The organism is Nocardia sp. NPDC051321, from assembly GCF_044455225.1.
Lineage (GTDB): Bacteria > Actinomycetota > Actinomycetes > Mycobacteriales > Mycobacteriaceae > Nocardia.
The window spans coordinates 399,938-455,708 of sequence record NZ_JBITEM010000001.1 but is presented as its reverse complement, the minus strand read 5'-3'; the positions used below and the strand labels follow the sequence as shown (position 1 = coordinate 455,708).

Genomic DNA, 55,771 nt, shown 5'->3' with positions numbered 1-55,771 from the left:
GGTCGAATGCGTGACGATGTCCGCGCCGAGCAGCAGCGGCTGCTGCAGGTACGGGGTGGCGAAGGTGTTGTCCACCACCAGCTTCGCGCCCGCGCCGTGCGCGATATCGGCGAGCGCCGGAATGTCGCCGATGCTCAGCAGCGGGTTGGTTGGGGTCTCCACCCACACCAGCTTGGTGTTCGGCCGGATCGCCGCGCGCATCTCGTCCACGTCGAATACGTGGGCGGGCGAGTGCTCGATGCCCCACTGGCTGAACACCTTGTCGATCAGGCGGAAGGTGCCGCCGTACGCGTCGTCCGGGATGACGATGTGGTCGCCGGGACGCAGCACCGCGCGAATGGCACAGTCGGTGGCCGCCATGCCCGACGCGAACGCCCGGCCGTAGCTGCCGGATTCGAGCGCGGCGAGGTTCGCTTCCAGCGCGGACCTGGTCGGATTGCCGGTGCGGGCGTACTCGAAACCGCCACGCAGACCGCCGACGCCGTCCTGGGCGAACGTCGAACTCGCGTAGATGGGCACGTTGACCGCGCCGGTCTGCGGGTCGGGATCGAATCCCGCGTGGACGGCACGTGTCGAGAACCCCAGATCGCTCATGGCCCCAGCCTAATCAGGGGCGATCCCCGGGCAACCCCCCGGTAGTACCAGATGGAGACGCTGCGGACGATCCCGCCCCCGTTCCGACGTAGTTACGCAGCTAGGGCGGGTAGACCGGAAATATTATGACGAGCACCTCCGAAGACCCCGATATCACCGGCGCCCTCCCAATTACGCTTAGCGCATGGTGACTGTGGAAGAACTGTTCGCGATCGACTCCCTGCTGTCCGACGATGAGCGCGAGATCCGCGATGCCGTCGCGACCTTCGCGAATCAACGCTTGCGACCGCACATCGCGGACTGGTTCGAGGAGGGCACCTTCCCGGCACGCGAACTCGCGCCGCAGCTCGGCGAGGTCGGGCTGCTCGGCATGCATCTCGATGGCTACGGCTGCGCCGGCATGTCGGCGACGATGTACGGCCTGGCCTGCCAGGAACTGGAGGCCGTCGATTCCGGCGTGCGCAGCATGGTGTCGGTGCAGGGATCGCTGGCGATGACCGCGATCCACAAGTACGGCTCGGAGGAGCAGAAGCAGCAGTGGCTGCCGGAGATGGCGGCGGGCCGCGCGCTCGGCTGCTTCGGTCTCACCGAACCCGATTTCGGCTCCAACCCCGGCGGCATGCGGACCAGGGCCAAGCGGGACGGCACCGACTGGGTGCTCAACGGCTCGAAGATGTGGATCACCAACGGTTCGGTGGCCGACATCGCGGTGGTCTGGGCGCAGACCGAGGACGAGGGCAGGCAGGTGATTCGCGGCTTCCTGGTGCCCGCCGGGACGCCGGGGTTCAGCGCGCGCGAGATGCATCGCAAGCTGTCGCTGCGCGCCTCGGTGACCGCCGAACTGGACTTCGACGACGTCCGGCTGCCCGCCGATGCCGTGCTGCCGGAGTCGCGCGGGCTCGCGTCGCCGCTGGCCTGTCTGAGCGAGGCCCGGTTCGGCATCATCTTCGGCGCGCTCGGCGCGGCCCGCGACTGCCTGGCCTCGACCATCGAATACGCGCGCACCCGCGAGGTGTTCGACAAGCCGCTGGCCGGATATCAGCTGACCCAGGCGAAGCTGGCGGACATGGCGCTGGAGTTCGGCAAGGGCCAGCTGCTCGCGCTGCACCTCGGCCGGCTGAAGGACCGTGGCGTGGTGACGCCCGAACAGGTGAGCGCGGGCAAGTTGAACAGCACCAGGGAGGCCATCGCGATCGCCCGCGAGTGCCGCACCATCCTCGGCGCCAACGGCATCACGCTGGACTATCCGGTGCTGCGCCATGCGAACAACCTGGAGTCGGTGCTCACCTACGAGGGCACGGCGGAGGTGCATCAGCTGGTGCTCGGCCGCGCGCTGACCGACGCCAACGCGTTCAGGTAACAGCGAGCCTGCTAGGCGAATCGGTTCGCTTGCCGTCGAAAGTCGAGCGGTAATAAATACCGAGCGGTCGCATTTATCGGCCCAGTTGGCGAACTGGTTCTCTAGCAATGATTTTCGTGCGGAGTGTTTGCTGGACCGTACTTTTCCGGCGAATCAGACTGGGTCAAGCGTCACAGTTCTATAAAGACTCGCCGATTGCTAGCATAGGAACATGTTTCTGCTCGGCCCCGCGTTGCTCGAAGTGTCGGCGCGCAAGATATTGACCCGCCTGCACAAGACGCACGGGGTACCGGCGCTCGCCGCGGCGGCGGAACTGCCCGCGCTGTCGGCGGCGCTGGATCAGCACGCGGCCGCCGTGCGCGACATCCTCGAGCTCGGCGTCGAAGGTGCCGCGCGGGTGCCGATCAGCGTGCTGCTCGCGGGTTACGCGCGCGGCCTCCTCGATCACGTGCGCGAGGCCGCGGCCGACCACGGCATGACCAGTGCGGCGCCGGACGATCTCGGCAGCTGGGCGAACGCCGACTGGCTCCAGCTGCGCCTGGCGAGTGTGTGCCTGCACCCGTCGCAGCAGCTCGCCTGAGCCCATGACACGACGCGTCCGCCGCGGGCCATAGCCCACGGCGGACGCGTTTGTTCGTTGCCTAGCGCCGCTCGCCCGGGTCGCGGTAGCCCATGTACTCACCGGACTGCTCGTACGAGCCGCCACCCTGCATCGCGCCCTGATCCCACTGCTGCGCGTGCTGGCCCTGGCCACGCGAGGCCTGCTGATCCATCCACAGCTGCTCACGCGAGGCGTCTTCGCGGCCGCGCGAGTACGCCTCCGCGTGCCCCTTGACCGCGGGCATCTCCTCTTCCAGCCCGCTTAGCCAGTTCTCCCAGCGCTGCTGCATCGGCCGGACCATGCCGCCGCCGACGCCGACCACCAGGATGCCGCCGATGGTGGCGAGCACGGTGATCAGGATCGGCATGGTGACCGACATGGCCACCCCGATCTGGTTCAGCGCGGCGACGATGCCGACGCCCCAGATGAACACCGCGGCGATCCGGCCGATCATCGCGCCGTAGGACAGGCCGCCGAGCATGTTGCCGACCAGGTCACGCACCGCGGAGGCGATCGCGCCCGCGATCACCACGATGATGATCGCGACCGCTGCCTTCGGCAGCCAGGAGACGATGCCGTCGAGCAGATCGCTCACCGGGTTCGGGCCGAAGACGCCGAAGCCGAGCTGCAAAGCGATCAACAGGATCGCGTAGTAGGCAAGCTTCGCAAGCAGGTCGGAGGCGTCGTACCGGCTGCGCGACATCATCTGCTTGAGGCCGCCCCGCTCGACGAGGCGGTCGAAGCCGAGCCGGTCGAGCACCTTGTCCACGATCGTCGAAACGACCTTCGCGACGATCCAGCCGATGAGCAGGATGACGATGAATCCGGCGAGCTTGGGCACGAACGTGGCCACCGAACTCCACGCGTCCGAGAACCCCTTCTGGAAATCGATAGCCAAACTGGAGGTGTACATGCCCATCCCTTCGCTATCCGATTAAGCCAGGGCGGTTTGCCGAGGCTGCTTCAACGCCGGTTATACCCCGGCCGCATAACTCGAACCTTCCGTTTGCAGATAATTTGCCACATTGCGGCTTTCGGCGCGACCGCTCGCCCGATCCGTTACCTGAGGCCGTACTCTCGACTCCGGCCATCGCCGACTGGTCGGTCTTCCTCACCACCCGTCCCACCGCGATGAGGAGAAGATTGTTACGACCTGTCATCGCTGTGCCATCTCGATGTCACCGACACGCCGAGGTACGCGGCGCACCCTTAGTTCGGATTCGGCATCAGGGCAATGCCTCCCGCCTGACGTCACCCGGAGGTGCACGATGAAGACCTTGTCAGCCGAAACGAGTCACCGGCCGCTGGGAGCCCGCGATGTTCGTTCGTGATCGCGCGCTGCCCGCCACCGGAGATACCGCCCGGTCGCTGCCGGATCAACGCGAGCTGGTCGCCGCTTTCGGCAGCCCCGAGGGCGACCCGAGCGCCGAGCATCCCCTGATCGGCTGGGCCCGCAGACTGGCCACCTTGCATCGGCAGCGCCACGGCAATCCGCTCGCGGCCGCCGGAATCGATTGCCGCCGCGCGGAATTGGTCGCCGCCATCGATACCTGGGTGGCCACCCAGCTGCCCCGCCGCAGCTGCACCGATCACCTACGCACCGGCTCCCTCGGTGCCACCATCGATCGCATGGCCGCGGCCCACGCGCATGCCAGCCACCTGCTGCATACCGCTGAGAAAGTGTCCGACGTTCGGGTGCACGCGGCGTGGTATCGGCTCGCTTCGTTGGCGGATGAGTGGACGGATCTGATTGTGGGCGCGGTTCGAAAGGCTTAGTTGTGCGGTGGTGTCGGTCTGCACGAACAATCTTCGCGTCGAACGGGGAGAAAGCCCGGCAACCGGCCGATAGTGTCCGCGCAGACCGGGTCAGACCGCTAGCTCGGGTTCTCGCATCGACAATTGCCGCGCCGAGAACCACCGCATCCCCTTGGCCAGCAACGGCAGCATCAGCACCATCAGCAGCAGGCGCATGCTCTGCACGCAGGTGATCAGCGGCAGGTTGGCGTCCATCGACTCGGCGGTGGCCAGCACGGCGTTGATACCGCCCGGCGTGGTGGCCAGGTAGATGTCGGACAGCTCGAGGTCGACGAAGGTGGCGACCGCGAAGGCCAGGCCCGCGACGATGGCGGACAGCGCGACGATGGTGACCGTCATGCCGGGGATCATCCGGGCCATCTCGCGGACGACGGTCCTGGTGAAGCGGGTGCCGACCTCGAAGCCGATGAGCACGAACAGCAGGTCCTTGAACAGGTTCGTCGGCGCGTACCCGTGGCTGACGCCGAGGGCGGTGAGCACCGCGGTCATCAGCATCGGCCCGATCAGCGCCGGACTCGGCAGGCCGAGCCGCTTGCCGAGCTTGGTGCCGACGACGCAGAGCATGATCGCGATGGACAAACCGGCGACCTGGTCGCCGCGTCCGACGATCATCCAGAACGGCAGATCAGGATTGGTGACCGAGGCGCCGAGCGTGGCGTGTCCGCTGCTCAGGCTGTCGCCGCTGTTGTTCAGTAGCGCGCCGAGGGCGGGTGCGCTCACGGCGACCAGCGCGACCCGCAGGTACTGCATGAACGCCACCTGGCGTGGATCGGCGTCCATATCGTCGGCCACCGCCACCACCGCCGCGGAACCGCCCGCCAGCAGGCCGAGCGTCGCGGTCGGCAACTCGACGTGCGCGAAGCGGGCGAACACCACCGCGACCACCAAGCTGATCAACAGCGTCGCCACCGTCACCGCGAGCACCGGGATCAACGCCAATCCGATACTCGACAGCAGCGAGATTTCCAGATAGCTGCCCATCAGCACACCGAGCATGGACTGCACGCCGCACGACAGCTGCCGGGGCATCGGCGCGGGCAACTTCCCGGCCAACGCGAGGGCGCCGCCGACGACGATCGCGAGAATCATCTGCGGCGCGGGAAAATTCACCCGATCGAGCAACTCGGCCCCGGCAAGCACCGAGGTAAGCAGAGCTACCCAACCGATCACTTGCCTCCGAGTCATACTTCGTAATCCTGGTCCTAGACAGTGAACAGACCGTTACAACTCCGTTATCGCGGTTAACGACCGGTGTGATTCCGGCCGCAGCGCACCAATCCCCAGTTCAGAACGGACATTTCCTAAGCCCTGTGTTGGTCCGTACTTTGCCCGAGCTCCACGATACCGATTCGAGCGAACTCGCAGCTCACAGCTGCTCTCGTGCGGATCGCACAGACTGCTACACGGCCACGTGTACTATTCGCCCGAACCACCCCACCGCGGGAGCTCGGGCAAGGCCGGGCTGAGAGGGCGGACCCCAGCGCTTCGCCGACCGCATGAACCTGTCCGGGTAATGCCGGCGTAGGAAGAGCGTTTCGGTCATGTCTTCACCGACCCTGCACAACTCCGATCGGCACGAGGCTCCCTTCACCCTCGACGAACCCGCCCCGAAGGTGCTGTCTTTCTGGGATCAGAGCGCATTCTGGGCAAATCTGGGCGTCAGCCTCATCGCCTTCTCCGGCGCGTATACCGTGCTCGCGCCGAATTCCGATGGTGCACCGCAGATCTCCATTTCCGCGGGCATCCTCGCGATGATCGTCGGGACGGTCGTCGGCGGGCTGATGCTCGGCTTGGCCGCCGTGCCAGGCGCGAAGACCGGCAAACCGGCGATGGTCCTGTTGCGCGGCCTGTTCGGCGCGAAACTCAGTTATCTGCCAACCGTTTTGAACATCGCTCAGCTGATCGGCTGGGGCACCTTCGAATTGATCGTCATCGGCGACGCGGCCGACGAGCTGTTCGGTGGCGGCCCGCACTGGCTCTACGTGGTGGCCGCAGGCGTGCTCACCACGGTCCTGACGATCTGGCCGCTCGGCTCGGTGCGGATGCTGCGCCGGTTCGTCACGGTCGGCGTGGTGATCGCGCTGATCTGGTTCTACATCCAGTTCTTCCGGACCGGCCTGCCCGATCTGTCGGCCAATCCCGGCCCGCACGGCAGCGGCCCGTTCGGCGCGGACTGGAACCTCTTCTGGATCGCCACCGACGCGGCGCTCGCGGTGTCGATCTCCTGGGTGCCGGTCGCGGCCGACTACACCCGGCATTCGCGCAGCACCGGCACGGCGTTCGGCGCGGCGAGCGGGGCCTACGCGATCACCCAGATCGTGGCCTACACGCTCGGCCTGTTCGCGCTGGCCCGCGCCACCGGCGACGGCCAGTACTCGCCGTTCCTGCAGGTCAGCCTCGGCGGACTGTTCTTCTTCGTCTTCGTGTTGCGCGAGGCCGACCAGTCCTTCGCCAATGTGTACTCCACCGCCGTCTCGATCCAGAACCTCGCGCCGCGCATCGACCGGCGGATCCTGTCGATCGGCCTCGGCCTGCTGATCACGCTGCTGGCGCTGCGGCTGAACATGGCCAACTACTTCGGCTTCCTCGGCCTGATCGGTTCGGTGTTCGTGCCGCTGCTCGGCGTGCTCGTCGCCGACTTCTTCCTGCGTGCGAAGGGCGAGTGGAACACCTCCGACGACGCCCCGCCGCGCTGGGGCATGATCATCGCCTGGCTGGCCGGGCTCACGGTTTATCAACTCATCAATCCGGGCGATGCCGGCGTGTGGACCGACTTCTGGGTGAACGCGCAGGAGAAGCTGCACTTCACCAAGCAGGCGTGGATGAGTGCGTCACTGCTGTCGTTCCTCGCCGCGTTGGTGGTCGCGTGGGCGGTCGGACGGGTCGCGACACTGCGACAAGATCGGGTAGCGAGCGGCGCATCCGGCTAGCTGCTGCCACGATGGAGGGATGGGCGAGGTCCGGATCGGCACGTCAGGGTGGGTGTATCCGCCCTGGCGCGGGGTCTTCTATCCCAAGGGCGTGACGCAGAAGCGCGAGCTCGCGTACCTGTCGCAGCAGCTGAACAGCGTCGAGATCAACGGCTCGTTCTACGCGCTGCAGCGCCCGTCGAGCTATCAGAACTGGGCGAGTCAGACGCCGGACGATTTCGTGTTCGCGGTGAAGGGCAGCCGATTCATCACGCACATGAAGCGGTTGCGCGATGGCGACGAACTGCTGGCGAACTTCCTCGCCTCTGGACTGCTCGCCCTCGGCCGCAAACTCGGCCCGATCCTCTGGCAGCTGCCGCCGAACTTCCAGTTCGATCCGCAGGTGCTTGCGACCTTCTTCGGGCACCTCCCCCGCACCACCACGCAGGCCGTGGAAATAGCGAAACGGCATGACCATCGGGTGGATCCGGCCTACACGACCACCGACGCCGACCGTCCGCTGCGGCACGCATTGGAGATCCGGCACCCCAGCTTCGTCACACCCGAATTCACCGACTTGCTGACCAAGCACGAGATCGCGCTCGTAATCGCCGACGCCGCAGGCAAATTCCCGTTGATCGAGGAGGTCACCGCGGACTTCGTCTACATCCGGCTGCATGGGCATGACGAGTTGTACGTCAGCGGCTACACCGACGAGGGCCTCGACATGTGGGCCGAGAAAATCCGCACCTGGTCCACCGACCACGACGTCTACTGCTACTTCGACAACGACGCCAAGGTCATGGCCCCACGCGACGCCCGATCACTGCGTGCCCGTCTCGAATAGCCGGGGTCCACTCGGACCCCGACCGACATTCCTCGACAACAGATCTCGTGCGCACCTGGGTGCCACTGCCTCGCCGCCGGCCCGCCGACGGCCACGCACCTAGATCTGGCCTGAATTCGCGGAGAGGCGGCTGAGCGTCAGTGCCCGAACGTCCCTACGCTCAGGAAGCCGAGCAGATCGTGGCGGGTGATGACGCCGACCGGCTTGCCCTCCTCGACGACCATCAGCGCGTCGGTGTCCGAGAGCGCCTTGGTCGCGGCGGAGATCGGTTCGCCCGCGCCGATCAGCGGGAACGAGGGGCTCATGTGCTTGCCGACCGAATCGGTCAGGTGCGCACGCCCTTCGAACACCGCCGAGAGCAGGTCGCGCTCCGAGACGCTGCCCGCGACCTCGCCTGCCATCACCGGCGGCTCCGCGCCGACCACCGGCATCTGCGAAACCCCGTACTCGCGCAGGATTTCGATGGCGTCGCGCAGCGTCTCCGACGGGTGGGTGTGCACCAGGTCGGGCAGCTCGCCGGACTTGCCGCGCAACACATCACCGACCAACGGTTCCACGGTGCTGCCGTCGAGGCGTTCGCGCAGGAAGCCGTAGGAGCTCATCCACTGGTCGTTGAAGATCTTCGACAGGTAGCCGCGGCCGCCGTCCGGCAGCAGCACCACCACAACGGCGTCCGGTTCCCGCTTGGCGATCTCGATGGCCGCGACCACCGCCATGCCGCAGGAGCCGCCGACCAGCAGGCCCTCCTCGCGAGCCAGCCGCCTGGTCATGTCGAAGGAGTCCGCGTCGGAGACCGCGATGATCTCGTCCGGGATCGCCGGGTCGTAGGCGGACGGCCAGAAATCTTCGCCGACGCCCTCGACCAGGTACGGCCGTCCGGTGCCGCCGGAGTACACCGAGCCCTCCGGGTCGGCGCCGATGATCTTGACCTTGCCGCCGGACACCTCCTTGAGGTACCGGCCGACGCCGGTGATGGTGCCGCCGGTGCCGACACCCGCGACGAAGTGGGTGACCGTGCCGTCGGTGTCGCGCCAGATCTCCGGACCGGTCGTCTCGTAGTGGCTGTCCGGACCGCCGGGGTTGGAGTACTGATCCGGCTTCCACGCGCCGTCGATCTCGCCGACCAGGCGGTTGGAGACGCTGTAGTAGCTGGCCGGATCTTCCGGCGCGACGGCGGTCGGGCACACCACAACCTCGGCGCCGTACGCGCGCAGCACGTTGCGCTTGTCCTCGCTGACCTTGTCGGGGCAGACGAAGACGCAGTGGTAACCGCGCTGCTGAGCGACCAGCGCGAGGCCGACACCGGTGTTGCCGGAGGTGGGTTCGACGATGGTGCCACCGGGCCGTAACTGCCCGGACTTCTCGGCCGCGTCGATCATCTTCACGGCGATCCGGTCCTTGGAGCTACCACCCGGATTCAGGTATTCGATCTTGGCCGCTACCAGTCCGGTATTCGGTCCTACAACAGAGTTCAACCGGACCAGCGGCGTATTGCCGATGAGGTCCACGACATGGTCGGCGATGCGCATGCGCCCCATAGTTCCAGATGAACCCGATGTGAGTTGGCGCACGCCACGCGCAAGCCCGTCCGGCCTGACAAACCGGGAATCGGGCAACCACCCATTTAGGATCCGAACCATGAAGCAGCCGAACATCGCCAGGGCCGGCGTTGTTCTGGCCGGAGCGGCGCTGGCCGCCCTGGTCGGACCGGGCGCGCAGGCGAACGCAGTCACCATCGAATTCCCCCAGGTGCTCACCATGGCGCACGGTGGCCTGTGCGGGACAACCGTCCGGACCTGGGCCGATGTCAGCCCCGCGTGGCCCGGCCGGGCCATCCTCAACATGCGTGCGCTGCCGGTCGTCGGCATCGGCGAGGGCGACTATCCGCTGGCCCCGCTGTGCGAGGTGCACACCATGGTTGACTGGCGCAACACCACCACCGGTGCCGTCGGCAGGTACGAGGACACGATCGTCACGGGCCTCTACGGCAGCGTCCAGTACGCGCTGTTCCAGGACACCGGTCCAGGCCATGTCGAGGTCACCGTCACCACCGACGCGGCGAGCATTCCGGCGCACGGCTGGTTCGACGTTCCCGCTCCCGCTGCCCCGCCTGCGTAAAGTCGGTACATTTTCCTTTGTGACTGCACCACGCATCGGCTGGCGTACCGCCGCGGTGACCGGTGCCGCAACAGTCCTGGCCGGTTCCGGCGCCGGCACCGCATGGTGGGCGACCTCTCGACTGTTGATGGCGCAGGCCGGCGCGGCGCGTGGCGTCATCGGCCGCGACACCTCGAAACCGCCTGAAGCGGACGGCATCTACACCGCGGGCTGCCTGGAACCGGAACCTTGGCGCTCCGGTAAGCACGCGGATCTGCACCTGATGGTCTTCGGCGATTCCACCGCGGCCGGGGTCGGCTGCCTGGTCGCCGACGAAGTGCCCGGCGTGCGCCTGGCCCGCGGCCTCGCCCTGGCCACCGAGCAGCGAATCCGATTGAGCACCAAGGCGATTTCCGGCGCCACCTCCAAGGGCCTGTCCGGTCAGGTGGACGCGATGTTCGTGGCGGGTCCGCCGCCGGACGCCGCGATCATCCTCATCGGCGCCAACGACATCACCAAGAAGCACTCGGTCCGCGCCTCGGCCCGCAGGCTGGCCGCCGCGGTCGCCCGGCTGCGCATGGCCGACAGCGTCGTGGTGGTCGGCACCTGCCCGAATCTCGGCACGGTGACCGCGATTCCGCAGCCGCTGCGCACGGTGGTGCACAACTGGAGCGTCCGGTTGGCCCGCGCCCAAACGGTGGCCACCAGCGTCGCGGGCGGCCGCCCGGTGCCGATGGGCTACCTGCTCGCGCCGGAATTCCGGGCCCAGCCCGAACTCCTGTTCTCCGCCGACGGTTTCCATCCTTCGGCGGCAGGCTACGAACTCGCCGCCGCGCAACTACTTCCGGTCCTGCTGGCGGCGCTGAGCGAGGCGACCCCGGGTGCCCGGTCACCGGGGCGCGACGTAGATTCGATAGGAACCCGCGAGTAACAACAGCGGTTCGCACGTTCCTTCCGACAAAGGAGTCCTCATGCCTGAGGCTGTCATCGTCTCGACCGCCCGCTCCCCCATCGGCCGGGCGGCCAAGGGATCGCTGGTCGACATGCGGCCCGACGACCTGACCACCCAGATCGTCCGCGCGGCGCTCGACAAGGTGCCCGCCCTGGACCCCGCCCAGATCGATGACCTGATCCTCGGCTGCGGTTCCCCCGGTGGCGAGTCGGGCTTCAACCTGGCCCGCATCGTCGCGGTCCAGCTCGGCTACGACTTCGTACCCGGCACCACCGTGCACCGCTACTGCGCGTCGTCGCTGCAGTCCACCCGGATGGCGTTCCACGCGATCAAGGCCGGCGAGGGTCACGCGTTCATCTCCGCGGGCGTCGAGACCGTGTCCCGGTACAAGAACGGTTCCGCCGACAGCTGGCCGAACACCCAGAACGCGCTCTTCGCCGAGGCGCAGGCGCGCACCGCGAAGACCGCCGAGGGCGGCGCGGGCGTCTGGCACGACCCGCGCGAGGACGGCCTGATCCCCGACGCCTACATCGCGATGGGCCAGACCGCGGAGAACGTCGCGGGCTTCACCGGCATCACCCGCGAGGAACAGGACCGCTGGGGCGTCCGGTCGCAGAACCGGGCCGAGGAAGCGATCAACAACGGCTTCTTCGAGCGCGAGATCACCCCGGTCACGCTGCCCGACGGTTCGGTGGTGTCCAAGGACGACGGCCCGCGCGCCGGCGTCACCTACGAGGCGGTCAGCAAGCTGAAGCCGGTGTTCCGTCCGGACGGCACCGTCACCGCGGGCAACTGCTGTCCGCTCAACGACGGCGCCGCCGCGCTCGTCATCATGAGCGACACCAAGGCCAAGGAGCTCGGCCTCACCCCGCTGGCCCGCATCGTGTCCACCGGCGTCTCCGGCCTGTCCCCGGAGATCATGGGCCTCGGCCCGATCGAGGCGTGCAAGCGCGCGCTCGCGTTGGCGGGCAAGTCGATCGACGACATCGACCTGGTCGAGATCAACGAGGCGTTCGCGGTGCAGGTGCTCGGCTCGGCCCGCGAGCTGAAGATCGACGAGGACAAGCTGAACGTCTCCGGCGGCGCCATCGCGCTCGGCCACCCGTTCGGCATGACCGGTGCCCGCATCACCACCACGCTGATCAACAACCTGCAGACCCACGACAAGCAGTTCGGTCTGGAGACCATGTGCGTCGGCGGCGGCCAGGGCATGGCGATGGTCATCGAGCGCCTGAGCTGATCCGCCTCTCCGGGTATTCAGGCCAGATCTAGGTGCATGGTCGGTCACCGTTGGCGACCGGCGGTGATATGCGCAATGCGTTAGCCCGTCCCCGGTGAGTTACCCATGTGCTCACGAAATCAGTAGAACGGCTTCCTATCCCGGGATAGGAAGCCGTTCTATGTTGTGGGCGGCACTCTTACCTGTCAGGTAATCGCTTTCGCTACCCGGAACGTCAAAGATTAAGAGCATCAACGCAACAACAGCTCAGGAGTCCGTAATGCCCGCCTATGCGATCGCCCACCTGTACGACGTCGACGTCAATGCCGAGATCGTCGAGTACCTCCAGCGCATCGACGCGACGCTGGCACCGTTCGGTGGGAAATTCATCGTGCACGGCGGCAAACAGACCGTGCTGGAGGGTCCGGCCAACGGCAATGTCATCGTGATCGAGTTCCCGGATTCCGCTGCGGCGCAAGGCTGGTACGACTCGCCGGAGTACCGGAAGATCCTCCCGCTGCGCACCGAGAACTCGGTCGGCGTCGCGGTGCTGGCCGAGCATTGCGGCGATGATCATGTGGCCACCGATGTCTTGAGCTGATTGCCATTCGAACGCAGAACGGGTGGTCACCGGAAATCCGGTAACCACCCGTTGTCGGCTCGGCGGGGCGAAACCCGCTGCCCTTAATCGTTGTTGAAGTAGCTCAGCAGTCGCAGGATCTCGACGTACAGCCAGACCAGGGTGACGGTCAGGCCGAGCGCGACGCCCCAGGCCGCCTTCTCCGGCGCCTGCGCGCGGATCAGCTGATCGGCGGCATCGAAGTCGAGCAGGAAGCTGAACGCGGCGATCGCGATGACCACCAGGCTGAACACGATCGCGAGCGGGCCACCGTCGCGCAGGCCGAGGCCGCCCGAGATGAAGAAGCTGGCGATCAGGTTGCCAACCACCAGGACAAGCACGCCGATCATGGCGCCGACGACCATCCGGGTGAAGCGCGGTGTGACGCGAATCGCGCCGGTCTTGTAGACGACCAGCATGCCGGCGAACACACCGAAGGTGCCGAGCACGGCCTGCGCGATCATCGCGCTGCCGCCGACCCCGCCGAATTCGATGTTGGTGAACATGAACGACAGCGCGCCGACGAACAGGCCCTCGAACACCGCGTACGACAGCACGATGACCGGGTTGTCCATCTTCCTGGCGAAGGTCGCCACGAGGACGAGCACCAGGCCGACCAGACCGCCGCCGATGACGAACAGCGGAGCCAGCGAGGTGTTCGCGTTGGTCAGGCCGTAGGAGATGATCGCCGACAGCGCGAGCACGCCCAGTGTGATGGCCGTCTTGGTCACCACGTCGTCGATGGTCATCGCCCGGGTGGCCGTCGGCTGCTGGTACGGCTGCGGCTGCTGGTACTGCTGCCCGTACTGATTGCCGAATTGCTGACCCATCTGGCCCGCACCGGTCACGCCGGAACCGAAGTTGGCGTAGCCATTGCCCTCTTGCCGAGGCAAGTTTCGGAAAACCGGATTGCTTGTGCTACGCACTTGCGTCCCTTTCTGGTCGATGCCGCTGTTCATCGAGTTCGCACTCGAGAACCAACTGCTAGGTCCAACGTTTGCTGCGTGGCACGAGTTCCCGAGGAAGTTGCCGACGCGGACAATTCGGACTCTACCGCTGTTGCGCGTCGTGCAGGCCACGCACGGACCGAGTGACCGTGAACTTGCGGTTGCGTCCGACCACGTCGGTACGGCCGACCATGCGCTCGATCACACCTCGGTAATTGAGATGCGAGTTGAAGACCGTCCACAGCTCACCGCCGGGCCGCAGCACCCGGCCGGTCTCGGCGAACATCTTGATCGCCGAGCCGGTGTGCACGGCGGCGCCGACGTGGAACGGCGGATTGCACAGCACCAAGTCGGCACTGTTGTCGGCGGCCAAGGACATCGCGTCGTCACGCACCACCGTCACCCGCTCCGCGACCCCGTTCACCGCCACGGTCGCCTGTGCGGAGGCCACCGCGGCCGCCGACTGATCGGTGCCGAGTACCCGGAGCGCGGGCCGTGCCTTGGCCAGCGCGACGGCCAGTATCCCGGTGCCGCAGCCGAGGTCGATGGCCTCGCGCGCATCGGGCTTCATCCACTTCAGGTGGTCGAGCAGGAATCGGGTGCCGATATCCAGCCGGGCACCGGAGAAGGCGGCGCCGTGCGCGACCACGTCGATGCCGAGGTCGTCGAGCCGGTCCTGGACCGGGAACGGCGGCTCGCCGACCGGTTTCGGCCCGCTGACCAGCAGGGTGCGCGACTTCTGCCTGCCACGGCTGGCCCGGACCTCGGAAAAAGACTGGGCCAGAATGTCGTTCATCGACTTCGTCAGATACTTGTCGCGGCCGCCCGCGAACACCACCACCTCGGGATCGGCGTAGCGGGCGATGGCATCGGCGACCTCGGCCAGTCCGGCCAGCGCCCGTGGCAGCCGCAGCAACACCACCCGGACGTCGGCGAGCAGCTCGCGGCCCAGCGGGTACGCGGTGTAGCGATCCGCGTAGCCGAGCGCGCGGGCGTTGTTGGCCAGGGCGAGTTCGCCGGTCAGCAGATCCTGATAGACGCGGACGTTGCGCAGTTCATGTGCGGCGACCGCGCCGATGGTGAGCGCGCCGTACGCGTCGCCGAGGATAGCTACCTTTCCGCTATCAGCAGTGGCGAGCGCGTCATCGGCGACATCAAGGATCAGCCGGTCGGCGGCATCCACGGCGTAGAGGTTTAAAGCCTCCACATCTGGATAGCGCCGCAACCGGCTTAGTACGTCCTCGATATCTGTCACGCCTCAAGTGTGCTAGATCGTTGCCCTAGGTTCGCACCGGCCCCGGCAAACCCACTCCAGCAAACCGTGCAGTCTCTTGGGCATTATCCGTAATACGCAGTGCTGCAAGCGATTACCTTAAGTTAGCGCCCGCTTTGACACCCGTCGAGGTCACCGCTCGCCAGATCCCACCGATGCCTTGCCCAGGCAGGTCTCCCGCCTTCCGGTCCTCGATGAAGAAGTACACCGGCCGCTCGGCGATGGCGATTTGGCATGCGCCATCGGCACGTTCGACGAAGCCGACGAGCCGTGGGCGGGTGGCACCCGCGTACGCGACCCGGCCGCGCTGCGCGATCAATGGCGGCCATGTCTCGGCGCTATCTCCGGCGCAATTCGACCTCGACGGCGTCGCGGAGGCGTTGTCGAACCGGTACAGCGCGCGGTCGGCGGCCGTAACGTACTGTCCGGCAGCGCCATTGTCCGCAATGGCAGAGCTGAACGGCATTCGTGCCGGTCGGCGCAATGCCGCGGTAGATTTTTAGCCAGCCCCGCGTCTTGGCGGGCGCCTCGCTCTGCGGCGCGCCGGCCGGGGCCACGGCAGAGGTCGACGCCACCGGAGCCAGGGACACCGCGGGTGCCGGTTTCGCCGTGCCGGTGCTTGCGCAGGCGCTCAGCACACCGGCGAGAACCACCGAGGCAGCGGCGAATGGCCGCACGACTCGCCGGAAATACTTGGTCGACAGCACTTTTCAGATCATCCGGATAGATCGTGACGCGCGATTCGCGTACGGCCTGCGACAATCACGAGGCAGACCCGGCGCCGGTCCATTCGAAATTACTTCCGACGGCAAACATTGAGAAACCTATAAATCCCGCACGATGCACTGATAGCCGATTATCATCAGTCCCATGCGTAACAGGATGGTGTTGGCCATCGCCGCCGCGACGGCACTGCTCGCGGGCTGCGGCGACGACGGATCCACCGCGACCACCCCTGCCGCCCCCACCTCGACGACCGGAACCATGGCCGAAGCGCCGAGTGTCCCGCGCGACGCCACCACCAAGCGCGGCACCGCGTCCGGCGACGCGGGCCTCACCGTCACCAACATTCGAATCGGCCACCAGCCCGGCTTCGACCGCGTGGTCTACGACCTCGGCGGTAAAGGCACCCCCGGCTGGATCGTGCAGTACGCCGACCGGGCCGTGCAGGACGGCAGCGGCAAGCCGATCGACGTGGCCGGGACCTCGATCCTCGAGGTGCAGATCCTCGGCTCGGCCTACCCGTTCGACAGCGCCGTGCCTGCGTACGCGGGGCCCGACCCCGCGACCGATCCGAGCGCACCCGCCATCGCGGGCGTCTACCGGACCACCGTATTCGAGGGCACCACCCAGTCGTTCATCGGCGTGAATGCCGATCGGCCCGGGTTCACCGTCACCACGCTGACCAACCCGACACGTCTGGTCATCGACGTCGCCACCCCGTAGGTACCCGTACCGCCAGGGGGTATCAGCATCGCGCCGAATAGTCGTTACTACACTGGCCGCGTGGCCGAACAGCACCTCCCGCTCCGCGCCGGGCTCGCGCGGGCGCTCGGCATGCTGGTGCTACTCGCCGGGATCGTGACGATGCACGCGGCGGTGTTCGCCGTACCCGGCCACGCGGATGCGGCGGGCTCCGACCATGCCGCGATGGTGCGGTCCGATGGCGGCGCCGCGGTCGAGGAGATCGACGGCGGCCGGATGCTCGCCGAATCGACCGACACCACCCCAATGGCGATGCCGGTCGACGAGATCGCCGAAACAGACGCCCGAGACCTTACGACGATGTCCACCGAGCCGATCACCTTGCCAGGCACCAATCATATTGCGCCAGATGCGGATTGCGCGGGTGACGGATGCGATGGCACACACGGTGGCATGCACAGTTGCGTGTTCATTCTTACTGCCGTAGCCCTGTTGCTCGCGCTGGTACTGCTGTATCGGATCGCTGTCGACCGGCCGGGCAATGGTGTTGCGCGACTGCGCCATTGGCGGCCGCGGCGGGAAAGGTCGCCGCCGTGGACAGTGCTCTCACTGGCCGAATTGTCGATTCTGCGGATCTGACAGGTGCACCGGCGACCGTCTGGACGGTCGCTGGAGTTTGTCCTGCCCGACACCCAGTCCCGCGCAATTCCCAAGGAGCACAACCATGTTCATCACCCGTACCCGGATCACCGCCGTCCTCGCCGCGAGCACCGCGGCTGCCGCCCTCGTCCTCGCGGGCTGTAGCGACAACGACACCATGTCCGGCATGGACCACGGCGCATCGAGCACCCCCGCGTCCGCGAGCGCACCAGCGGCCCGTACCGACTTCGACGACGCCGACGTCACCTTCCTGCAGATGATGTATCCGCATCACGCACAGGCGGTCGACATGGCGAAACTGGTCCCCGGCCACAGCCAGAACCAGCAGTTGCTGACCCTCGCCGCGAACGTCGAACAGGCGCAGGCACCGGAGATGCAGCAGATCACCGGGTTGCTGCAGAGCTTCGGCAAGCCCGCCCCGACCGCGGCGAGCGGGCACGGCGGTCACCCCATGCCGGGAATGATGAGCGCCGATCAGATGACGGCCCTGCAGGCCGCGTCCGGCCCTGACTTCGATCGTCAGTGGCTGACCATGATGATCGAGCATCACACCGGCGCGGTCACCATGGCCGAGACCGAGCTCGCCACCGGCACAAATATCGAGTCGAAGAACTTGGCCCGCAACATCATCGACAACCAGCGCGCGGAAATCGACACCATGCGCGCCATGCTCGGCCAGGGCTGACCCACCCGCCTGTCGCACCGGGATACCCCTCCGCCCCCGGTGCGACAGGCGGACACCGCCCTCGCCGCCTGCGCCGGGCACGGCACTTGCTAGGGCGTACCGTCGAAGAACTTCTCCAACAGTGCGTTGAACGGTGCACCGGTGTCGGGCACCAGGTGGCCCATCCCCGCACACACCGCACGTTCGGCGCCGGTCTGTTCGGCTATGGCGTCGCAGATGATTTCGTTCGACTCCATGTGCCCACCGGAAATCACCAGTATCGGGAAGCCCGCCGCCCGCAGCACGTCCATCGGCGGCGCGGCCTCATCCGGCGGGCGTGCGCCCTGCAGCCGGCGCATCCCGTCGATCAGCACCGCCGGTACCGGATTGCCTAGGGCGACAGGCACCCCTTCGACATCGAAGAACCGCGCCAACGCGGCTTCCGGCGACAGACCGGGGTCTTCGATCAGCGCGCGAGTCGCGGCGGCCACCCCATCGACAGCGGGGTTCCCGCGGGCGATGCCGAACAACGGTGGCTCGACGATGGTGAGCGATCGGACGTGCTCGGGCCGCTGCGCCGCGGCATACATCGACACGATCGCGCCGTAGGACAACCCGACCAGATGCACCGGCCGGTCCAGCAGCTGATCCGCGATCAGCCGCGCCTCCGGCTCGAAATCCTGGCGTCCCGCGGCGGGTGTGCCGCCGTGGCCGGGGCGGTCCGGCGCGAGCAGGGTCCACCGCTCGGTCAACGGCCGTTGCGCGCGCCAGGCTTCGCGGCCGCCGAGAATCCCGCCGTGCACAAGCACGACCGGCGGCCCCTCACCCCACCTGTGTACATGCAGCCGGACATCGGAATTCGTCGGATCCATTCTCGTCTCCTTCGGCTCGACCGAGTTCGCGCTTACCGAGGCGCGGTGGGCGGCCCGCACTTCTCCATGTTCACCTGGGTCATGTGCAGGCTCGCCTGAGCGATGTCCGGGCCGACGGTGTCGATGGTGGCCTGTCCTTTCGAGATGGCCCGGTAGCCTGCGCTGATCTTGTCGAGATCACCGGTGACCTCGGCCGGTGCGACGGCTTTCACCTGGTCGAACTGATCGGCCGTCTTGGCGTAGTCGGCCGGGGTGATATCGGACTTCGAGCCCAGTTCGCGGGTGCTGCGGGACAATTGGACCATCGCCTGGCAGTAGTCCCCCGGTGCGGCAGGCTGTGCTGGCGCCGCTGAACTGCTGGTGCCCGGGGCGGCGGCACTGCTGCTCTTGTCGTCGGAGCATGCCGTGCCTCCGGCCGCGACGAGGGCGATGAGCGCGAACGCGCAGAGTGTTCGGCGATTCATGGACGGTTCCTCCGAGTGTTGACGGCTTAGTGCTGTCGATACTTCGGGACGAACGTCTCACCGGGCTTTCATCCGCGTCTCAGGGCGGGACCGGGCCGGTAGATCACCGATCCAGCACGCGGCGCAGCGCCTTGCCGGTCTCCTCCGCCGGATCGGCACCGGTCGTCGGTGCCCGCCAGGCAATAATTCGGCACCGCGTCGCTGTATCGCTGCGTCGAGAGCCGGGATGACCTGCTGGACTTGATGATCGACGCGGAGGTTACTCGCCGGGCCGCTCGATGACCTGCCAAGCGGGTGCGTCCGCCGAGGCTGGAATGGTTCGCGCGCGCTTGCGCATGTACTCGAGCACCACCAGCGCCGCACCTCCGAGCAGGGTCAGCACGGCGAAGATCGTCACGACGGTCGCCGCGGCACCGAACCCCCACATCGCCACCACCGCGGCGGCGACGGCGAGGACGACGCCGATGAACAACAAGCCGAACCCGGCCCAGTTCCTGGTGTCCGCCAAGGTCTCGCCAGGCTGCGGCTCGGCAATGCGGGTGATGTCCTCAGCGTCGTCGAGCGGCGGAATCTCGTACGGACCATCCACTGTCATGCTGCTAACCTCACGCCGCGATACCGGCTGGCCGGCCGGTATCTGATGCGACAAGTATGCCCCCATTGCCTCATCCGAAACTTGGGCGAGACTCTCGTTGCCCAGCACAGTGTTTCGATTGCGGCAGCTCAGTTGTAGGACTTGCCGACTCCATCGAGCAGCCGTTCCAACGTGTCGAAGGTGGGGGTGGTGATCACGTCGATGAGGTCGCTGGCGACCGGAATGTTGTGCTCGGTGGTCACTTTCGCGAACTGGGTGGCGTCACCGGTGCGGAAGCCGTGCTCGGCGGCGAGGCGTTGCAGGTCGGGATCGGTGGACAGCAAACGGCCGATCCGGTCGCCCTCCTCGCCCAACGGCACCAGCGTGTGCCGGGACAGAATGGTCGGCGACGGGTACAGCAGCGTCATGTCGGGCTTGACCTGTCCACGGACCGTGGCGTCCACGAACTGCGACTCGTAGATCCAGACCAGCGGCGTCGGGCCCATGCCGGCGGCGAGGTAGGCGTCGAACGGACCCTCGCTACTGTTCTGGGTGTAGCCCTGTCCGACGAACAGCCTTGACACCGTGGGGATTACGTCCTGCTCGGCGGAGGTTCCCTGCACGATCGTGTTGTTGTTCGCTACGTAGCCCGCGATGGCCAGATACATCGCCGCGGAGTTGGAGCTGCGCGGATCGGTCGTGGAGATCAGCACGTTCTTGCGTACGGAATACGCGGTGTTGTCGCCGAGTTGATCCCACCGCGTGTTGTTGCCGACCATGCGCAGGTAGGGCGCCATATCGAAGGTCGGCACCGGACCCTGATGCACCACGCCAGATTTGGCGAGCAGGTCGGCGATCGGCTTGAACGTGGCGATCGCCATCGGCGAGGAGAACGGTATGTACTTGGCATTCACGTTGCGCTGCCGCTGAATTCGCTCCGCCGCCTGCTCGCTCGACGGGAACGCGAATTCATACTTCCCGAGGTCGACCGACGTCGCGATCTCCCGCGATCCGGCCGCATCGACCTCCACCTTCACCCCGTTGCGCGCCAGCACCTCGGCCACCTTGGGATCCTGAAAAAACGACATCTTCTCGGACCCGACCACGCCGCGCACCAGCGCCAGCGACGACACACCCGGCCCCGCCGCCTGCGGAGCCGAATTCGGCTGCCGCACTGCCAGTGCCACCGTAACAACGGTCACCACCACCAGGGCCGCGACCACCGCGGCAACCGCCGCCGGTGCGAAACGCTTATTCGCCGACCAGGTTTCGCGAACCGCGGCAGGCAATCGACGGTCGCCCGATTCGGCCTTGTGCCGCGCCCTGCGCGTCCGTGCGGTGTCCGGACCGCTGGAAGCATCTGCCACCTCCCCCGCGGCCGCCAACTGCCGACGGACGTACCGCTCCACCAGAATTGGAATGAACGTCCGCACCGGATGCCCCGCAAACCGCCGGCGGGCCGCCCCCACCACCTCCTCGATATATTCCGGAGAGTAAGTGCCGCCGAAGTTTTCGACCAACCGCTCCGTCATCTGACGAATCGCCTGTTCCTCACGAACAGTGTCGACAACCACAACATTCTCCTCGGCATCGAGCGGCCACTACATCCCCACGACAGCACCAAGCCCCATCGCGCCGGCCAACCCTAGCCCCATCCCACCCCCCGCCACCTGTCCCGACCAACAGAATTCAGTCCACCATCCCCACCCCGCAACCCCCCGTTGCGCCCCCGTTTCCCTGACCGAAATCCCGGGCTCCGGAGCGAACGATCTACCTCGCCAACCAAGATCCCTCCAACCACCCGCTGACTCCGAATAACCACCGACATCGACTCGACTTTGTTCAGACGCAGCAAACAGTCGAGTCGCCGGGGCGGGCAAATGAGGGAACAGGGGTTATGCATTCCATGGTATATTCGGTACACGGCGGGGACGAGCCGTACGGAATCGAGCTCGAGCCGGAGGTGCGAGCATGGCTGAACACTCTGACAAAGGCCGAGTACCGAGCGGTCGAGTTCAAGGTCGACCGGCTGGCTGACAGCCCGACGACTTTGGGAGAGCCGTGGACCCGACATCTCGGCGGCGCGGTTCGCGAGTTGCGGTTCCACTTGAGCGGCAAGGCAATCCGCATAAGTTACTGGCTTACCCCTGAACGCCGAGTGGTGCTGTTGACCGTTTTCGCAAAGACGCGAATGCGAGAACGGTCGGAAGTCGACCGAGCGCTGCACGCTCAAAAGGTATGCGAGGCAGAGCATGACCCCGCTACCCATGTTTACGACCGTGTCTTCGAGGAGGAATGAGATGTCTCGCGGATCGCACACCAGCTGGAAGATTCCACCTGAGCACCGGGCGGACGCCGACTATGTCGCTGCTGCCGATGCTTTCGCACTTGGCCAAGCCGTTCACGACCGGCGCACGACGCTCGGCCTTACCCAGGCCGAGCTCGCGCGGCGTGCCGGGATGACGCAGCCGCAGGTGAGTCGGATGGAGGGGGGTGATGTAACTCCGACATTGCCACTGCTGCACCGCTTGTCCATCGCACTGGAGGCGGAGTTGAACCTGTCGTTCCAGGGTGAAGAGCTGGCGGTGCGATTTACCCAGTGCGCGGCGTGATCGTCCGGGGCAGGGGTAGCACGAGATTTCGGCGTGAGGCGCTATCGTCGGCTGGAGTCGCTGACCAAGGAGATGCTGATGCCTCGCACTGCTGTTGTTACCGGTGCTTCGTCCGGGATCGGGAAGGCGACGGCCGCGGCGTTGGTGGCGCGGGGGTATCGGGTGATCGGGACGAGCCGGAAGCCGGCGGGGGTCGGTGACGAGGCTCGGGTGGCGGGGGTCGAGTATCGGGCGCTCGATTTGACCGAGGCCGGGTCGATCGAGGCGTTCGTTGCCGGGCTCGGGGAGGTGGATGTGCTGGTCAACAATGCCGGGGAGAGTCAGGCGGGGCCGTTGGCGGAGCTGCCGATGGATGCGGTGGAGCGGCTGTTCCGGCTGAATGTGCTCGGGCCGGTCGCGCTCACCCAGGCGGTATTGCCCGGCATGCGGGAACGCGGGTACGGCCGGGTGGTCATGGTGGGGTCGATGATCGCCAGCTTCCCGATGCCGTATCGGTCATCGTATGGGGCGACCAAAGCGGCGCTGAAGGGTTTCGCGGTGGCCGCGCGGTTCGAGGAGTCACCCTTCGGCGTGTGGATCAGCGCGGTCGAGCCAGGGCAGATCAACACGGGGCTGCGGGAACGCCGCACGAAGTATCTGACCGAGGGTTCGCCACACACCGCCGATTTCACCAGGTTCATCGCGAAATTGGATGAGGCGCAAGGGAAAGGCATTACCGCCGAACGGGTCGCCGACACGATCGTCAAGGCCATCGAGGCCGACCGCCCGCAGCCGCTCTACGCCGTCGGCAGCAACGCCCCCGTGATGTTCGCGGTGCGCAGGCTACTGCCGCGCACTGTGATGGAACGCCTCATCGCGCGCGTCCACGGACTGTCGCGATAGACCCACTCAGGCCGTCGCGACCTGCGCCTGCCACATCCAGTGCAGTTGCTCGAGCCGCGCGGCAATGCCGATGAGCAGGTCCTGAGTAACCGGGTCGGCCTGCTCGGTCGCCTCGATCCGCTGCCGAAGCCCCTTGATCACCGCTGTGAGGTTGCCGACGACCCCGTCGATCACATCGGTGTCTTTCTGCCAGCCGTCGGGGAAGCCGACCGCACCGGTTTCCTTGGCGACCGTCGCCGCCCGTCCGTCCGGGCTCACTCCGACGGCGGTAGCCCGCTCAGCCGCCGCATCGGTGAAATCTCGTGCCGCCGTGACCAATTCGTCCAGCGCCAAATGCACCGACCGGAAATTCGGCCCGATCACATTCCAATGCGCCTGCTTGGCGATCAATGACAGGTCGATCAGATCGATCACGGTAGCGCGCAGCGCCTCCCCCGCGATCTTCTGCTGCTCCGCATCTAGGGTGCTGGTGATGGGCTGGCTCATCGTTCACGCCTTTCTGGTCGGATCCATGTCACTGACCGTCTACCCGCACCGCACGTCCTAAACGTGCCGAGTGACGAGCGCCATGCCCTTCGAACCGATCAGCTGACCGGGATCTGCTGCTGGAACCACGCGAGGACCTGCGGCATCGCCACCCGAGCGGAGTTCGTGTGGTCGAGGTCGCCGAGGTTGTGCAGGGTGACGTTGTCGGTGTGCAGGGCTCGCAGGCAGTGTTCGGCATTGGCGTAGGGAACGTTGCGATCGGCGGTCGCGGCGTAGAGGCGGACCGGGACGCGCGGAGTCCAATCGCAGGTGCCGTCGCTGTCGGTGATCGCTTTCAGCACCGCACCGGTGGGGTGCTTGGCCAACTCGACGAACTTCGGCGTCAACAGTAGGTCCGGGGTGATGGGTAGCAAGGTGGCGATGGTGAGCTCGTTGCGCGTGCCGTCGAAGAGTCCTTCGATCTTTCCGGCATACGGTTCCTGGAAGGCTTCGGCGGGGTTGTCGTAGAGGTGGTAGATCCGGTTCATCGCGGTGAGCCAGTAGGCGAAGTAGAACACCGCGGGGCCGGGGGCGACTCGTCCGTCGAGGCCTGCGGGGGTCTCGACGTCGCGCAGCGCGTAGGGGCCGCTGACCGGAGCCAAGGCGGCAAGGCCGAACCCAGGCACCTCGCCTGCCTGTAGCGCTTTGCCGAATGCCATTGCGGCATGGCCACCTTGGGAGAAGCCGGTCACCAAGACGTCCCGGTCGAGTTCGCGATGCTGTTGCGAGGCAACATTTTCAGCCGCGATCAGCAGGTCGGCGGATGCGCTCACCTCCGTCGGCGCATGCGTGTAGGGATGATCGCCCGGGCCGTCGCCGAGACCCAGGTAGTCCGGGGCGATCGCCGCGTACCCGGCAGCCGCGAACATGATGGTGCGCGCCTGGTCGGGACGGCTCTGGTTATTGACCGACGGCGCATCGCTTTTCAGCACCAGCGTGCCGTGCTCGAAGCTGACCGTGCGTAGCCGCGGCGAATCCGTGCGCGGGAGCACGACGAGCCCGCTCGCGGTGGTTGGCTTGTCTGCCGCGGTGACGGTTCGGTAGTCGACGCGATACGCGTCCACCCCGTTGCGCACCGGCATAGTGAAATTTCCCTTGGCGAGGTAGGCGGCGGTCTCCTCGGCCGACAATTGCGCGACCGGGGTCGCGGACACTACGGTGCCCCGTTCGCCTTGCCCGGGAGCGGCCGGGTCGGCATCGTGCTTCGGCTCGGCCGCGCAGGCGCTGGCTCCGCACAGCAGAACGAGCGCACCGACCACGGCCAAACGTCGCGTTCTGAACATGCACAGGCTCCTCTGCTGGCTACCTGCCCACACTATGCCCGTGCTGACGACCTATCCGGCCAGCCGGTCCGCCTCGTCGAGGTGGTCACGCAGGCCGAGCAGCTCCCAACGCTGCAAGGACAGCGGCACGTTCCCTTCACGCCAGAGCCGGTCGTGGAACGCCCGCAGATCGAATTCGTCGCCGAGTTCCCGTACTGCCGTGCTGAGCAGATCCTGAATCTGCAGTTTGCCGATCTGATAGCTCAGCGCCTGGCCGGGGTTCCCGGCGAAGAACACGGCTTCGTCCCATGCCGTCTCGCGGTCCATCGGCACCGCGACCGCCAGCCGATCGGCGGCTTCGTCGATGGAGAGTTCACCGAGAGCGAGCGCGATATCCACCTCGACGCGTAAAGCCCGCAGTCGCATCGCATTTGCCACGAAGATCGCGCTGGCCGGTGCCTCGTCGAACAGTCCGGCGTGCAGCATCAGCTCCTCGTAGTTGAACGCGATGCCCTCGTTGGGCGTCGAGTCGTAGAACCACCGCCGCGCGGGATTGTCGTGGTGCCAACCGATCGCGACCTGCTGGGCGTGCACCCCTTCGTGCACGATCGCGGTGCGCGAATCGAACGCGGCGGCCCGATCGAAGTACGGCAGATCCGGCCGTGGCGTCGGAACGTACCGAGTAGCGTCCTCGTCCATTCGAGCGGGACCGGTCAGATCATCGGTGACGCCGAGCCAGGTCAACGGCTCCAGATAGGGCGGCAGCGGCGCGAATCGGTAGTGCCGCAGGGTCTCCGGCTGACTCAGTAGTCCTCGCTCAGCGGCGAACTCACGCACCGCACGCTCATCGACGGCCTGACGCGCGGCATGTTCGGACGCGTCGGCGGGCAGCTCCGGCGCGGACGCGTCTCGATGCCGGGTACGCAGCAGCGCCTCGAGTGCGACGGCCCGATGCCACTCTTGACTGCCCATCTCGCGCAGCCGCTGCGCCGAATAAGGCAGCAGCGCAACACGATGCAGGAAGTAGGCCAGCGATTCCGGTCCGATCGGTTCGATCTCCCCCAGCGATGGCAACTGCTCGGTGAGCCAATCCCGGTACGCCGCAACAGCATCGGCGGCCACCCTGGTGGCCGCGGGCATCTCGGCCGCGTACTCGTCGGGCAGGAACGGCACCAGCGCCGTCATCGCGGCTTCGAGGGATCCTTCGGCCTCGCCCAACAGCCGCAGCGTGCTGCGCGTGAACGGCGCACCGGCTCGGCCCGCGAGATTCTTCCTGGCCTGTTCGAGCACGAGGGGAACATGCCGCAGCAGCGCACTCACCTTCGCGGCCCGAGTCGCGTCGAACGGCGACGAGACGAGCAGCTCCACATAGATCGGGCCGAGGCTCTGCTGCACATAGAAGCCGGGATCGCGCTCCCAGGCCCGAATCAGCTCCAGCTCCCAGTGCACCCTGGCCAGCGCCGAACCGAGCAGCCTGCCATCGACCCGCACCGAGACCGGCTCGTCGGACAGGTCGAGCTCACCATGTCTGCGAGTCAACTCGGCGAGCACCTTCCGGCGATCGGCGATGGCCTTGGGCGACCAATCGGGCAGCCAGCCCGCCGGCCGTTCCACCCGTGGCAGATCATCGCTGGAGTCGGGCAGTGTCGCCAGCCGCCAGTTCCAGAACTCTTCGGCAAGCTTCGCTAGACCCATGTCCGCACAATACAATTGGCGCCGGCTACCGGCCAGCCATTAGATGCGGGGTAGCGGATGCCGCTACTACTTACATCCCGGCGTGCGAGAACAAGCCGGGCGAACCGATGCCTTGCTGTTCCGGTGTCGCGGGCACGATGTGCTCGAACAGCGTCAGGTAGTCGTCGATCATTCGATCAGCGCCGAAGCGCTCGCACACATCGTCACGGGCGGCACGCCGGTCGAGCTGGTCGACCTTGGCGAGCGCGGCCGCCGCCCCTGCGACGTCGGTGACGAGGAATCCGGTGACACCGTCACGAATGATTTCCGGCATCGACCCCAGGGGAGTTGCGATGACCGGTGTTCCGGTCGCCATGGCCTCGACAACCGCGAGGCCGAAGGGTTCGGCGAATCCGATCAGGTGCAGCAAAGCGCGTGCGCCACCGAGCAGTTCGTCCCGGCGCGCCGGTCCGACCGGCCCGACGTAGGTCACGGCGGGATCGGCGAGGTGCGGTTCGACCGCCGTGCGGAAGTACTCCTCGTCCTGCACCACCCCCGCGATGATCAGCGGCAGGCCGGTGAGGCGCGCCACCTCGATGGCCAGGTGCGTCCCCTTGTCGGGGTGAATTCGTCCGAGAAAGAGCAGATATTCGCCATGCTCGGGCCGAAATGTGAACTGCGCCGTATCAATACCGTGATGGATTGTCGCCGCATAGCGGAGCGCGGGGTGCCGGTCGGCATCGCTGACCGACACATAGTGCGCGATATCGTCGAATGCCTTATATACCGGCACAATTTTCGGCGACGAAAAGCCGTGGATCGTGGTGACCATCGGGGTCGACACCAGGCGGCTGTAGGTCAGCGGCATGAAGTCGGCGTGGTTGGCCAGCACATCGAACTCGCCGGCATGCTCGAATGCGGTCGAATTATGCAGCGCCTGAGCAACTTCGGCGTCGGCGTCGGCCGTCTCCCGGTACCCCGACGATACCGGCGCGACCAGCCGCGCCGACGTCTCGGAGTCACCGGTGGCGAACAGCGTGACGTCGTGTCCGCGCGCGACGAATCCCTCGGCCAGGGTCGACGCGATGTGTTCCCACGGTCCATAGCTTTTCGGTGGCGTGCGATGAGCGACCGACGCGATTACGCCGATTTTCATAGAATCCTCGATTACTGGCGAATTATCCGCCGAGAGCCGCCTGCGAACGGGCGGACTTGATAGCACGACCATATCACACACCCATCCGTGACCTGATGTTACTATCGAGGCCTAGTGGTCGATCCGCCCCGTGTCGTGCTCCGGAGCGGATTCTCAAGCGCTTCAGCGCGACACGATTCAGCCAATTGAGTGGCTGCAGACAGCGGCAGCGTCGGCGCTGGCTCAAATCAGGAAGGCTGACGTTATCCACCCACCGCTTCGGGCTGGCCACCGTCACCAACTCGCTGGTCGGCGCGGTGATCGCCGAAGTTCTGATAGAAGCAGGCACAGCGGGTAAACCGGTAGTATCGACGGTTTTTCCACACGCGGGGGAACTGCTGTCGAGCGGCGCCGGTCCCCTTGCCGATCGCGAATCACCGACCGCCATCGTGTCCGCGCCGCGCCAGGTGTTCAGCGAGCCAGGCCTGGCGGCCCGAATGAGCGCCGAAGCGAAAAACATTGCGCCAGACCTACTCTGGCCCGCAATGAGCAGGAAACACCATGCACTTGCCGCAGCGACGCGGCAAGCCGATGCGAGGTTGGCCACAGCATGACCGAAACCATCACCATCTCTTACGCCCACCTGGTGCGACTCAGCGACGAGGTCGGGATCTTCGAGCACGCGAAGTTCACCACGCCGCGCCTCGAGAACGGTTACTGCGTAGACGACGTCGCGCGGGCCCTCGTTGTCGTGGTCCGCGAGCCGGCGCCGACCGAGGAGCTGGACGCGCTTGTACAGGTGTACGCGCGCTTCATCTTCGACGCGCTCACCGCCGACGGCCGCAGTCACAACCGACGCGGTACCGACCGGAACTGGCAGGATGAGCCGAGCGTCGAGGACCATTGGGGACGCGCCATCTGGGCACTCGGCACCGTCGTCGCCCGTCGGCCGGAGCTGGCCGAAAAGGCGTTGGCGCACTTCACCATCGCCGCCCAGCAGCGCTCGCAGTTCCCGCGCGCGATGGCGTTCGCCGCGCTCGGCGCGGCCGAGGTGCTGCGCGCCGACCCTGGAAACCTCACGGCCCCCAAGCTATTGGCCGATGCCGCCAAGCTGATCGGCCCGCCCACCCGCCGCCTCGACTGGCGCTGGCCCGAGCCGCGGCTGCACTACGCCAATGCCGTACTGGCCGAGGCGCTCTTGGTGGCCGGTGCCGCGCCGGGTCAAGGCCGCACGCACGCCGACGGATTGGCGATGCTGCGCTGGCTGCTGGAGACCGAGACCTCGGGCGATCATTTGTCGGTCACCCCGGTCGACGGCTGGGCGATCGGCGAGAAGCGTCCTGGTTTCGACCAGCAGCCGATCGAGGTAGCGACGCTGGCCGACGCCTGCGCCCGCGCCTACGACGACACCAACGACCACCACTGGAAGGACGCGGTCATGTTGTGCGAGTCCTGGTTCCGTGGCACCAACGACGTCTCGACCCCACTCATCGATCCGGTCAGCGGCGGCTGCTGTGACGGACTCGAACCCACCGGCCGAAACGAGAACCAGGGCGCCGAGTCGACCCTGGCGCTGATCTCCACGATGCAGCAGGCCCGCCGCCTGCAACAGGCGGCCGCATGACCAGAACCGCGGCGGCAACCACAGCTGACCTGGCCCGCCGCGGCGGCCAGGCCCTGTTCCCGGACGGAAGCCGGGTGCTGGCCACGCTGTGCCAACCCGGCCAAGAGCTACTCGGACACAGCATTTCGCGCACCGAGGCGATCATCGCGCGCGTGCTGCGCCTGTCCGATGCGGACGTGACGAGCACCCTGGCCGCCGCCTTGCTCCTGTTCGGCAACAGACACCGCGAGATAAACGCGGTATTCGCCGCGCACTGTGCGGTGGTCGAGTCGCTGCTTCCCGCGGTACTCACCGCGAATCGGCGGCAGCTCATCGGCGCGTGCTTCACCAAGGAGTACGCGGTCGAGGCGGCGTTGGGCAATCCGTCGATGGTCGCGCATCCGGACCAGACCGGCCTCGCCCCGGGCGAATTGCGCTTCGTCATGAGTGTGCGCGCCATGGGCGGGCAACATATCTCGAGCATCGAGTTCCGCACCGGAGTGCTCGGGGGCGGCGATTCGGTCCGGTTGAACACCCCGACTCCGTTCCTCGACACCGGTCAGGTCACGCCCGCGACGGCCGGAAACTATACGGTGGCCTTCCCCGCCGACCGCCCGATGTCCGAGCGGATCCTGTTTCCGGCCTGCGCCCACGAGAGCCACGGCATCGAGGACGCGCGCTTCACCCGGTTCACCGAAAGCGACGGGACGGCAACGTATTACGCCACCTATACCGCCTTCGATGGCGACCGTGCCGCGCCAAGGATGTTGCGCACCAACGATTTCGTCACCTTCGACAGCACCGGGCTCGGCAGCGGCGGCGCCACCGGCAAGGACATGGCCCTGTTCCCCAGACAGGTCGACGGCCGCTATCTGATGCTGTCGTGCCGGGGCAGGGACGACATCAGCTTGGTCAGCTCACCGGACGCCTGTGCGTGGAGCGATCCGGTCACCATCTATCGACCGACCCAGCCCTGGGAGCTGATCCAGCTCGGCAACTGCGGGCCACCGATCGAAACCTCCCGTGGCTGGCTGGTTTTGACGCACGGCGTCGGACCGGTACACACCTATGGGATCGGCGCGATCCTGCTCGACCTGGCCGAGCCGGCTCGGGTGATCGGCGCGCTGCGCCGGCCGTTGCTCGCGCCGACCGGGGCCGAACGCGACGGCTGCGTGCCCAATGTCGTGTACTCCTGCGGCGCGCTGGTGCACCGTGACACCCTCGTTCTCCCCTACGGCTGCAGCGACTCGGCCATCCGATTCGCCTTCGTGGATATGCCCGCGCTGCTGCAGCGGCTGATCGACGATGGGCCGCCCACGCGCTAGCTGTCGCCGATGTAGCGCCGCCAGGCGTGTTCGAGCTGCGCCGCCATGTCGATGGTCGGGTCGATCAGCCAGCGGGCCTGCAGCCCGTCCGCGAGCGCGAAGAACATGGTGGCCGCGGCGTCGGCATCGATGCGATCGGACAACGTGCCCGCCTGCTGCATCTCCCGCAGGGCGTGCGCGAACGCCTCGGTGCCCAGCCGGTACCGCTCCAGCATGTAGTCGTGCGCGGGGTGGTGCGGGTCCGCCGCGGCAGCCTGCATGTGGGTGAACAGTTCGATCAGACCGGGCACCTTCGCGTTGCCACGGACCACCGCCACGAACGCGGCGGGCGCCGTCCCGCGCATGGTCGCGAGGTCGGATTCGTCGCGCTTGCGCAGCACGGCGACGAACAGTTCCTCTTTCGAGCCGAAGTAGTGCAGCAGGCCGCCCTGGCTCAAGCCGACCGCTTCGGCCAGCTCGGCGACCGAGGTGGCCAGGTAACCGCGCTCGGCGATGGTACGCAGCGCGGCATCGAGGATCTGCTCCCGTCGTTCGATGCCTTTGCCGTAGGGACCCCGTTTCGCCACCGGGTCAGTGTAGGCATGAGACGGGCCGTCCTTGCCATCCAAAACCGAGCGTTGTACGGTTTTCATTCAGGACCATCCGCCCAGGTCCACCACACCGAACGGGAGACACCACCCGATGCGTATCCGTCTTCGCGGCGTCGCCTTGGCCGTGCTGGCCGCCGCCACTGTCCTGACGGGCCAGCCGACCACGGCCGCCGCCCGGCCGGAACCGCCCGCGCAGGTCGCGCCGCTCGGCCCGGATTTCCTGTGGGGTGTCGCCGCTTCCGGATATCAGTCCGAAGGGCATGCGCCGGACAGCAATTGGAGCCGCTACGTCGCCGCGGGCAAAACAGATGACCCCTACCGGGATTCGGTCGACTTCTACAGCCGCTACGCCGCCGATATCGAGCTGGCGGCCGGGCTCGGCGTCAAGGTGTATCGGATCAGCATCGAATGGGCACGGGTACAGCCGCAGCCCGGCGGGTGGTCCGACGAGGGATTGCGCTTCTACGACAACGTGATCGCGAAGATCCGCGCCGCCGGGATGCGGCCGATGATCACGCTGGACCACTGGGTGTTCCCCGGCTGGGAGGTCGACCGCGGCGGCTGGCACAACCCGGGGATGGTCGAGGACTGGCTGGCCAACGCGCGCACCGTGGTCGATCGCTACGCCGCCGCCGATCCGCTCTGGGTGACCTTCAACGAGCCGACCTTCTACGGCCTCAACGAGTTGCGCCACGGCGGCCTGCCCGCCGCCGATGTGCCCGGCATGCAGGACCGGCTGGCCCAGGCGCACAACGCCATCTACGACCACATCCACCAGGTGCAGCCCGGCGCCATGGTGACCAGCAATGTCGCCTACATCCCCGGCGGCGAGGACGCGTTCAACAAGCCGTTCATCGACAAGATCGCCGCGCGGCTGGACTACATCGGCATCGATTACTACTACGGCCTGTCACCCGACACCGCGACCTCGATGCTGCAGAACTTCACCGAGCTGTGGCAGAACCCGCTGCAGCCCGAGGGCATCTACTATGCGCTGCAACACTATTCGCGCCAGTTTCCGGGCAAGCCGCTCTACATTGTGGAGAACGGCATGCCCACCGAGAACGGCCATCCGCGCGCCGACGGCTACACCCGAGGTGACGACCTGCGCGACACCATCTACTGGATCCAGCGCGCGAAGGCCGATGGCATGAACGTGATCGGCTACAACTACTGGAGCCTCACCGACAACTACGAATGGGGCAGCTACACGCCGCGCTTCGGCCTGTACACCGTCGACGTGCTGACCGACCCCAGCCTTACCCGTCGGCCCACCGACGCCGTCCCCGCCTACACCGCCATCACGCACTCCGGTGGCGTTCCGGCCGACTACCGTCCGACGCACGCACCACAGCCGTGTTCGCTGGTGGATGCCGCTACCAGCTGCCTCGATCCACTGACCGTCCCGCGGTAACCGAGTTGCCCGAATGATGAAGGGATTTCGATGAGTATGAGGTGGCGGCTGACAGCGGCAGGCGCGGTAGCGGGCATCCTGACCTCGATCTGCGTGCCGGGTGCCCAAGCCGAACCCGGCAGCGGCCGATCGGGCACGGCCGCAAGCGATATCGCGGCCCCGCCGGGCGTTGGCAAAGACCCCGATGGCAGCGTCCCACCCGAGGGATCCGACGATTGGAGCTGCCTGCCCACCGCCGCGCACCCGCGACCCGTCGTTCTCGTGCACGGCACCTGGGGCAACCAGAACGACTGGAACGTACTCGCCCCGCAGCTGAAAACCGAAGGCTACTGCGTCTTCTCGCTGAACTACGGCCGGGATACCTCGAGCGTGCTCGGCGCGCTTCCCGGCATGTACGGCGTCGGCGACATCCGTGCCTCCGCCGCGGAACTCGCGGCCTTCGTCGACCGTGTCCGCGCCGCAACGCATTCGGCGAAGGTCGATCTCGTCGGTCATTCCCAGGGCGCGCTGATGTCTCGCCAATACCTGCGCTTCGCAGGCGGTGCCGACAAGGTCGGCCAGCTGGTTTCCCTCGCGGGCACCAACCACGGTTCCACCATGCGCGGTGTGGCGGGCCGGATCCCCTCCGGCAGCGCGTCCTCGGCTTTCTCGGCCGGACTGACCGAGATCGCCGGAATCGCGGCCGCCCAGCAGCTCGTTGGCAGCGACTTCCTCCGCGACATCAACGCCGCGGGCGATACCGACCCCGGCATCAGCTACACCGTGATTGCCAGCACCCTCGACGACGCCTCCACCCCGCCGGACGCCACCTTCCTACAGGCGGGCCCCGGCGCGACCGTCGATAACGTATGGGTCCAAGACTTCTGCCCCACAGACACTTTCGAGCACGGCGTCCTCCCGAAGTCCCCCACCGTCGCTTACCTCATCAAGAAGGCACTCGACCCGGCCTACCTCGGCACCGCCTGCCCCTGACACACGGCCGGGGGGGGGGGGGGGGGGGGGGGGGGCCCCCCCCCCGGGGGGGGGGGGGGGGGGGGGGGGGGGGCGGGGGGCGGGGGGGGGCGGGGGGGGGGGGGGGGCGCGCCCCCCCGGCGCGGGGGGGGCGGGCCCGCCCCCCCCCCCCCCCCCCCCCCCCCCCCCCCGGGGGGGGGTTTTTTGGGTGTCCCCCCCCCCCCCGGCCGCAGGTGGTCGTCAGCCGTGTTCGCTGACGAGCTGCGAATCGGGCTTCCCGTCCTTGTCCAGCTTCCCGTCCTTGTCCAGCTCCGTCTCCGCCATCACCGCTTCACCACGGGCGACCATGCCCGCCTCGTCGGAGAGCTTCAGCTGCGGGATGAACAGCGCGAGCACGAAAACGACGATCGCACCGGGGATCAGGTACCAGAAGCCGGGCACCAGCGCGTTCACGTACGCGCCGACGATCGCGTCGTGCAGCCCCTCGGGCAGGTGCTTGACCACCGACGGCACCAGGGCGCTCGGGTCCAGCTTCGCCGCCATCACCTCCGGACCGTGCGACATGAACGCGTCGGTGAGCCCCTCGGTCAATCGGTTGGTGAAGATCGAGCCGAAGATCGCGACACCGATCGCGCCACCCATCTCACGGAAGTAGTTGTTGGCACTGGTCGCGGTCCCGATCTGGTTGGGCGCCACGGCATTCTGCACGACAAGCACGATGATCTGCATGATCAGGCCAAGGCCCGCGCCGACCACGAACAGCATGGCCGAAACCACCCACATCGAGGTGTTCGCGTCGAGCCGGGTCAACCACAGCATGGCGCCGAGCATGACAAGCGCGCCGACCGGCGGATACACCCGGTATCGACCGGTCTTGGTGATCGCGGTCATCGACCCGATCAGGGTGATCATCATGCCGACCATCATCGGGATCAGCAGCAAACCGGAGACCGAGGCGGACGCGCCGGTGGCCATCTGCAGGTAGGTGGGGATGAACCCGATCGCGGCGAACATGACCAGGCCGACCAGCAGGCCGATCGCCGAGGTAAGCACGAAGGTGCGGTTGCGGAACAACCAGAGCGGCAGCATCGGTTCCTCGGCGCGCGCCTCCACCATTACGAAGGCGGCCACGACGAGCACCAGCGCGGCGATCATCGCCACGATCGTGGTCGAACCCCACGCGTACTGCTTGCCACCCCAGTCGGTGATCAGAATCAACAGCGTTGTCGCGGAAGACATCAGCAGCACACCGAGGTAGTCCGGCTTGGTCTTGGGGCGATGGCTGGGGACGCTCAGGTAGCGGAAGGCGATGAACAACGCGGCGATACCGATCGGCACGTTGATCCAGAAGCACCAGCGCCAGCCGAGGGTGTCGGCGAAGAAGCCGCCGAGCAGCGGCCCGGCGACCGAGGTGATACCGAAGACGGCACCCATCGGCGCCATGTACTTGCCGCGATCCTTGGCGGGCACCACATCGGCGATGATGGCCTGCGCCAGGATCATCAGACCACCGCCGCCGACGCCCTGCAGGCCGCGGAAGACGATGAACTCCCAGAAGCTGGTCGACGCGGCGGCACCGACGGACGCCGCGGTGAAGGCGGTCACCGCGAACAGGAAAAGCCAACGCCTGCCGAACATGTCGCCGAATTTGCCGTAGATCGGCATCACGATGGTGGTGGCCAGCAGGTAGGAGGTCGCGGTCCAGGCCATGTGCGAGACGCCGCCGAGTTCGCCGACGATGGTCGGCATCGCGGTGCCGACGATCATCTGGTCCAGGCTGGCCAGGAACATGCCCGCGATCAGCGCGGAGAAGATGAGCCAGATTCGCTTCTGGGTCAGGACAATTGGGGTGGGCGGCGAGGCAGCCGTCGTAGTCATCGGGCGGGTCTCCTAGTTTCGCTCGGCAGGCTGGACGAACATCCGGGCGGCCATCGCACAGTGTTCTTGCACGGCCGCGGTGAGTGATCTGCTGGTGTCGGCGGTCGCGGACATCGCGGCCCGGGTGGTGATGTTGGTCATGACTCCCGCTGCGAGCGCGGCGAATTCGCGGGAGACCGGCTGGCCGGCCCGCGCGGACAACAGTTCGCCGACGACGGTCTCCTGCTGCACGCCCGCGGCCATGAAGGCCGCGAACACCCGCGGCTCTTCCTTGATGATCTCCATCACCAGCGAGATCGCTTCGCGCACTTCGTCTTCGGGCTCTAGTCCGGAGGAGAACAACCAGGTGAGGTCGGGCATGAGCACCCCGGTCGGCCCGCCGGAAACGAACTCGTCCCGCGCCGCGGGCGTACCGATCTCCCCGATCGGGCCGACGATCGCGTCGAGCTTCGTGTCGTAGTAGTTGAAGAACGTGCGCGGCGAGACCCCGACGACCCTCGCGATGTCATCCACGGTCGTCGCGTCGAGCCCGTGCGCGACCACCAGCCGACGCGCCGCCATGCACAGTTCGAGCCTGGTCTTGCGCTTCTTCTGTTCGCGCAGACCGAGCGGCGGTTCCTCGCGGGCGGGTGATGACATGGCAAGAATTTAACACAAACTGCAAAATTTCAGACAGTGCAATTTTCTGTGATCGTGCTCACTCACCCTTGCCGGGATTATCCAATCTACTGTTTGAATGCGTACTCGATCACACTTCATACACGCGAAGCGAGATAAGCGCTGGTCATAAGCAACCTCTCAGGATCGTCATCTACTGTTCATCTCAGTAGATGAGCAGAGAGGCAACGACGCCATGAAGCGATCACCCCTACGACCGACCGGCATCCTCCGCCGACATCGCCGCGCCACCGCACTCATATTGATCGTCGGATTACTCGGCACCGCAACGGTGCTCAGCACCGCCGTCGCGGTCGCCGATCCAGGCGCCCGCTCGAGCCACGCACCCGGACGCGCCGGTTCGGCCAACCCGGGCAACACGACCGGCGCACACCACATCGACCCGTTCGGCTACCACCACACCGACGCCAGCCCGTTGCAGCAGAACGAGCACCGGAACGCCCTGCGCGAGTATCGAAATCAGCAGAACCCGGCCGAGGCGACCGAGAACCGCGGCGGCGGAGCCAGCACCTGGACCGCCGTGCCGCGCTCCGACGGCGACGGCTGGGTCGTCTGCCGCCCCACTGCCAGCTGGTGCTAGCCGAACGGCCCCGAAAACCCCTGCAGTACTTCACATTACCGATCGGTGGCGCATCGCCCCGCCAGGTCGAGGACGAAAGAGAGAAGTCGATGAACACGGCAACGACGCCGAAAACCCCCGCGCTGCGACGCACTTCGCTAGCACTGCTCGCCGCGGCCACCCTGGCCGGCGGGCTCACCTTCGGCGCCGGAACCGCCGCGGCCGAGGCCAAGACCAGCGCGGCGAACCCAGGTGTGCACTGCCTGTGGGCAGGCACCGGCTACCCGCAAGGCGCGACCGTCGCCGCGGGCGGCCAAACCTTCCGCTGCGACACCGACCGCGGCGCGGCATCCTGGTCGCGCGGCCCCGCCGGGAGCACCAGGGCCACCGTCCCCAACCCCGGCGCCTACACCAACCCCACCGGCCTGTTCAGCGCGGGCGCGCGGCAGCCGGGCACCGGGTACAACGACTACTGCGTCGGCAGCCAGCTCATCGCGGGCAACGAGGACATCTACCAGGTGGTCGCGGCCCGTGACGGCCAGCTGCTGTGGAAGGCCGCCGCGCCGATCTCCGAGTGGGCCTTCGATGCCAACGACACTCGCCCCGGTCCGTCCTCGCGTTCGGTGAGCCTCTGTATCGACGGCAACCTGACCTGACGCGCCCTCGGCGCCATCGTCACATCCGCGCGGCCGCGTCGCCGATCGCCTCGTCGAGAATCGCCAGCCCGAGCGACAATTCATCCTCGGTGGCGGTCAACGGCGGGGCGATCCGGAACACCCCACCCATGCCGGGCAGCTGCACGATATTCATGTGCAGGCCCAGCTCCAGGCAGCGGCGGGTGACCAGCGCGCCGAGTTCGTCCGAACCCTGCTTGGTCTCCCGGTCGACGACGAGTTCGAGTCCGGCGAGCAGGCCGCGACCGCGGATGTCCCCGACGACGCTGTGCCGCTCGGCAATTCGCTCCAGTCCACGGCGCAGGAAGGCGCCGAGCTCGCCGGCCCGCACGTCGAGCTGGTCGCGGATCAGCACGTCGAGCACGGTGTTGCCGACCGCGGCGACCAGCGGGTCAGCGACATGAGTGGTGAAGAACAGGAACCCGCGATCATGCGCCTGCTGCTCGATCTCCGCGCTGGTGAGCACGGCGGCGAGGGGCAGTCCGGCGCCGAGTGTCTTGGACAGGGTAAGGATGTCGGGCACGATGCCGTCGCGCTCGAACGCGTACCAGGATCCGGTGCGGCACAGTCCGGTTTGCGCTTCGTCGAGGATCAGCAGCATGCCGCGTTCGCGGCACTTCTCGTGTAGCGCGGCGAAGTAGCCGGGCGGCGGTTCGACGACCCCGCCGGAGCTGAGGATCGGCTCGACGAGGCAGGCGGCCAGGCTGCCGACCGACTGGGCGTCGATCAGGTCGAAGGAGAAGTCGAGCTGGCGACGCCAGTCGAGTTCGCCTGCGGCCGTGGTGAAATCGGGCCGATAGGCGTTGGGCGCCGGAATAGCGAAGTTGCCCGGCGCGGCCGGGCCATACCCTTTGCGGCCCGCGCTGTAGGTCGCGCTCGCCGCGGCCTGGGTCATGCCGTGCCAGGAGCGGGCGAACGAGACGATCTCGTGCTTGCCGGTGACCAGCTTGGCCATCCGGATCGCCGCCTCGTTCGATTCGGCGCCGGTGGTCAGCAGCAGCGCCTTCTCCAGCGGATCGGGCAGGGTGCCCGCCAGCCTGCGGGCCAGGTCGACGACCGGGCGGCTGAGCATGCCGCTGAACAGGTGGTCGAGTTCGCCGACCTGACGGCGGACCGTCGCGACGATGTCCGGGTGCGAGTGCCCGAGGATCGCGCTCATCTGCCCCGACGTGAAATCCAGGATCTCCCTGCCACTTTCGGTGTACAGGAAGCTCCCTGCGGCGCGAGCGATGATCTCGGGGGTGAAGGTGCCCGCGCCCGCGTAGCGCACGAGGTGCCGGTCGGTGTCGGCCCAGAAGTCGTCGGTGGACTGCGGCGTGACAGTGGGAGAAGCCATGTTTCGACGGTAAGGGCGGTACGAGCGTCACGTCCATCTCACAATTCCGGCTGTGCTGTTCGGCTCAGCCGTACAACAATCGGGGGATGTTGAACCCGTGGCGGCTGCGTTTGCTCAGCCAACTCGATTCCCTCGGCACCGTCCGGGCGGTCGCGCAGGCGGCCGATCTGAGCGCGTCCAGCGTGTCCCAGCAGCTCGCGGTGCTGGAGGCGGAGACGCGCACGCAGCTGCTGGAACGCACCGGCCGCCGGGTTCGGCTCACCCCGGCCGGGCTCATCCTGGCCCGGCGCGCCAGGGCGATCCTCGATCACATGGGCACCGTCGAGGCGGAACTGCGCAGCCTCGGTGACGAACCGGCCGGGCTGGTCCGGCTCGGCGCCTTTCAAAGCGCCATCCACTCGCTGTGCGTGCCCGCGGTGACCCGGCTCGCGGCCGGGCACCCGCACCTCGATATCACGCTGCACGAGTTGGAGCCGCATGAGAGCATGCGCGCCTTGCGCGTCGGCGACGTCGACATCATCGTCACCACAACCGATTTCGTCGAGCAGCCGCTCGGCCCTGACATCGACATCGTGCCGCTGGCCACCGATCCGATCGTGCTGGTTCTGCCACCCGACCGGGCCGCCCGCGGACCCGCCGACCTGGCCGCGTACGCCGATGAGCCGTGGGCCTTCGATACGCCGGAGTCCTATATGGCGAAGCTGGCGACCAGGCTCTGCCGCGAATCGGGCTTCGAGCCACGGATAGTGTGCCGCTTCAGCAACTACATGATGGCGCTGCAACATGTCGAGGCCGGGCTGTCCATTACGTTGCTGCCCGGCCTCGCCATCGATCCGCGCTATCGCGTCGCGACCAGGGAACTCACCAGTCCTATTACCCGCACGATTACCGCCGTTATCCGCCGCGGCGCACCGCCGCGGGCGGCCGTGAATGTGGTGCTCGACGCTTTGCGCAGACACGGCGAGCTACCGGGCACGACCGGCTCGATCGGGCACTGAAAACAGTCGAACGAATAGCAGATCGCTCGCCGGCGAACAGTAAATAGCCCGCGACACGGCCCGCTGGTGCCGCAATTTCCAATGGAATTAATGATGCATTCATCGAGGTCAGCAACGGTTTTCGATACATATTAGATATTTAGTTACCGTTTCGTTATTAACTTTCAGTGTGTCGGAAATTTGTTCGAAGCCGCTTGTGTCGAAGGATGGAAATCGGATCCGCTTGGACTGACAGATCACCGTGATGTTCTCGAATCGTATTCGGAGACTTGGTGAAGTCCGGAACGCCAGCAGGTGCGGCGTCGCATGGCCGAGCCAAGGCCTTCGAAATGACCATCGGAGGACTTGATCATGTCGAAGACCGACGACGACGTCCGAAGTACCCGCTCGCTGCGGCGAGTGTTCTGGTGGACACTTGCCGCAGGCGCAGCCGTCTCCGGCGCACTTCTCTTCTCTGCCGCGGAGGCATCGGCCCAAACAGTGACCTTGCCCGGCGTCGGCAGTTTCGAAGTTCCTGACGAAATCTCGGTTCCCCCAGGCATTCCCGGCATTCAGGTCTCGGTGCCACCGCAGGAGAGCGCGCCATCCGCTGCTCCCTCCCGCACCGAGTTCGCCGCTCCCGGAATCACCTTCGCCCTGCCCGACATTCCGGGCGTCGAATACTCCGGCCTGGCAGGCATTCCCGGCATCAAGCCGCCGAATACGTTGCACCCGCAGGTCGCGCCGATGAAGACGACCGGCGAGGTCGCCGTCGAAGCGGCCCGCGCGAAGATCGGCTCCGGCTACGGAACCTCGGCTGGGCCTGATGTTTTCGACTGCTCGGGCCTGGTCCAATGGTCCTACCAGCAGGCCGGTGTCTCGGTCCCACGCACCAGCTACGACCAACTCGCCGCCGGAACTCCGGTGTCCAAGGACGATCTGCGCCCCGGCGATCTGGTGTCGTTCTACGGCGGCGGCCATTCCGCGCTCTACGCCGGTGACGGCAAGGTCATCCACGCCTCGAGCTACGGCACCGGTGTCGTGGAGTCGCCGATGTCGGAAATGCCGTACGCGGGAGCCTGCCGATTCCGGAACTGATGCCACTCGATGCGCTACCCGCAATGGAGCAGGTGTGAGAGTCTGTGGTCACGCGTGTAATCCGAGCGAGGGGCGATGGGCGAAACCACTGAAAAGTTCGGCACCGTAAGCGAAAAGTCCGTCCGATTGGTGATAGATGCCGGTCCGGAAGCCGACGCCGAAGAGACCGATCGGCTGGCCAGGCTGCTGGGGGTGGAGCTGGCTGATCTGGACGTCGAGTCGGTGGCCTTTGCCTCCGAGGGCGTGCCGCCCGAGGGTGCCAAGGCCGCCGATCCGGTCACCGTCGGCGCGATCATCGTGGCGCTCAGCGCCAGCGGCGGTGTCCTGGCCGGGCTCATCGCCATCGCGCAGGACTGGCTGAGCCGCCAGGGCGCCCGCAAGCGCATCGAGGTAACCATCGAGGGCGAAACCCTAGTCTTGGAGCGGGCCACCTCTCAGGAGCGAGACGCCTTGGTAGCGGCCTACCTTCGTCGCCACGGCGGCGGACAAGCGGGGTAGTTCACCATGGGGCGGCGGCTTGCCCTGCTGATCGCCACGTACCAGTATCGCGACGCCGGGCTGCGCCAGCTCACCGCGCCCGCGCACGATGCCGAGGCGCTCGCGGCGGTGCTGTCGAATCCCGCGATCGCCGATTTCGAGGTGACCACGCTGATCAACGAGCCGCACCACGTGGTCGGCCGGGCGGTCGGCGAGTTCTATCGCGACCGCAGGCGCGACGATCTGACCCTGCTCTACTTCACCGGCCACGGCGTCAAAGACGACGATGGGCGGCTCTACCTCGCCATGTCCGACACTCTGCGCGACAACCTGCTGTTCACGGCGGTCTCGGCCGAGCAGATCGATCAGGCGCTGGAGAGCTGCCTGTCCCGCCGCAAAGTACTTATCCTGGACTGCTGCTACAGCGGCGCGTTTCCGGCGGGCCGAAACACCAAAGCAGAGAGCACCGTGCACACCACCGCACGCTTCCAGGGTCGCGGCCGCACGGTGCTCACCGCCTCGGACGCGACGCAATACTCCTTCGAAGGCAACCAGATCTCGGGCACGGCAACACAATCCGTCTTCACCAAGCACCTGGTCGCCGGATTACGCGACGGCAGCGCCGATCTCGACGACGACGGCGACATCACCCTCGACGAGCTTTACAGCTACGTGTATGACCGGGTGGTCGAGGAGATGCCGCAGCAGCGTCCGAAGAAGCAGGACAATGTCGAGGGCCGCACCATCATCGCCCGCAATATCAACTGGGCCCTGCCCGCCTACCTGCGCAACGCCATCGACAGCCCTTTCCCCGAGGACCGCCTCGCCGCCCTCGACCGCCTGAACCATCTGCGCCGCATCGGCAACGACATGGTGCGAGCCCAGGTGGACATCGAGATTCGCCGTCTCGCCGACTATGACAGCAAGGCCGTCTCGGAGCCCGCGGCACTCACCCGGTCGGAGCCCGCATCACCTGGCGAAGCACCGATCCCGGCCGTGCCAAGTACCGCGCCGAAACCGATCCCGCCGCCCGCGTCCACCGAACTCGACCAGCATGGACCGACCGGCGACGAGATCAGCCGCTCGGGGGCTCTCGATTTCGGGGACGACGTTTGGCACGACCGGCCACGAGGGCTTGTCGAGTACCTCCGCGAGGTGCTGTATTCCATTCGTCGTTTCGTTCGCCACAACAAAGGAAAGAGTTTCGGCGCAGCCGTCGTGGTTCTCTTGGTGGCCGCGCTGACCGTGTATCTGCTCAACCGCGACGGGGAGACAGCCGCGGATACCGGTGGCGGCGAAGCACCGGGCTCCGGGGTGATCGCTACGCTCACTGGATTCCCCCAAGCGGTGTCGAAGGTGACCTTCAGCGCGAAGGGCGACCTGCTCGCGGCTAGTTCCGATGGACCGGGCGCCGGCACAACCCATGTGTGGCGGTTGCCACAAGTACAACACTTGAACGAATACGCCGGGCATAACCCAGTATTCAGTCCGGACGGCAGTCATCTGGCACTCGCCCGTGAGGGTGCCGCGCAGCTGATCAATCTGAACACCGCCGATGCCATCGACCTGCCCGGGCACGCAGGCAACGTGCAGCTGGCCTTCAGCCACGACGGCAAGGTACTCGCCACAGCCGCTACATCTACCGTCACCGCCGAGTACGACAACCCGGTGCATCTCTGGGAGGTGCCTACCGGCAAACTTCTCGGCGATCTCACCGGTCACACGAACGGCATTCAGAGTCTTGCCTTTAGCTCCGATGACCAAACCCTGGTCACTGGCGCGGCCGGTGGCTCGGTCCGGGTGTGGGACATGGCTTCTCGCTCGACGAGATACACCCTGACCGCGGGCGACCAGGTCATGCTGAACCCGCAGGGCAATGTCTTGGCCATCAGTGGCTGGCAGGGCGAGAAGGGGGTGCAGCTGATCGATCTCGCCACCGGCAGGCGGCTGGCTAACCTCGGCGGCTTCACGACAGGTCTCGCCTTCCCTGTCTCGTTCAGCACCGATGGGGAGATGCTCGCAGTCGCAGGCACAGGCGACCCGGACCGAGGCGCGATTTTCCTGTGGCGCACCGGCACCGGCGGTCTCATGACGACGTTACGCCCCGCCGATGCCGCTACCTTCGCTCGCCGAACTCTGCTGATCATCAGCGCGGGCAATGACGCGAAACTCTTCGACACTGCGACCTTGGGCCGGACGCACATGGCCAACCTGTTCACCTTCACCGGTCACCTCGACCGGATCACCACGGTCACCGTCGCACCCGACGGCCGGACAGTGGCCACCGGCAGCGCCGACAAGACCGTGCGAATCTGGGAATTCCCGGCTTGACCCGATCATCGCCTGTCGAAGTGCGCAGACACGCTGCGATCCGGTTGTTCGCCGCTCGCGTGCCGAGGAAATGAAGCACTCCGTGAGACGACCGTATGGTGAAGACGCCGTGAGACAAGCGGAAAGCCCAGCGACGCAGGCAGCGAGGAGAGTTCGGATGAAGGATATTCTGGCCGCTGAGCTCGACGTGCTCTTCTGCGGTATCAACCCGGGCCTCTCGTCGGCTGCCGTTGGTCTGCCTTTCGCGACCCGCGGCAGCCGGTGGTGGCCAGCTCTGTATCGGTCGGGCTGCACGCCGCGGGTGCTCGCGCCCGCCGAAGCCGACCACCTGCTCATCTGGAGGCTTGGCCTGACGACCATGGTCCGTCGCCCAACCGCCAAGGCAGCCGAACTGACCAAGTCGGAACTACTGGCCGGAGCCGCCGAACTGACGAAACGCGTGCACATTTGGCGACCGCGCTGGCTGGCGATTCTCGGAGTCACCGCATTTCGCGCCGGCTACGGACGACCGGACGCCACCGTCGGGCCACAGGATCTCCGCATCGGCGAGACACGACTTTGGGTGCTCCCGAACCCAAGTGGTCTCAACGCGCATTATCCGCCCCAGCGCCTGGCGGAGGAATTCACGCGGCTGCGCCGAGCGGCTGCCGTACCGGATCGAAGTCGACCTTCCGGAGATCCCGTGCGACATTAGCTGCATTCGCGTCGCGAATCAGTCGCTTTCGGTCGTTTCGTCCGCGGGTGCGGACGCGGCAGGCCCGGCGATCCGAATCACCCCGGCATCCAGATCGAGCGCGAGCCGAGGACGGTGCGGCTGCCCATCACTGTCCCCGCTGCCCTCGTCGGCCAGCTTCTGTCCTGGAAATAGTTCGCCCATGACGCCCATAACTCCACCATAGACCCGGGCTCGGCGGCCGATGCCGGTGAGCCACCGTACGTTTCTCGCTCACAAACTTGCGTTCTAGGGACACGCGAGGAATTTGGCGATACCGAAATCGAAACGCTCGTCGAAGGATTCGTCGGTCAGCGCCGCGAAAACGCGCTGCAATGCGGGGCGTTGCCCGACGTTCAGGTCGCGCACGGAGCGCTCCGGTAGCGCCTGCTGCTCCTGACACAGCCCGAGAGTGAAATAGATGATGCCCCAACAGGTCCAGGCTGCTTCCCGGGGCGGCAGCCCGCCGTCGAGGAGGGCAGCGGCGAGTGCCTCGGCGACATCCAAGGTGGCTGGTTCCGCGGCGGAAGTGCCGGTGACGACGGCGGCGCCGTCACGGTGGGCCAGCAGGGCACGGCGGTAGCGGCGGACGATCTCGGTCGCCCGCTCGCGCCAGTCCTGCGGCAGGCCGTCGAGCGAGACGCCTGCGACGATCGCGTCGGCCATCAACTCCGCGAGCCGCGCCTTGCTTTTGGTGTGCCAGAGGACCGTGTTCATCCGCACGCCGAGTCTCCCGGCGATGGCACGCAGCGATACCGCGGCGGCACCGTGCTCGTTGAGGATTTCCAGGGCGGTCCGCACCACATCCGCTTGACTCTTGGTCACTGACCTAGTGTACTCGAATCACATTGTTGGTCAGTGACCAAGGGAGAAATCATGCTTGATGTCGTTGTGGTGGGAGCCGGTCCCACCGGTCTGTGGCTCGCCGGTGAGTTGCGCCTCGGGGGCGCTACCGTCACCGTGCTGGAGGCGCGGCAAACCCGGGAGCCGAATTCGAAGGCGCTCACGATCCATCCGCGCACGATCGAGATCTTCGACTGTCGCGGCATCGCGGAACCGTTCCTGACCGAGGGCATCCGCATACCGAACGGGCATTTCGCCGGGCTCCCCCAACGGATGGACTTCTCGGTGCTGGACACACCGTTCCCGTTCACCCTGGCCCTGGTACAGGCCCGCACCGAGGAGCTGCTCGAGGAACGGGCCCGGCGGCTGGGCGCGACCATCCGCCGGGACTGCCGGGTCACCGGACTGACCGACGACGGTGTCGAGTTGTCCGGCGGGGAGGTCGTCGCGGCTCGCTACGTGGTCGGCTGCGACGGGACCCGCAGCACCGTCCGGACCGCCGCGGGCATCGGATTCCCCGGGACCGAAACCACCACCTGGGGATGGCTCGGCGATGTCGTCCTCGACGATCCCCCGCCGCCCGGTTTCGCCGGCGTCACCGGTACCGACGGCGGGCTGATGATCGCGCCGCTCCCCGGCGGGATGCACCGGCTCGTCGGCGGAGATCCGGCAACCAACCGCCCGGAATGGCCTGGCGATCTCACTCTCGACGAACTACGAGCGAACGTCCAGCGGATCGCGGGAACCGATTTCGGCATGCGCGACCCGGTGTGGCTGTCGCGTTTCGGCGACGCGGCCCGGCAGGCCGACACCTATCGCGCGGGCACCGTGCTGCTCGCGGGCGACGCCGCACACATGCACTTCCCGGCAGGCGGCGTCGGCATGAACGTCGGCATCCAGGACGCACACAACCTGGGCTGGAAGCTCGCGGCCGTCGCCACAGGAAACGCGGAGCAGGCACTGCTCGACACGTATCACGCCGAACGCCACCCCGTCGGCACGGCACTGCTCGAACACACCAGAGCCCAGACCGCGCTGATAACGGCGTACTCACCGCAAGGCCAAGCACTGCGCGCGTTGCTGAGCGACTTGATCGCGACCACGCCGGACATGTCCCGCCAACTCGCCGAACGATTGTCGGGCCTCGACGTCACTTACGCCACCGGCAAGCGGGTACCCGACCTTTCTTTTCCCGACGGTTCCACGCTGTTCGAACTGTTGCGCACCGGGCGCCACGTCGAGACCCACGTCGGTTTGGTACGCCCGGACGGGCATCTACTGGCGCGCCAGCCTGTCGGGGACCGACTCGAACCCCTGCCCGAACCTGCGTCGGGCTAGCAGCAGTCCAGCCCCGTTTCGCTGTGGTACCTGGTGACGAATCGGCGCAATATCTCCTTGGGCGTGGTGATTGCTTCCCGGTGCCCCAACGCGATGAGGTAGTCCGCCTCGTCCGGATCGAAATAGCCTGCGTGCCGGTAGGTTTCGATGCGTACCGCGAGTCCGTCGCCGTCGAGTTCGGGATGGAACTGGGTCGCGTAGACGTGCTGGCCGACCCGGATCATCTGCACCGGGCAGTCCGCCGAGGTGGCGAGCAGCACCGCGTTCGGGGGCACCTCTTGGCACGCTTCCTTGTGTCCGACGAAGGCGCGGAACGACTGTGGGGCGCCACGGAGCAGCGGGTCTTCGCCTGCGCGGTCGGTCAATTCGATGGTCTGCGCGCCCGGCGGCTCGTCGTAGCGTTCGCCGCTCACCGTGCCGCCGAGCACATCGGCCAGGATGCTCAACCCGTAGCAGGCACCCAGATACGGGAAGTCGCGGGCCACGATCTCGGCGAGCAGCTTTTTCAGTCCGGGCTCGAATCGCAGCTGGTAGTCGTATTTCTCGGCGTCCGGATTGCCGACATTACTCGGCCCGCCCCCGACGATCACCGCCGAGAAATCGTCGAGGGCCAGGTCGGGCAGGCCCTGCCGGTCCATCTGCACCCGCACCACGGCGCCGGGATCGAGCTCGCCCGCGCGCAGGACGGCTTGGTATTCGTCGTCCGCGGCGGGGCGCTCGGGTCGCAGCTGGAGCAGCAGGCAGGGCTTGGGCATGCACAGATTGTGCAAGACCGGCGGCGCCGGAAGGGCGTTACGCGGACAAGTGGCGAGCCACCCTGGGCAAATCGTCGGTCGTTCGGATGACGGTCGTACAGCGGATACCCGGCCTCGATCGCGGCTGTCAGGCTGGACCGAGTTCTTCGGCCGAACACGGCCACCCGACACGACTGAAGCCGAGCACCGAGGGGTTAGTCGGCCTTCAGTACGGCAGCCGCACGCAGCCAGCCTGCGGCTGCCGTGTTTCGCGTCACTGTCAGCATTGCTGGACTACGCGGGCGGCACTGTGGCAGCGGTTTTTTCGTCGTCGTTGCCGAGATTCCGTGCTTGCCGCTGCTCGCCGACAAAGCCGCGCAGCACGTCGATCCCGGCGGTAAGCGCGGAACCTCCTGTGGTCCAGTCGGTTCCGGCCGGCTGTGCGGTCAGCACGACCACCGCGTACGGGAGTTGGGTCGCGCTCGGTCCGACCAGTCCGGTGGTGTCCAGCGTGGTCGAGGTGTCCATCGACATCCAGCCCTGTTTCACCGCCCAGCCGAGTCCGGTCAGCCCGTCCGGGATGCCGAAGTACTGGTCGGTGCCGTCCGCGGAGATCTTGCTGGCCTCGTGCAGGGCGCCGATGACCAGGTCGCGGGACGGCGCGGGCACGGCGGTGGTCAGAAAGCGGTAGACGGCGGCCACGTCCCGCGCGGTCGTCACGGTCTCGCCCCACTGCTCCGGGTCCGCGGGCGGCAGCGTCGCGGTCAGGCCGATCGCGTCGATCATTCTGGCGACGATCGAGTCGCCGCCGTTCTCGTCCCACAGGGCGTCGGCGATGTTGTCGTCGCTGGCGGACAGCATCGTTCGAAGCCGTGCCGCGATATCCGAATCGGGTTGCCAGCCCTGCTGATTCATCGCGTCGAGGGCGATCAGCAGCTTGACTACCGACGCGGTATAGAACGGCTGATCGAGATTCAGTCCGACAAGCGTTGTCCCGGAACTGATATCGATCACGTCGATCCCGACTTCCGTCCCGGGCGAGACGGCCTGAATCGCCGTCTGCATCTGCTGCGCCAGCACCGTGGATGTCGCGACGACAGGCTGCGGTGTGTGTGGTACCGGTGTCCCGCGAACCGCTGTGGTTACGGCCGCCGCAGGAGCGCCTGCCGGTGCTGTCGGCACAGCGGAGCCCTGATCATGCGGCCCCGCCGTAGCCATCGGTGCCGCTACCAACGCCGATATCGCCACTGCCGCTGCGCAACCGGCGGACGCCGCCCCCCACCCCCATATCGATCCCATACCTATTTGAACCATGCCAGGCTGGTGAGACCTCGAGGGACACTTGGCAATTAGCTGTGACCCGGTGGCGAACCCCGAATCCGGTCGTCAGCACGGCCTCAGGGTCGGCCCGGGGTAGGTCCGCCCAAAGGATGACATGGGACGCGACCGAGGGGCGATGCCCATCCGGGCGGACCCGCGCAGAATCGCTGGTGCGGTTGGCGATCACAAGCATTCATTAGGAAAACTCCTAGCCGCAGACGATTTGATGCACAGGTGCAGTTGGCGGGGCTCCTGCGCATACCGCTGTGAGATCTCGATCTACCTGGTGAAATGGAGAAACAGTGCCCGCGACGTTCCCGAGTTCCAGCACTCTGACGGCCTCTGACGCAGTGCAGGACTACCGCCGACGCGGATGGACAGTCGCCGAAACCGCCAACGGCGTATGCCTGATCACCGACGAGCGGGTGGCGGCCGTCGAACTCACCGGCCCCCTCGCCGCCGAGGTCCGCCGCTTCCTGCGCGCGAACAACCTGTCCGGCCCGGTAATCGAAATCCCCGGCGCCGAGCGCCGCGAGATCCACCTGGTAGTTGGCGCCGCCAAGGCCACCCTGGCCATCGAAGCCCTGCGCGGCGCGGGCGCCACCGTGCACACCGACGGCGCGAGCATCCCCCTTCCCCCGACCAGGCTGTCGAATGGCGCAGCCGCCTGGGACATTTCGCCCACCCAGGCCCGCTGGATCCCCCCGCTGGTCGCCATCGCCGCCGCGGTCAACGCCGCCGCACCGGCCCGCCACCGGCGCCTCGCCGAGGTGGCCTGCTAGTTACGGTCCAACGGCTGTCGAGGTGTTGTCCCGCACGCGTTGATGGGCGGTCAGCAGAATATGGTCGATCCCGGTCCGCAGGGCTGTCGGCCCGGCGCCGAGACCCGCCACATCGTGCACGAATTGTTCGGTAAGCAGCCGCAGTTTGGTGTTGGTTTCCTGGGATCGCCAGCGCAGCACGTTGAACGCCTGCTCGGCGTCGATGCCGTAGGCGAGCATCAACATGCCCTTGGCCTGCTCGATCGCCGCCCTAGCGGCCATCACCTCGGGCAACGAGTCGGTGAGCGCGTCCCGCCGATCGGAAACCACCGTCGCGGTGATGTCGACGAAATAGCCTGAGGTGCCGATGATCTCGCCCGCCTCGTCGTACATGTGGTCCCCGACCACCATGATGTGCCGCACCCCGCCGGCCGCGTCAACGATGCGGTGCCGACTGCTGAACGGCTGCCCGTTCTCCACCGCGGCCGCGATCGCCGCGGCGACCAGCTCGGAATCCTCGGGGTGCCGGTGCGCGAGCAGCAACTCGGTGGTCGGCTCGACGGTCCCGGGCCGGTAGCCGTGGATCTCGGCGACCTCGGACGACCACTCCCAGCGCTGATCGGCGAATCGATACTCGAAACTGCCAACCCGTTGGGGCGTCCCGCCGATCACCTGCTCGAAGCTTTCCACACCTTCGGGTGCCGAATCCGCGATATCAGCCACCGGTTCAGTATCCGCCTACCGCCGAGTACCGCGCAGTCTCAGGGTCGCTCCGGGCTCGTCGATCGCAAGGGCGGCCCACACGACCTTGCCGATGGGCCATCGTGGCGCACACCCCCACGCCACACTCATGCGCGCGATCCGGTGCAACCCACCCTCCCGCGCGTCACGCGTGCCTGGCTCGCTGAGAACGGCCTCGCGCGGATCGGAGTCGTACACCGCGACGGTGAGCATGCCGTTCGCCAGTTCCAGCCGTAACCGCAGATCATCGGTGCCCCTGGCATGCCGATAGGCGTTGTCCACCAATTCGGTACCGACCAGCAGCGCGGGCACCCGCACCTGCGCCAACCGCCACGCGGTGCACACCTCGCTGATGAGCCGTCGAGCGCGCTGCGCCGCACCCGCCGTTGCCGCGATCTCGAGGGTGACCCGATGGTGCGTTTTCGGTGCGTGTGCGGCCCGCAGTGCCGCGGCGACGGATTCCAGCACCGGCACGAACCGGCTAATCGCGCCGGTGCGCAACCGTTCCCGCCGCGGCGCCGAACCACAGACGAGCAACAACGGCGTGCCTGGCCACGTATTGACGCGCATGGCCACGCTCGAGAAGGCGGTCAGCAGCGGCTCACTTCCGATACGGAGGCGATCCACCACCACGATCAACGACCGCGGCTGCTCGAGCGCGTACTTCGTCAGCTCGTCGGTGCAGACGCGATAGTTCGACGCGGACAGCTCACCGACCGGGCGAAGGACGAACGACCCGGCCAGTTCGGCTTTGTTCCACTCGATCGCGCGTTCGGTGTTCATGGCGGCTCCGTGCCCCGCGCAAACCCGGGACAGGCTGCGCACAAGGACTTCTCATCGCGAGGGTGCCCGCTGCCGCCCGAGGTATGCACGCCTACCGGACTGATCAGCCAGGACGCACCCGGTAAGGCGCACCCGCGACCGAGCAGGCGAACAGCGGGAACCGTTTACTCACCCCGGCTGCGATCAGGCGACCACGTGTCGGGGCTCCGGGAAGTGGCAGGCGGCCAGGTGGCCTTCGGTGGATTTGCCTAATTGGATCAGGGGCGGTTCCTGCTCGGCGCAGATGTTCTCCGCTTTCCAGCATCGGGTGCGGAAGCGGCAGCCGGACGGGGGGTTGATGGGTGAGGGGACGTCGCCGGTGAGCCGGATTCGCTCGCGTTGTTTCGCGCTGTCCGGGTCGGCCTCGGGTACCGAGGACAGCAGTGCCTGGGTGTAGGGGTGGTGCGGGCGTTCGTAGAGGTCGGCGCGGTCGGCGAGTTCCACGATCTTGCCCAGGTACATGACCGCGATGCGCTCACTGAAGTGCCGCACCACGGCCAGGTCGTGGGCGATGAACACGAAGGCGATGCCGAGGTCGCGCTGCAGCCCCTGCAGCAGGTTCACCACCTGCGCCTGGATGGATACGTCCAGGGCGGAGACTGGTTCGTCGGCGATGATGAGCTTGGGCTCGAGCGCCAACGCGCGGGCGATGCCGATGCGCTGGCGCTGGCCGCCGGAGAACTCGTGCGGAAAGCGGTTGTAGTGTTCGGGATTCAGGCCGACCGTCTCCAGCAGTTCCCGCACCCGGCCGCGGCGCCCACCGGGCGGGTTGATGCCGTTGATCTCCATCGGCCCGGCGATGATCGTGCCCACCGTCTGCCTCGGGTTCAGCGAGGAGTACGGATCCTGGAAGATCATCTGGATCTCGGACCGGATGGGCGCGAGTTCGCGGCGCGTGCGGTGGGTGATGTCCTGACCGCGGTAGGTGATCGTGCCCGCCGTCGGCTCCAACAGTCGGGCCAGCATCCGCCCGGTGGTCGACTTGCCGCAGCCGGACTCGCCGACCAGCCCGAACGTCTCGCCGGCGGACACGCTCAGATCGATGCCGTCCACCGCGCGAACCACCTCGGTTTGCCGCTTGAACAGGAACCCGGAGCGGATGGGGAAGTGCATCTGCAGTCCGGTGGCCGTCAGCAGCGGTCCGTCGTCGGCTCGGCGCGAAACCGGTTCGGTCAGAGTCTGTTCGGTCATCATGCCCGCCCGATGCCGAGCGTCGGCCGGACCGTGTCGACGAAGATCTGGTCGGCCTCCTCGGTGGTCAGATGACAGGCCGCCCCGCGCCCGGCGGCCGAGCCGAGCTCCGGCCGCTCGCTCTTGCAGCGCGCGTCTGCCACTCGGTCCACGTAATCGCACCGCGGATGAAACGGGCATCCGGACGGCACGTCGATCAGGCTCGGCGGCGCGCCGCGCACCGGCGTCAGCGGTATGTTCACATCCCCGCCGAGGTGCGGTATCGAGGACAGCAGACCCCAGCTGTACGGATGCCGTGGCTGTTTGAGTACCTCGCGCACCGTGCCCCGCTCCACGCACCGGCCCGCGTACATCACCAGTACGTCGTCGGCCATCTGCGCGACCACGCCCATGTCGTGGGTGATCAGGATGATCGCGGTATTGAACTCGACCTGCAACTCCCGCAGCAGATCCAGGATCTGCGCCTGCACCGTCACGTCCAGTGCCGTCGTCGGCTCGTCCGCGATGAGCAGATCGGGGTCGCAGCAGAGCGCGATCGCGATCATCACCCGCTGCCGCATGCCACCGGAGAACTGATGCGGGTACTCGTCCACCCGCCGCTCCGGTTGCGGTATACCAACTTTGGTCAACATCTCGATGGCGCGCGCCCACGCCCGCTTCTTGGTCGCGCCGGTGTGCTTGCGGAATGTTTCGACGATCTGGTCGCCGACCGTGTAGTACGGCGACAGTGCGGTCAACGGATCTTGGAAGATCATCGAGATCCGCTTGCCGCGGAACTGGCGCGCGGTTCGCTCGTCCGCGGCGGCCAGATCCGTTCCCTCGAACAGGATTTGGCCACCGATCCGCGCCTGCGCCCGATTGTGCAGACCGAGGATGGCCATGGCCGAGACGCTTTTACCCGAGCCGGACTCGCCGACAATGCCGAGTGTTCTGCCCCGGGCAAGGTCGTACGACAGCCCGTCCACCGCCTTGACCGTGCCGTCCTCGGTGCGGAAGTGCACCAACAGATCTCGCACCGAGAGGATGGTGCTTTGGCTGGACATGTCACGCTCCAGATTCGATTCGGCCGTCACGGTCATCCCAGCCTCACCCTCGGGTCGATGAACGCGTAGACGACGTCCACCACAATGTTGGCCACCACCACGGCGGTCGCGGCAAGCAACACCACGGCCATCATCACCGGAAGGTCGGAGTCCTGCACGGAGTTGACCGCCAACTGCCCGATCCCTGGCAGATTGAACACGGTCTCGGTGACGAGCGCCCCGCCGAGCAGCACCGCGATGTCCAGTCCGAGGAGGGTGGCGATCGGGCTCATGGCGCCGCGGAAGGCGTGCTTCAGATAGATATTCGCAGTGTCCATGCCCTTGGCACGCACGGTACGGATGTAGTCCTCGTTCAGTACTTCCACCATGGAGGAGCGGGTGAACCGCGCGTAGGCCGCGGCGGTGATGATGGCCAGGCAGACCCAAGGCAGGAACAGCCCGGTCGCCCACTTCCCCGGGTTGTCGAAGAACGAGGTGTAACCGGGCACCTGCATGAGGTGCGTCGAATACACGAAGAGGAACAACAGAAACGGGCCGAGCACGAAGATCTGCTGTGCGCCGCCGAGCACCGCGAAACCCATCGCGGCCTTGTCGGCCGCCTTTCCCTTGCGCAGCGCGGCCAGCAGGCCGAGGCAGACGCCGACAACCAGGAACATCACCACCGCGCCGACGGTCAGCGAGAACGTGACCGGGATCCGGTCCAGGATGGTGTCGAGCACCGGCCGGTGGTTGTGGAATGAGTAACCGAGACACGGAGCCGAGCAGTAGGTGTCGGCGATGGTGCGGCCGGTGAAGATCCCGGCGAGGTAGTCGAGGAACTGCTGCCAGACCGGCTTGTCGACACCCAGTTGGTGTGCGACAGCGGCGACGAGCTCGGGCGAGCAGGTCTTTCCGCAGGCCAGCCTGGCGACGTTGGTGCCGGGGGCCACGTAGAACAGCGTGAAGGTGATCGCGCAGATGATCAGCAGGATCACCATGCCGCCGAGGATCCGGCGGGTGAGGAAGGCCAGCATGCGGACGTGTCTCTCTGGAGGGGGTGGCGGCCGAGCCGGGTGACGGGCAGAGCGCCACCCGGCTCAGGACTTCATCAGTCGTTCGCTACTTCTTGAGGTAGACGTTGTCCAGGTCGAGGCTGGAACTGAGCACGTCCATCCGCGCCCCGCCGATATTCGAACCGAACATCACCTGCTTGCGCGCGTAGACCACCGGAATGGCTGCCGCATAATCCTTTTGGATCATCTGGTCCAGCGGCATGTACTGCTTGCCCTGCTCGGTGATGTCCTGGATCCCTTGGACGCGGTTGATCTCGTCGTCGACCTTCTTCTCCTTGAGCTGGGCCATGTTGTTGCCCCCCTCCGCGACCGCCCCGCCGTAGTACAGCGCGCTGTACACGGTCCGGTTGGTCGGCCAGTCCGGGCTCCACTGGTACCAGATCAGGTCGTAGGGGTTGTCCAGGTGCCTGATGATGTTGAAGTAGGTCTTATCCGGTACCTGATTGAGATTGACCTTGAAGCCGGCGGCCTCCAGCGCGCGCTTGATCGGGGGACCCGCCCGGTCGGCGGCCGGGGTGGTCTCCCAGGCAACGTTGACCTCGTACCCGAGCTTGCCCGCTTCGGTGAGGACCTGCTTCGCCTTCTGCGGGTCGCCGTTGTCGCCGACGCCGTACGGGTTCGGCTGCGGCGAATAGCCGACCGACGTACGCGGACTGAGCGTGGTGGCGACATTGCCGTAGAACGGGCCGCCCTGTGCGGTGATGACATCCTGCTTCGGGAACGCCATGGCGATGGCCTTGCGGACGTTCAAGTCGGTGACCCGGGCGGTGTTGGTATTGAAGGTCACCACCGCGCCGGTCTCGTTGTCCATCGTGCGCTTTTTCAGGTTCGGATCCTGCATGATGGCCTGAACCTGATCGGGGTCGACGCCGCCGTAGTACGCGGCGCTGTTCGGATCGATGTCCGCCTTCAGCTGGTCGGTCTCCTGCTTCGCCAGCACACCGAACTGGAAGTGGATCTGATCCGGGTACTGGTGCCGTACCGGGTCGGTCTTGGCATCCCAATTCGGGTTCTTCACCAGGGTGAGCGTCTTGTCCACCTCGTGGGCACCGATCTTGTACGGCCCGGTTGCCATGTCGCCAAGGCCGTTGACGTCCAGATCGTCCGGTTTGGCGTCCAGGTCTTTGCGCACCGGAACGGTCTGGCTCATCGAGGCGGCGAACGGGAAGTCCGACTGTGCCGCGGCCAAATGGAAGACGATGGTCTTGGCGTCCGGGGTCTCGATCTTGTCGGGTCCGAGTTCCTGACCGCCGGAGAACGGACCTGGGTAGACCGAGTTGAAGTCGTCTTTGCCTGCCAGCCAGAGCTGGACCCACTGCGGCCCGGTCGCGAACTTCGTGT

General features: G+C 66.7%; 57 protein-coding genes and 1 riboswitch (2 of these 58 cut by a window edge). Of the genes, 28 read left to right on the top strand and 29 right to left on the bottom strand.

Features of this window, described 5'->3' with window-relative positions; translation table 11 throughout:
• Nucleotides 1-594: the 5' portion of a cystathionine gamma-synthase gene (locus ACIA8C_RS02095; RefSeq protein WP_397130397.1), read on the bottom strand. Its footprint begins 549 nt before the window's first position; only the first 594 of its 1,143 coding nucleotides appear in the window; it begins with the start codon at nt 592-594; its stop codon lies off the left edge, out of view.
• Nucleotides 595-778: 184 nt separating this feature from the next.
• Between ACIA8C_RS02095 and ACIA8C_RS02090 the strand changes: the two genes are divergently transcribed.
• Nucleotides 779-1,954, top strand: coding sequence for an acyl-CoA dehydrogenase family protein (locus tag ACIA8C_RS02090; protein WP_397130396.1), 1,176 nt, complete (start codon nt 779-781; stop codon nt 1,952-1,954).
• A gap of 211 nt (nt 1,955-2,165) precedes the next feature.
• Nucleotides 2,166-2,534 (top strand): DUF6401 family natural product biosynthesis protein, encoded by a 369-nt coding sequence (locus ACIA8C_RS02085; RefSeq protein WP_397130395.1) that lies wholly within the window; start codon nt 2,166-2,168, stop codon nt 2,532-2,534.
• Nucleotides 2,535-2,595: 61 nt separating this feature from the next.
• Here the strand turns inward: ACIA8C_RS02085 and ACIA8C_RS02080 are convergent, their stop codons facing one another.
• A complete protein-coding gene (locus tag ACIA8C_RS02080) occupies nt 2,596-3,468 on the bottom strand; it encodes a hypothetical protein (protein ID WP_397130394.1) in 873 nt (290 codons plus the stop codon).
• A 404-nt stretch (nt 3,469-3,872) separates the two neighbouring features.
• Between ACIA8C_RS02080 and ACIA8C_RS02075 the strand changes: the two genes are divergently transcribed.
• Nucleotides 3,873-4,331, top strand: a complete 459-nt coding sequence (locus tag ACIA8C_RS02075; RefSeq protein ID WP_397130393.1) for a DUF4254 domain-containing protein — start codon at nt 3,873-3,875, stop codon at nt 4,329-4,331.
• Nucleotides 4,332-4,421: 90 nt separating this feature from the next.
• Here ACIA8C_RS02075 and ACIA8C_RS02070 read toward each other — a convergent pair whose 3' ends face one another.
• Nucleotides 4,422-5,555 (bottom strand): AbrB family transcriptional regulator, encoded by a 1,134-nt coding sequence (locus tag ACIA8C_RS02070; protein ID WP_396994162.1) that lies wholly within the window; start codon nt 5,553-5,555, stop codon nt 4,422-4,424.
• Between the two features lie 244 nt (nt 5,556-5,799).
• Nucleotides 5,800-5,915, top strand: a riboswitch (TPP riboswitch).
• Between ACIA8C_RS02070 and ACIA8C_RS02065 the strand changes: the two genes are divergently transcribed.
• Together ACIA8C_RS02065 and ACIA8C_RS02060 are read left to right on the top strand one after the other, a co-directional pair.
• Nucleotides 5,912-7,300: a purine-cytosine permease family protein gene (locus tag ACIA8C_RS02065; RefSeq protein WP_397130392.1), complete on the top strand. Its 1,389-nt coding sequence runs from the start codon at nt 5,912-5,914 to the stop codon at nt 7,298-7,300. It overlaps the preceding riboswitch by 4 nt.
• Before the next feature lie 19 nt (nt 7,301-7,319).
• Nucleotides 7,320-8,126 carry a DUF72 domain-containing protein gene (locus ACIA8C_RS02060; RefSeq protein ID WP_397130391.1) on the top strand — a complete coding sequence of 269 codons (807 nt, stop codon included), beginning with the start codon at nt 7,320-7,322 and terminating at the stop codon, nt 8,124-8,126.
• Between the two features lie 137 nt (nt 8,127-8,263).
• Here ACIA8C_RS02060 and ACIA8C_RS02055 read toward each other — a convergent pair whose 3' ends face one another.
• A complete protein-coding gene (locus ACIA8C_RS02055) occupies nt 8,264-9,655 on the bottom strand; it encodes a cystathionine beta-synthase (protein ID WP_396994165.1) in 1,392 nt (463 codons plus the stop codon).
• A gap of 109 nt (nt 9,656-9,764) precedes the next feature.
• On the opposite strand from ACIA8C_RS02055, the gene ACIA8C_RS02050 reads away from it, so the two are divergent.
• The 4 genes from ACIA8C_RS02050 (at nt 9,765) to ACIA8C_RS02035 (ending at nt 12,995) form a co-directional block, all read left to right on the top strand.
• A complete protein-coding gene (locus tag ACIA8C_RS02050; RefSeq protein ID WP_397130390.1) occupies nt 9,765-10,244 on the top strand; it encodes a hypothetical protein in 480 nt (159 codons plus the stop codon).
• A 19-nt stretch (nt 10,245-10,263) separates the two neighbouring features.
• Nucleotides 10,264-11,154 carry an SGNH/GDSL hydrolase family protein gene (locus ACIA8C_RS02045; protein ID WP_397130389.1) on the top strand — a complete coding sequence of 297 codons (891 nt, stop codon included), beginning with the start codon at nt 10,264-10,266 and terminating at the stop codon, nt 11,152-11,154.
• A gap of 40 nt (nt 11,155-11,194) precedes the next feature.
• Nucleotides 11,195-12,415, top strand: coding sequence for an acetyl-CoA C-acetyltransferase (locus ACIA8C_RS02040; RefSeq protein ID WP_397130388.1), 1,221 nt, complete (start codon nt 11,195-11,197; stop codon nt 12,413-12,415).
• 259 nt (nt 12,416-12,674) lie between these two features.
• Nucleotides 12,675-12,995, top strand: a complete 321-nt coding sequence (locus tag ACIA8C_RS02035; RefSeq protein ID WP_397130387.1) for a DUF1330 domain-containing protein — start codon at nt 12,675-12,677, stop codon at nt 12,993-12,995.
• An 83-nt stretch (nt 12,996-13,078) separates the two neighbouring features.
• On the opposite strand, the gene ACIA8C_RS02030 is transcribed toward ACIA8C_RS02035, so the two are convergent.
• The 3 genes from ACIA8C_RS02030 to ACIA8C_RS02020 form a co-directional block, all read right to left on the bottom strand.
• Nucleotides 13,079-13,939, bottom strand: coding sequence for a Bax inhibitor-1/YccA family protein (locus tag ACIA8C_RS02030; RefSeq protein ID WP_397130386.1), 861 nt, complete (start codon nt 13,937-13,939; stop codon nt 13,079-13,081).
• Between the two features lie 124 nt (nt 13,940-14,063).
• On the bottom strand, nt 14,064-15,215 hold the full coding sequence (locus ACIA8C_RS02025; protein ID WP_397130385.1) for a class I SAM-dependent methyltransferase: 1,152 nt from the start codon (nt 15,213-15,215) through the stop codon (nt 14,064-14,066).
• Nucleotides 15,216-15,327: 112 nt separating this feature from the next.
• On the bottom strand, nt 15,328-15,699 hold the full coding sequence (locus tag ACIA8C_RS02020) for a hypothetical protein (RefSeq protein ID WP_397130384.1): 372 nt from the start codon (nt 15,697-15,699) through the stop codon (nt 15,328-15,330).
• Nucleotides 15,700-16,103: 404 nt separating this feature from the next.
• On the opposite strand from ACIA8C_RS02020, the gene ACIA8C_RS02015 reads away from it, so the two are divergent.
• The 3 genes from ACIA8C_RS02015 to ACIA8C_RS02005 all read left to right on the top strand — a co-directional run bounded on the left by ACIA8C_RS02015 (nt 16,104) and on the right by ACIA8C_RS02005 (nt 18,003).
• Nucleotides 16,104-16,679, top strand: a complete 576-nt coding sequence (locus ACIA8C_RS02015) for a hypothetical protein (protein ID WP_397130383.1) — start codon at nt 16,104-16,106, stop codon at nt 16,677-16,679.
• 60 nt (nt 16,680-16,739) lie between these two features.
• Nucleotides 16,740-17,297, top strand: coding sequence for a DUF6153 family protein (locus ACIA8C_RS02010; protein ID WP_397130382.1), 558 nt, complete (start codon nt 16,740-16,742; stop codon nt 17,295-17,297).
• Between the two features lie 85 nt (nt 17,298-17,382).
• Nucleotides 17,383-18,003, top strand: a complete 621-nt coding sequence (locus ACIA8C_RS02005; protein ID WP_397130381.1) for a DUF305 domain-containing protein — start codon at nt 17,383-17,385, stop codon at nt 18,001-18,003.
• Between the two features lie 89 nt (nt 18,004-18,092).
• On the opposite strand, the gene ACIA8C_RS02000 is transcribed toward ACIA8C_RS02005, so the two are convergent.
• The 4 genes from ACIA8C_RS02000 to ACIA8C_RS01985 form a co-directional block, all read right to left on the bottom strand.
• Nucleotides 18,093-18,854, bottom strand: a complete 762-nt coding sequence (locus ACIA8C_RS02000; RefSeq protein ID WP_397130380.1) for an alpha/beta fold hydrolase — start codon at nt 18,852-18,854, stop codon at nt 18,093-18,095.
• 32 nt (nt 18,855-18,886) lie between these two features.
• Nucleotides 18,887-19,318 carry a hypothetical protein gene (locus ACIA8C_RS01995; RefSeq protein ID WP_397130379.1) on the bottom strand — a complete coding sequence of 144 codons (432 nt, stop codon included), beginning with the start codon at nt 19,316-19,318 and terminating at the stop codon, nt 18,887-18,889.
• Between the two features lie 259 nt (nt 19,319-19,577).
• Nucleotides 19,578-19,913 carry a hypothetical protein gene (locus tag ACIA8C_RS01990; RefSeq protein WP_397130378.1) on the bottom strand — a complete coding sequence of 112 codons (336 nt, stop codon included), beginning with the start codon at nt 19,911-19,913 and terminating at the stop codon, nt 19,578-19,580.
• Nucleotides 19,914-20,041: 128 nt separating this feature from the next.
• Nucleotides 20,042-21,466 (bottom strand): three-helix bundle dimerization domain-containing protein, encoded by a 1,425-nt coding sequence (locus ACIA8C_RS01985; protein ID WP_397130377.1) that lies wholly within the window; start codon nt 21,464-21,466, stop codon nt 20,042-20,044.
• Between the two features lie 323 nt (nt 21,467-21,789).
• Here ACIA8C_RS01985 and ACIA8C_RS01980 point away from each other — a divergent pair, with 323 nt between their 5' ends.
• The 3 genes from ACIA8C_RS01980 (at nt 21,790) to ACIA8C_RS01970 (ending at nt 23,386) form a co-directional block, all read left to right on the top strand.
• A complete protein-coding gene (locus ACIA8C_RS01980) occupies nt 21,790-22,191 on the top strand; it encodes a type II toxin-antitoxin system RelE/ParE family toxin (protein WP_397130376.1) in 402 nt (133 codons plus the stop codon).
• 1 nt (nt 22,192) lies between these two features.
• Nucleotides 22,193-22,504: a helix-turn-helix domain-containing protein gene (locus ACIA8C_RS01975; protein ID WP_396994184.1), complete on the top strand. Its 312-nt coding sequence runs from the start codon at nt 22,193-22,195 to the stop codon at nt 22,502-22,504.
• 78 nt (nt 22,505-22,582) lie between these two features.
• On the top strand, nt 22,583-23,386 hold the full coding sequence (locus ACIA8C_RS01970) for an SDR family oxidoreductase (RefSeq protein ID WP_397130375.1): 804 nt from the start codon (nt 22,583-22,585) through the stop codon (nt 23,384-23,386).
• 6 nt (nt 23,387-23,392) lie between these two features.
• Here the strand turns inward: ACIA8C_RS01970 and ACIA8C_RS01965 are convergent, their stop codons facing one another.
• From ACIA8C_RS01965 to ACIA8C_RS01950, 4 genes are all read right to left on the bottom strand, one after another.
• Nucleotides 23,393-23,872, bottom strand: a complete 480-nt coding sequence (locus tag ACIA8C_RS01965) for a Dps family protein (RefSeq protein ID WP_397130374.1) — start codon at nt 23,870-23,872, stop codon at nt 23,393-23,395.
• Between the two features lie 98 nt (nt 23,873-23,970).
• Entirely contained in the window at nt 23,971-25,194 is a 1,224-nt protein-coding gene (locus tag ACIA8C_RS01960; RefSeq protein WP_397130373.1) for a hypothetical protein, read from the bottom strand.
• A 51-nt stretch (nt 25,195-25,245) separates the two neighbouring features.
• Nucleotides 25,246-26,868, bottom strand: coding sequence for a DUF885 family protein (locus ACIA8C_RS01955; protein ID WP_397130372.1), 1,623 nt, complete (start codon nt 26,866-26,868; stop codon nt 25,246-25,248).
• A gap of 70 nt (nt 26,869-26,938) precedes the next feature.
• The gene (locus tag ACIA8C_RS01950; protein ID WP_397130371.1) at nt 26,939-28,003 is read right to left on the bottom strand and encodes a glycosyltransferase family 4 protein; all 1,065 of its coding nucleotides are present in this window, start codon (nt 28,001-28,003) and stop codon (nt 26,939-26,941) included.
• 589 nt (nt 28,004-28,592) lie between these two features.
• On the opposite strand from ACIA8C_RS01950, the gene ACIA8C_RS01945 reads away from it, so the two are divergent.
• Entirely contained in the window at nt 28,593-29,606 is a 1,014-nt protein-coding gene (locus ACIA8C_RS01945; protein WP_397130370.1) for a glycosyltransferase, read from the top strand.
• On the top strand, nt 29,603-30,910 hold the full coding sequence (locus ACIA8C_RS01940; protein ID WP_397130369.1) for a glycosidase-like protein: 1,308 nt from the start codon (nt 29,603-29,605) through the stop codon (nt 30,908-30,910). Before ACIA8C_RS01945 ends, ACIA8C_RS01940 begins: the two co-directional genes overlap by 4 nt.
• Here ACIA8C_RS01940 and ACIA8C_RS01935 read toward each other — a convergent pair.
• On the bottom strand, nt 30,907-31,476 hold the full coding sequence (locus tag ACIA8C_RS01935) for a TetR/AcrR family transcriptional regulator (RefSeq protein WP_397130368.1): 570 nt from the start codon (nt 31,474-31,476) through the stop codon (nt 30,907-30,909). The two genes, ACIA8C_RS01940 and ACIA8C_RS01935, sit on opposite strands and share 4 nt — an antisense overlap.
• Before the next feature lie 115 nt (nt 31,477-31,591).
• On the opposite strand from ACIA8C_RS01935, the gene ACIA8C_RS01930 reads away from it, so the two are divergent.
• Entirely contained in the window at nt 31,592-32,914 is a 1,323-nt protein-coding gene (locus tag ACIA8C_RS01930) for a glycoside hydrolase family 1 protein (protein ID WP_397130367.1), read from the top strand.
• Nucleotides 32,915-32,944: 30 nt separating this feature from the next.
• Entirely contained in the window at nt 32,945-33,886 is a 942-nt protein-coding gene (locus ACIA8C_RS01925) for an esterase/lipase family protein (protein WP_397130366.1), read from the top strand.
• Nucleotides 33,887-34,105: 219 nt separating this feature from the next.
• Here ACIA8C_RS01925 and ACIA8C_RS01920 read toward each other — a convergent pair whose 3' ends face one another.
• Together ACIA8C_RS01920 and ACIA8C_RS01915 are read right to left on the bottom strand one after the other, a co-directional pair.
• Entirely contained in the window at nt 34,106-35,743 is a 1,638-nt protein-coding gene (locus tag ACIA8C_RS01920; RefSeq protein ID WP_397130365.1) for an MDR family MFS transporter, read from the bottom strand.
• A 12-nt stretch (nt 35,744-35,755) separates the two neighbouring features.
• The gene (locus ACIA8C_RS01915; RefSeq protein WP_397130364.1) at nt 35,756-36,382 is read right to left on the bottom strand and encodes a TetR/AcrR family transcriptional regulator; all 627 of its coding nucleotides are present in this window, start codon (nt 36,380-36,382) and stop codon (nt 35,756-35,758) included.
• 214 nt (nt 36,383-36,596) lie between these two features.
• Here ACIA8C_RS01915 and ACIA8C_RS01910 point away from each other — a divergent pair, with 214 nt between their 5' ends.
• Complete coding sequence (locus ACIA8C_RS01910) at nt 36,597-37,001, top strand: hypothetical protein (protein WP_397130363.1); 405 nt, start codon at nt 36,597-36,599, stop codon at nt 36,999-37,001.
• A gap of 89 nt (nt 37,002-37,090) precedes the next feature.
• On the top strand, nt 37,091-37,636 hold the full coding sequence (locus ACIA8C_RS01905; protein WP_397130362.1) for a hypothetical protein: 546 nt from the start codon (nt 37,091-37,093) through the stop codon (nt 37,634-37,636).
• A 19-nt stretch (nt 37,637-37,655) separates the two neighbouring features.
• On the opposite strand, the gene ACIA8C_RS01900 is transcribed toward ACIA8C_RS01905, so the two are convergent.
• Entirely contained in the window at nt 37,656-38,990 is a 1,335-nt protein-coding gene (locus tag ACIA8C_RS01900; RefSeq protein ID WP_397130361.1) for an aspartate aminotransferase family protein, read from the bottom strand.
• An 86-nt stretch (nt 38,991-39,076) separates the two neighbouring features.
• On the opposite strand from ACIA8C_RS01900, the gene ACIA8C_RS01895 reads away from it, so the two are divergent.
• From ACIA8C_RS01895 to mug, 5 genes are all read left to right on the top strand, one after another.
• Nucleotides 39,077-39,988, top strand: a complete 912-nt coding sequence (locus ACIA8C_RS01895; RefSeq protein WP_397130360.1) for a LysR family transcriptional regulator — start codon at nt 39,077-39,079, stop codon at nt 39,986-39,988.
• A gap of 351 nt (nt 39,989-40,339) precedes the next feature.
• Complete coding sequence (locus ACIA8C_RS01890) at nt 40,340-41,065, top strand: NlpC/P60 family protein (RefSeq protein WP_397130359.1); 726 nt, start codon at nt 40,340-40,342, stop codon at nt 41,063-41,065.
• Nucleotides 41,066-41,140: 75 nt separating this feature from the next.
• Nucleotides 41,141-41,563, top strand: a complete 423-nt coding sequence (locus ACIA8C_RS01885) for a hypothetical protein (protein WP_397130358.1) — start codon at nt 41,141-41,143, stop codon at nt 41,561-41,563.
• Nucleotides 41,564-41,569: 6 nt separating this feature from the next.
• Complete coding sequence (locus tag ACIA8C_RS01880) at nt 41,570-43,873, top strand: caspase family protein (RefSeq protein WP_397130357.1); 2,304 nt, start codon at nt 41,570-41,572, stop codon at nt 43,871-43,873.
• 157 nt (nt 43,874-44,030) lie between these two features.
• A complete protein-coding gene (mug, locus tag ACIA8C_RS01875) occupies nt 44,031-44,567 on the top strand; it encodes a G/U mismatch-specific DNA glycosylase (protein ID WP_397130356.1) in 537 nt (178 codons plus the stop codon).
• A gap of 18 nt (nt 44,568-44,585) precedes the next feature.
• Here mug and ACIA8C_RS01870 read toward each other — a convergent pair whose 3' ends face one another.
• Entirely contained in the window at nt 44,586-44,759 is a 174-nt protein-coding gene (locus ACIA8C_RS01870; protein ID WP_397130355.1) for a hypothetical protein, read from the bottom strand.
• Nucleotides 44,760-44,834: 75 nt separating this feature from the next.
• On the bottom strand, nt 44,835-45,410 hold the full coding sequence (locus tag ACIA8C_RS01865; protein ID WP_397130354.1) for a TetR/AcrR family transcriptional regulator C-terminal domain-containing protein: 576 nt from the start codon (nt 45,408-45,410) through the stop codon (nt 44,835-44,837).
• Between the two features lie 51 nt (nt 45,411-45,461).
• Here ACIA8C_RS01865 and ACIA8C_RS01860 point away from each other — a divergent pair, with 51 nt between their 5' ends.
• Nucleotides 45,462-46,766, top strand: a complete 1,305-nt coding sequence (locus tag ACIA8C_RS01860) for an FAD-dependent monooxygenase (RefSeq protein WP_397130353.1) — start codon at nt 45,462-45,464, stop codon at nt 46,764-46,766.
• On the opposite strand, the gene ACIA8C_RS01855 is transcribed toward ACIA8C_RS01860, so the two are convergent.
• Nucleotides 46,763-47,521, bottom strand: coding sequence for a glutamine amidotransferase (locus ACIA8C_RS01855; RefSeq protein WP_397130352.1), 759 nt, complete (start codon nt 47,519-47,521; stop codon nt 46,763-46,765). The genes ACIA8C_RS01860 and ACIA8C_RS01855 overlap by 4 nt on opposite strands.
• Before the next feature lie 273 nt (nt 47,522-47,794).
• The gene (locus ACIA8C_RS01850; protein ID WP_397130351.1) at nt 47,795-48,565 is read right to left on the bottom strand and encodes a hypothetical protein; all 771 of its coding nucleotides are present in this window, start codon (nt 48,563-48,565) and stop codon (nt 47,795-47,797) included.
• Nucleotides 48,566-49,122: 557 nt separating this feature from the next.
• On the opposite strand from ACIA8C_RS01850, the gene ACIA8C_RS01845 reads away from it, so the two are divergent.
• The gene (locus ACIA8C_RS01845; RefSeq protein WP_397130350.1) at nt 49,123-49,602 is read left to right on the top strand and encodes a hypothetical protein; all 480 of its coding nucleotides are present in this window, start codon (nt 49,123-49,125) and stop codon (nt 49,600-49,602) included.
• Here the strand turns inward: ACIA8C_RS01845 and ACIA8C_RS01840 are convergent, their stop codons facing one another.
• From ACIA8C_RS01840 to ACIA8C_RS01815, 6 genes are all read right to left on the bottom strand, one after another.
• On the bottom strand, nt 49,603-50,304 hold the full coding sequence (locus tag ACIA8C_RS01840) for a PAS and ANTAR domain-containing protein (RefSeq protein WP_397130349.1): 702 nt from the start codon (nt 50,302-50,304) through the stop codon (nt 49,603-49,605). It lies immediately after the preceding gene.
• Nucleotides 50,305-50,319: 15 nt separating this feature from the next.
• A complete protein-coding gene (locus ACIA8C_RS01835; RefSeq protein WP_397130348.1) occupies nt 50,320-51,105 on the bottom strand; it encodes an ATP-binding protein in 786 nt (261 codons plus the stop codon).
• A 183-nt stretch (nt 51,106-51,288) separates the two neighbouring features.
• A complete protein-coding gene (locus ACIA8C_RS01830; protein WP_397130347.1) occupies nt 51,289-52,335 on the bottom strand; it encodes an ABC transporter ATP-binding protein in 1,047 nt (348 codons plus the stop codon).
• Complete coding sequence (locus ACIA8C_RS01825) at nt 52,335-53,414, bottom strand: ABC transporter ATP-binding protein (protein WP_397130346.1); 1,080 nt, start codon at nt 53,412-53,414, stop codon at nt 52,335-52,337. Before ACIA8C_RS01825 ends, ACIA8C_RS01830 begins: the two co-directional genes overlap by 1 nt.
• Nucleotides 53,411-54,391 (bottom strand): ABC transporter permease, encoded by a 981-nt coding sequence (locus ACIA8C_RS01820; RefSeq protein ID WP_397130345.1) that lies wholly within the window; start codon nt 54,389-54,391, stop codon nt 53,411-53,413. Before ACIA8C_RS01820 ends, ACIA8C_RS01825 begins: the two co-directional genes overlap by 4 nt.
• A gap of 85 nt (nt 54,392-54,476) precedes the next feature.
• Nucleotides 54,477-55,771, bottom strand: partial view of an ABC transporter substrate-binding protein gene (locus tag ACIA8C_RS01815; protein WP_397130344.1) — the 3' portion only. Its footprint extends 481 nt past the window's final position; 1,295 of the gene's 1,776 nt are visible here — the last part of the coding sequence; the start codon falls outside the window, past its right edge — the gene reads right to left on this strand; the stop codon is at nt 54,477-54,479.

Coding starts and splice junctions, on each gene's coding strand:
- ACIA8C_RS01820 (WP_397130345.1), bottom strand. CDS start 54,391: ATGCTGGCCTTCCTCACCCGCCGGATCCTCGGCGGCATGGTGATCCTG.
- ACIA8C_RS01995 (WP_397130379.1), bottom strand. CDS start 19,318: ATGAATCGCCGAACACTCTGCGCGTTCGCGCTCATCGCCCTCGTCGCG.
- ACIA8C_RS01890 (WP_397130359.1), top strand. CDS start 40,340: ATGTCGAAGACCGACGACGACGTCCGAAGTACCCGCTCGCTGCGGCGA.
- ACIA8C_RS02060 (WP_397130391.1), top strand. CDS start 7,320: ATGGGCGAGGTCCGGATCGGCACGTCAGGGTGGGTGTATCCGCCCTGG.
- ACIA8C_RS01885 (WP_397130358.1), top strand. CDS start 41,141: ATGGGCGAAACCACTGAAAAGTTCGGCACCGTAAGCGAAAAGTCCGTC.
- mug (WP_397130356.1), top strand. CDS start 44,031: ATGAAGGATATTCTGGCCGCTGAGCTCGACGTGCTCTTCTGCGGTATC.
- ACIA8C_RS02035 (WP_397130387.1), top strand. CDS start 12,675: ATGCCCGCCTATGCGATCGCCCACCTGTACGACGTCGACGTCAATGCC.
- ACIA8C_RS01860 (WP_397130353.1), top strand. CDS start 45,462: ATGCTTGATGTCGTTGTGGTGGGAGCCGGTCCCACCGGTCTGTGGCTC.
- ACIA8C_RS01950 (WP_397130371.1), bottom strand. CDS start 28,003: ATGAAAATCGGCGTAATCGCGTCGGTCGCTCATCGCACGCCACCGAAA.
- ACIA8C_RS01835 (WP_397130348.1), bottom strand. CDS start 51,105: ATGAACACCGAACGCGCGATCGAGTGGAACAAAGCCGAACTGGCCGGG.
- ACIA8C_RS02000 (WP_397130380.1), bottom strand. CDS start 18,854: ATGGATCCGACGAATTCCGATGTCCGGCTGCATGTACACAGGTGGGGT.
- ACIA8C_RS01920 (WP_397130365.1), bottom strand. CDS start 35,743: ATGACTACGACGGCTGCCTCGCCGCCCACCCCAATTGTCCTGACCCAG.
- ACIA8C_RS01915 (WP_397130364.1), bottom strand. CDS start 36,382: ATGTCATCACCCGCCCGCGAGGAACCGCCGCTCGGTCTGCGCGAACAG.
- ACIA8C_RS01905 (WP_397130362.1), top strand. CDS start 37,091: ATGAACACGGCAACGACGCCGAAAACCCCCGCGCTGCGACGCACTTCG.
- ACIA8C_RS01990 (WP_397130378.1), bottom strand. CDS start 19,913: ATGACAGTGGATGGTCCGTACGAGATTCCGCCGCTCGACGACGCTGAG.
- ACIA8C_RS02050 (WP_397130390.1), top strand. CDS start 9,765: ATGAAGCAGCCGAACATCGCCAGGGCCGGCGTTGTTCTGGCCGGAGCG.
- ACIA8C_RS01975 (WP_396994184.1), top strand. CDS start 22,193: ATGTCTCGCGGATCGCACACCAGCTGGAAGATTCCACCTGAGCACCGG.
- ACIA8C_RS01850 (WP_397130351.1), bottom strand. CDS start 48,565: ATGCAGACGGCGATTCAGGCCGTCTCGCCCGGGACGGAAGTCGGGATC.
- ACIA8C_RS01980 (WP_397130376.1), top strand. CDS start 21,790: ATGCATTCCATGGTATATTCGGTACACGGCGGGGACGAGCCGTACGGA.
- ACIA8C_RS01825 (WP_397130346.1), bottom strand. CDS start 53,414: ATGACCGTGACGGCCGAATCGAATCTGGAGCGTGACATGTCCAGCCAA.
- ACIA8C_RS01925 (WP_397130366.1), top strand. CDS start 32,945: ATGAGTATGAGGTGGCGGCTGACAGCGGCAGGCGCGGTAGCGGGCATC.
- ACIA8C_RS01895 (WP_397130360.1), top strand. CDS start 39,077: ATGTTGAACCCGTGGCGGCTGCGTTTGCTCAGCCAACTCGATTCCCTC.
- ACIA8C_RS02040 (WP_397130388.1), top strand. CDS start 11,195: ATGCCTGAGGCTGTCATCGTCTCGACCGCCCGCTCCCCCATCGGCCGG.
- ACIA8C_RS01940 (WP_397130369.1), top strand. CDS start 29,603: ATGACCAGAACCGCGGCGGCAACCACAGCTGACCTGGCCCGCCGCGGC.
- ACIA8C_RS01970 (WP_397130375.1), top strand. CDS start 22,583: ATGCCTCGCACTGCTGTTGTTACCGGTGCTTCGTCCGGGATCGGGAAG.
- ACIA8C_RS01880 (WP_397130357.1), top strand. CDS start 41,570: ATGGGGCGGCGGCTTGCCCTGCTGATCGCCACGTACCAGTATCGCGAC.
- ACIA8C_RS01900 (WP_397130361.1), bottom strand. CDS start 38,990: ATGGCTTCTCCCACTGTCACGCCGCAGTCCACCGACGACTTCTGGGCC.
- ACIA8C_RS01870 (WP_397130355.1), bottom strand. CDS start 44,759: ATGGGCGTCATGGGCGAACTATTTCCAGGACAGAAGCTGGCCGACGAG.
- ACIA8C_RS02065 (WP_397130392.1), top strand. CDS start 5,912: ATGTCTTCACCGACCCTGCACAACTCCGATCGGCACGAGGCTCCCTTC.
- ACIA8C_RS01910 (WP_397130363.1), top strand. CDS start 36,597: ATGAAGCGATCACCCCTACGACCGACCGGCATCCTCCGCCGACATCGC.
- ACIA8C_RS02005 (WP_397130381.1), top strand. CDS start 17,383: ATGTTCATCACCCGTACCCGGATCACCGCCGTCCTCGCCGCGAGCACC.
- ACIA8C_RS02075 (WP_397130393.1), top strand. CDS start 3,873: ATGTTCGTTCGTGATCGCGCGCTGCCCGCCACCGGAGATACCGCCCGG.
- ACIA8C_RS01945 (WP_397130370.1), top strand. CDS start 28,593: ATGACCGAAACCATCACCATCTCTTACGCCCACCTGGTGCGACTCAGC.
- ACIA8C_RS01955 (WP_397130372.1), bottom strand. CDS start 26,868: ATGGGTCTAGCGAAGCTTGCCGAAGAGTTCTGGAACTGGCGGCTGGCG.
- ACIA8C_RS01930 (WP_397130367.1), top strand. CDS start 31,592: ATGCGTATCCGTCTTCGCGGCGTCGCCTTGGCCGTGCTGGCCGCCGCC.
- ACIA8C_RS02085 (WP_397130395.1), top strand. CDS start 2,166: ATGTTTCTGCTCGGCCCCGCGTTGCTCGAAGTGTCGGCGCGCAAGATA.
- ACIA8C_RS02020 (WP_397130384.1), bottom strand. CDS start 15,699: ATGCCGTTCAGCTCTGCCATTGCGGACAATGGCGCTGCCGGACAGTAC.
- ACIA8C_RS02015 (WP_397130383.1), top strand. CDS start 16,104: ATGCGTAACAGGATGGTGTTGGCCATCGCCGCCGCGACGGCACTGCTC.
- ACIA8C_RS01855 (WP_397130352.1), bottom strand. CDS start 47,521: ATGCCCAAGCCCTGCCTGCTGCTCCAGCTGCGACCCGAGCGCCCCGCC.
- ACIA8C_RS01960 (WP_397130373.1), bottom strand. CDS start 25,194: ATGTTCAGAACGCGACGTTTGGCCGTGGTCGGTGCGCTCGTTCTGCTG.
- ACIA8C_RS02090 (WP_397130396.1), top strand. CDS start 779: ATGGTGACTGTGGAAGAACTGTTCGCGATCGACTCCCTGCTGTCCGAC.
- ACIA8C_RS01965 (WP_397130374.1), bottom strand. CDS start 23,872: ATGAGCCAGCCCATCACCAGCACCCTAGATGCGGAGCAGCAGAAGATC.
- ACIA8C_RS02055 (WP_396994165.1), bottom strand. CDS start 9,655: ATGCGCATCGCCGACCATGTCGTGGACCTCATCGGCAATACGCCGCTG.
- ACIA8C_RS01830 (WP_397130347.1), bottom strand. CDS start 52,335: ATGACCGAACAGACTCTGACCGAACCGGTTTCGCGCCGAGCCGACGAC.
- ACIA8C_RS02080 (WP_397130394.1), bottom strand. CDS start 3,468: ATGTACACCTCCAGTTTGGCTATCGATTTCCAGAAGGGGTTCTCGGAC.
- ACIA8C_RS02070 (WP_396994162.1), bottom strand. CDS start 5,555: ATGACTCGGAGGCAAGTGATCGGTTGGGTAGCTCTGCTTACCTCGGTG.